Here is a 56,131-nt window from a genome sequence, read left to right on the forward strand (position 1 = left end):
GGTCATGGGCGGGTCCTGCGGCAATTGCGTTGCCGCAGCCGATACAGGCTGGCCCAAGTTCAAGCAAGAAGCCTCGATCGGTCCACAGAGCCTTTGAGGGCGAGCCTTTGACGGGACAGGCAAAAATGCTAGGAGGCGCGCGAAACCGGCGAAATCGGGGCTCTCCATGGATGCAAGGCAGTTGAAGGTCGAGGCCGCGCGGGCAGCGCTCGCCCATGTCGGCAGCGGCATGCGGCTCGGCATCGGCACCGGCACCACGGCGGAAGAATTCGTGCGGCTGCTGGCCGAGAAGGTTGCGACCGGCCTCAAGGTCATCGGCGTGCCGACTTCCGAGCGCACCGCAGCACTCTGCCGCGAGCTCGGTGTGCCGCTGTCCACACTGGAAGAAACGCCCGAGCTCGACCTCACCGTCGACGGCGCCGACGAGGTCGACCCGGAGCTGACCCTGATCAAGGGCGGCGGCGGCGCGCTCTTGCGCGAGAAGATCGTCGCGGCGGCGTCCGAGCGCATGATCGTCATCGCCGACAAATCCAAGATGGTCGAGACCCTCGGCCGGTTTCCGCTGCCGATCGAGGTCAACAAATTCGGCCTGCGCGCCACCGAGATCGCGGTACGCGCCGCCGCGGCAGGGCTCGGCCTTTCCGGGCCGGTTACATTGAGGATGACGGGAAGCCAGCCATTTGTTACAGACGGCGGCCACTTTATCCTCGATGCATCTTTTGGCCGCATTCCGGATACAAGAGCGCTGTCGAATGCTCTCTTCGCCATTCCAGGCGTAGTCGAGCACGGTCTATTCATCGGGCTGGCGTCAACGGCCATCATCGCCGGCGGCGACGGTATCGAAACCGTCCATGCAGCCTGAAACCAGGGAGTTCTACCGACTATGATTTTGCCTAAACGAGTTCGCCGCTTTTCGACGCTTCTGGCGGCCTCGGCCGTCCTTGCGCTGTCGTCACCGGTGTTTGCGCAGGACATCAGCGAATCGCATCTGAAGGCCGCGCGCGCGGCTGTCGCGGCGATCCATGCCACGGACTCGTTCGACAACATCCTGCCGCAGGCGGCCGGAGCGCTGGAGTCGCAGCTCATCCAGAAAAACCCCGACATGCAGGAACTGATCGGCAAGACGGTGACCGAGAAGGCGCTTGGCATGGCCTCGCGGCGCGCCGACCTGGAAAAGGAGGCGGCCATGGCCTATGCCAAGGTGTTCTCCGAGAAGGACCTCAACGATATCGCCGCCTTCTACAGCTCGGAGGCCGGCAAGAAACTGCTGGATAGCGGCCCCGCGGTGACGCGCGACCTCGTCAAGGCTGCCGACATCTGGCAAAATGGCGTTGCCCGCGATCTCGCCCAGCAGGTCGGCGAGACGCTTGCGGCCGCCGCCAAGGCAGCGGCGCCGGCAGCGCCGGCTCCGGCGGCCACCGCACCCGCCGACGGTTCCGCTCCGGCGGACAATTCGGCTCCGGCTGACGACACGCAGAACTGATCGTGTCGATCCGCCGACTGCGGCTGGACCACAAAGCCCGGGTTTGCCCGGGCTTTTCTTTTGCCGCTTGGCAGCCTACCTCTGACCCCCGTCTTTCTCACCCGCAGGAGCCCAAGCGATGGCCGCTTATGACTATGATCTGTTCGTCATCGGCGGCGGCTCCGGCGGGGTAAGGGCGGCCCGGATGGCGGCGGCTTTCGGCAAGCGCGTCGCCATCGCTGAGGAATACCGCTTCGGCGGCACCTGCGTCATTCGCGGTTGCGTGCCGAAGAAGCTCTACGTCTATGCTTCGCAATTTCCCGAGCATTTCGCCGATGCCGCCGGCTATGGCTGGACGGTGCCCGAGGCGAGCTTCGACTGGCCGACGCTGGTCGCCAACAAGGACAAGGAGATCGCGCGGCTCGAAGCGATCTACAAGAAGAATGTCGAAGGCTCCGGCGGCGAGACCTTCCATTCACGCGCAGTGCTCGTCGACACGCACAGCATCTATCTGGTTGCCGAGGACCGCACGGTCAGCGCCGACCAGATCCTGATCGCCACCGGCGGGCGTCCGGCGCCGCATCCGGCGCTGCCGGGCCATGAATATTGCATCTTTTCCAACGAGACCTTCGATCTCAAGGAGCTGCCGAAGGCGATCATGATCGAGGGCGGCGGCTACATCGCCGTCGAATTCGCCAACATTTTCCACGGTCTGGGCGTCGACACCACGCTGGTCTATCGCGGCCAGGAGATTCTGAGCCGCTTCGACATGGATCTGCGCCGCTCGCTGCACGAGACCATGGAGAGGAAAGGCATCAGGATCCTGTGCCACGCGGTTTCGGAATCGGTGCGCAAGACACCGGAGGGCAAGCTTGACGCGCAGCTCACCACTGGCGAGACACTGACGGTCGACCAGGTGATGCTGGCGATCGGGCGTCTCCCCAACACCGAGAATATGGGCCTGGAAGGCGTCGGCATCGAACTCAGCAAGACGGGCGCGATTGTCGTGGACAAATATTCGCGCACCAATGTCGACAACATCTGGGCGATCGGCGACGTCACGCATCGCGTGCAACTGACGCCGGTGGCGATCCACGAGGCGATGTGCTTCGTCGAGACGGCCTTCAAGGACAACCCGACAGCGCCGGACCACGACACCATTCCGACGGCTGTATTCTCGCAGCCGGAGATCGGCACTGTCGGCCTGTCGGAAGACGACGCGATCGAGCGCTATCCGGATGTCGAGATCTACCGCGCATCCTTCCGTCCGATGCGCCACACGCTGTCCGGCCGCGACGAGAAGATGCTGATCAAGCTGGTGGTCGACGGCGCATCCAGGAAGGTGATCGGCGCCCATATTCTGGGCCCCAATGCCGGCGAGATGGCGCAGCTTCTCGGCATTCCGCTGAAGGCTGGCCTGACCAAGGACGATTTCGACCGCACCATGGCCGTGCATCCGACCGCGGCCGAGGAACTGGTAACGATGTACAAGCCGACCTATCGCGTGAAGAACGGCGAACGGATCTGACCGGAGCGTGGGACGCGACGGCCGCCGGCGATGCCGATGGCCGTTAAGATGCGTCTACAGAAGCGTGCCGCGCAGGATCATCAGCGCCACCGAGAAGTAGATGACCAGCCCAGTGACGTCGACCAGCGTGGCGACGAACGGCGCCGAGGCGCTCGCCGGATCGAAGCCGATGCGCTTCAGCGCGAAGGGCAGCATCGATCCCGACAGCGAGCCGAAGGTGACGATGCCGACGAGCGCCGCTCCTACCGTCGCCGCGATCAGCATCCAGTGCGGGCCGTAGTCGTAGAAGCCGAAATACTGCCAAAGCGCGATGCGGCAGATGCCGACGATGCCGAGGATCGAGCCGAGCACCAGACCGGTCGGCAGCTCGCGCAGCGCCACCCGCCACCAGTCGCGCAGCCCGATCTCGCGCAGCGCCAGCGCGCGAATGACGAGCGAGGTCGCCTGCGAGCCGGAGTTGCCGCCGGAGCTCATGATCAGCGGGATGAACAGCGTCAGCACGATCGCCTTCTCCAGCTCGCCCTCGTAGCTCTGCATGGCGTTGGCCGTCAGCATCTCGCTGAGGAACAGCGCGCAAAGCCAGCCGGCGCGCTTCTGGATCATGGCGAGGAAGCTCATTTTCATATAGGGCTCGTCCAGCGCCTCCATGCCGCCGAAGCGGTGCACATCCTCGGTCGTCTCCTCGATCATCGTGTCGATGATGTCGTCGATGGTGACGATGCCGAGGAGCTTGCCGTGGTCGACGACAGGCAAGGCGAGCAGGTCGTATTTGGAGATTGTCTGCGCCAGGGTCTCGCGATCGGTGAGCGGCGTCACCGCCACCGGCATGCGATCGGGCGCCACCGACAGGATCGAATCCTCCGGATTGCCGGTGATCAGCCGGCGCAATCCGGTCGCCCGCAGCAAAAGATGCGTCTCCGGGTCGACGATGTAGATGGCGTAGATGGTCTCGCGGCTGCGCTCGACCTTTCGGATATGGTCGAGCGTGCGCCCGACGGTCCAGTCTGAGGGCACGCTGACGAATTCGGTCGTCATGATCGAGGCGGCGCTGCCTTCCGGATATCCCAGGATGGACAGCAGCGTCGCGCGCAGCGGCGGCGCCAAGGTGCCGAGCAGCTCCGAGCGGGCCGGCTCGTCCAGCTCGCGCAGGATGTCGGCGGCGCGATCGACCGACATGGCGGTCAGGAGCTTGCTCGCCTTCGGGCGCGGCAGGGCCTCGGCAAGCTCGGGTGCTGCTTCGAGTTCGGGCTGGTCGAAGATGTCGACCAGCCGCTCGAACGGCACGGCGCAGAGAAGCTCGATGGCCGTCTCGCGGGATTCATGGTTGAGGGCTTCAACGACGTCGGCGACGTGATCGTTGGCAAGAACACGGGCGACGGCGACCGCTTCGTCGTCCAGTACGGGTGCGAATTCGTTCATGGCTCACTCCTTGCCGTCCGGCAGGACGTGAGCCGTCAGGTCACGTCAGGGCGGACGGCGGTTGCGTTCGACTGTGACTGTCGCCAGGCATGGCGGGCTGACCTTTCTGCTCGCGGGGTTCGCGTTTGAATGCTGCGAGCGGGCGCAACATAGGAGCGGTTTTTACCGAGTCAATCGCGAAGGGCGCCGAAAAGGAATGCGGGCAGGCCGGATCGCGAGACTGTGATCGAAGACAGCCCAAGCCGGGCTACGGTCGCCGGTCAAGGGCTTGGCAGGACTGCTATTTCTGCTTCAGCCGGCGGAAGCGCAGCCACTTGTCCTCGACCGGCCGAGGCTGGGCCAGAATGGTGGTGAGCTCGCGCGGCAGGCTGGGCGCAAGCGGCTTCTTGGTGGCAACGCCGTCGGCGATCGAAACCACGCTGTGGTAGAACTCCTCGCCGGAAAGCGAGCGCGGCGCCACCGCCTCGTGCATGACGCTGATGACGGTGACGTTCGGGCAATTGTCCTTGATTGCCTGGTGGAAGGCGATCTTGCCTTCGGGGTCGAGCGCACCGGTCGCCTCGTCGAGGAAGAGAAGTCCCGGCTGCTGCAGGATGATGCGCGCGACCACCAGCTTCTGCTTCTGGCCGCCCGAAAGCACCTGGTCCCAGATCTTGCCCTCGCGGCTCTCGTCGGCCAGGTGGCCGATGAAGTCGCCGAGGCCGGCCTTGTGCAGCGCCGCGGCAACCTGCGTGTCGCTGTGATCGCTCTCTGAACCGGGCAGGCAGACGAGCTGCTTCAGCGAGACCTGCTGCAGCTTGACCTCCTGAGCGGCGTAGAAGCTCGTCACGCCCTCCGGGAAGACGATGGTGCCGCGGCCATATGGCCACAGGCCGTTGATCGCCTTGATCAGCGAAGTCTTGCCGCAGCCGGACTCGCCCTTGAGGAAGGTCCATTCGCCGCGGCGGAAGCGCAGATTGGCGGCGCTGAGGAAAGGCGTCGCGTCCTCGCCCTGATGCGCCAGCTCGAGCTTCTGGATGGTCAGGCCGAACACCGGGTTCTGGCTGGCGTAGCCGAAGTCGGAGCGGCCGGTCTGCTGATAGAATTCGCGCGGGTGCTGGACGTTCTCGATGGCGTTGGCGAGTTCGGTGACGCGCTGGCTGTTGGCCCTGAGCGTCGCGATCGCCGGCATCACATGGATGAACCACGAGCACTGGCTGATCAACTGGGCGACCATTTCGGAGCCCGTGATATAGCCTTTGTAATCGAGGCGGTTGTGGATGAACGACACCAGGCCCGGTGAATAGGCAACAATACGGGCGCCGACGAAATTGTAGATCAGCTCGAACGACGTGTAGCTGGTGTTGACGATATTGAGCCGTCCCCACGTCTTGTCGATATCGACATAGAGCCTGTCATGCATCGACTTTTGCACACCCTCGCCATGCGAGGCGGCGACGTGGAAGCTGCGGCGCAGGAATGTCGTCAGCTCGCTGCGGTAGCTGCCCTCGGCCTGCTGCATGCGCACATTAAGCCGCTCGAGCAGCCGCCCGAGCTTGACGGCGATCCAGGTGTTCAGCGGCACGTAAATGGCTACGGCGAGGAAAGCCAGCACCGCGGTGCCGTAGCCGCCGAGGAATTCCAGGCCCTTGACCTCGACCGAGGACCCGATCAGGTTTTCGCCGATGAAATAGAGCGAAGTCGCGACACCCAGCACGCCCATGGCAAGCCCGATGGCGCCGCCGGTCATGTCCTTGATCGATTCCTGGACGCGCTGGTCGATGTTGTCCGGAGCGACGATGCCGCCGGCCGCCGAGCCGTGCTGCGCATGAAAATGGGTATGGTTGCCGTCGAGCAGCGCCTGGTTGAACTGGCTGTTCAGCCAGCCCCGCCATTTGCGGTGCAAGGTCGTTGAAACGAGATTGCGCACGCCGGTGAAGCCGGCATCCTTCAGCACGACCAGCAGCACCAATACGCCGGCATTGGTCAGAATGGTCTGCAACGGGTGGGTGTTGGCGGCGTCATGGAGGAAGGCGATCGAATTGCCCAGCTCGCCCAATGCCAAGGCGAACCAGACGCCAGCCTTGCTGGACAACGCCGTCAGCAGCGCGATGACGAATGTGAGGGTCCAGGCTTCCTTCCACCGGTCGGAGAACCAGTAGGCTCGCATCAGCCCCCAGAATGTGCGCATCGACGATACCGGCGTCAGTGACGAGGTCTTCGCCTCGTTGGATGTTTGCTCCGGTACTGTTCGTTGCGGTCTACCGACCCCAGTCACGATCCCGCCCAAACCTTTCTTAGTTTTGTTACACAGGGTAACACCAATTGATCATTTTCCATTAATTTTCTGCCGGCGAATGTGAACAGGGTTACCCGCCGTGGCATGAGGGCAACAGAAAGGCTGCGCCGGGAGGTCGCCATTCGCGGCGATTTCATCTTTTATTTCAGTTCATTAGAGCTGTTTGCGCCAGCCGGCGGCAACCTTCCCTAAGGGAAGTGGAAAACACGGGTTTGTGAATGAAAAAGAGGTGTCCGCTGGCCGCGATGGCTACTGGCGGTGACCGGAATGACCGAAAATTTGCCGTCCGTGAGCTACTCAGGGTTTACCCGATTCGTCTTTTCCGGAGGCGCTGAAATGGCCGGAAATGGTCTTGCTGGCAGCGTCGTATCTGTCGATGGCGATCTCGCCGCTGCCGAAACGGACATGGCCGACCAAGAATACCGGCGATCAGGGCTGTTGCGGCGATCTGACCAAGCTTGGCTACGGCAACAGCTTCTTCCTGAGCAAAGCCAAGGCGACCGCGAAACAGGAGCACAATTTTCAGGAAAGCGCGGCGGTCAGTTCGGCGGCTACGGATCGCACTGACGGAACATTCAGTTCGCGGTTTCGAGCTCGCCGCGCGCCTTGGCCTGGGCCACCTGGCGGATGGCGTCGGCAAGCGTGTCGGCATCCTGCGCGCCCATCACGGCATATTTGCCTTCAAGCAGGAAGCAGGGCACGCCGGTGATGCCCATGCGCGAAGCGGTGGCGATCTCGTTGCGGACGGCCTCAACGTCGGCGTCGGTCGGCAGCAGCGTCTCGACCACCGACGCATCCATGCCGGCCTCGCCGGCGGCCGTAACCAACACGGCATGGTCGCCGATGTTCACGCCTTCCTCGAAATTCAGCTGAAAGAGGCGGCGCACCAGCCGGTTCTGCACGTCCTCGCCGGCTGCGCCCGCCCAGCGGATGACGCGGTGCGCGTCGAGCGTGTTCGGCGCGACCTTGATGGCGCCAAAGGCAAAGCTGATGCCCTCGGCTTCGCCGAGCGGCTCGATGCGCGCGTGGATCTGATGGATGCGCTCCTCGCTGCCGAACTTGCCGAGCATATATTGGCGGCGATCCATGCCGGCGGGCGGGATGGTCGGATCGAGCTGGAATGGCCGCCAGCGCACACGCACGTCGATGTCGCTTGCAGAAGCGATGGCCTTGTCCAGCCGCTTCTGGCCGATAAAGCACCAGGGGCAGACGACATCGGACACAACATCGACGGTGATGGTGTTCTCGGCGCTCATGCTCGTCTCCTGTTTGGTCTCTACCGGTCGGCCAGCCTCAGTTGGGCTTTCGCCACCAGGTCGGCAGCTGATAGCCGAATATGGGGGTCTTTTGCGGATGTTCCAGATAGCTCCAGTAAGCGACCCATTGCTGGGTGTTGTACTGCATCGGCACCATGTAGCCGCCTGAGATCAGCAGCCGGTCGAGCACGCGCACCGCGGCGACATAGTCTTCTTTGGTGCGGGCGTTCAGCATCGCGTCGATCGCGGCGTCGATCGCCGGATCGGCGACACCGGCGAGGTTGAACGATCCTTCCGTTTTCGCGGCGACCGATCCCCAGCGGCCGAGCTGCTCGCTGCCGGGCGACAGCGAATTGCTGAAGCCGCTCGTCCCGATCAGAACCTCGAAGTCGAAACGCTGCTTGCGCGACTGGATCTGGTCGCCGTCGAGGATGCGGATGCCGACGTCGATACCGATCTTTTCCAGCGTGCGCTGGTAGACGGCCGCCAGCCGCTCTTCGTCCTGCGACGAGGTTAGGATCTCGAAGCCGAACGGGTTTCCTTGCGCGTCGAGCATCTTGCCGTCCTGCACATGGAAGCCGGCGCTCTTCAGCGATTCGAAGGCGGTTTTGAGCACCTTGCGGTCCTGGCCTGAACCATCCGTCACGGGTGGGCGCCAAGTGCCGTCCATCACGTCGGGCGGCACGCGGCCGGGGTAGGGGGCAAGCAGCGCCTTTTCGCGATCGTCCGCAGGGTGACCGAGCGCCGACAACTCGGAATTCTGCCAATAGCTCATGGTGCGGTTGAACTTGCCGCCGAACAGATTCTTGTTCGTCCATTCGAAATCGTAGAGCATGCCGAGCGCGCGGCGGACGACGGGATCGGCGAATTTGGGCAGCCGGGTGTTGAACAGAAAGCCGGTCACAACCGGGGGAATGCCGGTGTTGAAATATTCTTCCCTCACATCCCCCTTTCGGAAGGCTGGAAAGTCGATGTCGCGCTCACGCTTGACCGGATCGGTCTCGTCATCGAGAGCGCAAATTCCTTTCTTGAACGCTTCCGTCTTGGCGTTGGCGTTGAGAAAATACTCGATCGTGACCTGGTCGAAATTGTCGAAGCCGCGCTTGGACGGAATGTCTTTGCCCCAGTAATCCGGATTCCGCTTGAAGACGATACGCTGCCCCGGCAGCACCTTGTCCACGGTGTAGGGGCCGCTGCCGATCAGCGGCTTCAGCGTGGTCTTGTCGAACGTGTCCTTGTCGAAGGCGTGCTTGGGGACGATCGGCGTCAGCGCGACGATCAGCGGAAATTCGCGGTTAGCCTTGTCGTTGAAGGTGAACTTCACACTGTGATCGCCGGTCTTCTCCAGCTTGGCGATCATGCTCATGCGGTCGCTGTAGGGTGGCCGGCCCTTCGCGGCGAAGACGTCGTAGGTGAACAGCACGTCCTCCGGCGTCACCGGCTGGCCGTCCGACCATTTTGCGTTCGGGTTCAGATGAAACTCGATGCTCTTTCGCTCCGGGTCCATGTCGGCACTGTCGGCAAGCAGCCCGTAGAGGCTGAAGGGCTCGTCATAGTTTCGCTGCATCAATGGCTCGAAGACGAGATTGCCGTAAACCGTATCGATCATCCCGCGCGCCGTGGTGCGCAGGCTTTTCAGGATAAAGGGATTGAGGTTGTCGAAGGAGCCGACGACGCAATAGGTGACGCTGCCGCCTTTCGGCGCGGCCGGATTGACGTAGTCGAAATGCTGATAATCGGGCGGCAGCGCCGGCTCGCCTTGCATGGCCAAGCCGTGCTTCGGCTCCGACTGTACCGGAAGGAGCGAAAGAGCCAGAAACGAGGTCGCGGCGATCAGCCGGACGAGAACGCGGTCCATGACCGTCTCCTTGCCGGACGGCTTTGTGATTCGCCATGCACCCTAGAGCATTTCGCTATCCGATTGAATCGGCGCGCCAATGGGAATCGGTTCCGCCGCTCCAGCGCCGATCGATGCTCGCCCTGGACATCGAACCGCGAAGAAATCGCGGAAACCGGGCTGGATTCGATGTCGCTGGCAGTGTAACACGCGCTCCGAAGTCATCCTGTTGCCTCATTTGGGCAACAGGTAGCTGGACCACACGGCACGAAGAAGCCGCTCCCCGGGATCATTTGAGAGGAAAGTGCACCATATGACGATCAACGCGTACCGCCTTTCGGTGCTGGCCGCAGGCGTGGTCGGCGTTCTGGGCGCCGGGCTTTTCACCGCCTCGGCCCAACAGCAGCCGCAGATCCCGCAGGGCTGGTTCAAGGCCTGCACCAAGCAGGAAGACGTTGACATTTGCAATGTGCAGAACATCGTCACGGCCGGCAACGGCCAGCTCGTCACCGGCGTCAGCCTGATCGAGCTCAAGGGCAAGGTGAACCGCAAGGTCTTCCAGGTCACGGTGCCGACCGGCCGCCTCGTGCCTCCCGGAATTGCGCTGCAGATCGATGCCGGCAAGGCGCAGAAGCTGGACTATGTGATCTGCTTCCCGGATCGTTGCGTGGCGGAAGTGCCGCTGAGCGACCAGCTCGTCGCTTCCTTCAAGAAGGGGCAGGGCATCACGCTCACCTCGATCAACTTCCAGAACCAGCCGAACCCGATCAAGATCGCGCTCACCGGCTTCAGCGGCGCCTATGACGGCCCGCCGCTGCAGCAATCGGACATCGAGGACCGGCAGAAGAAGCTGCAGGACTTCGTCGCCAAGAACAATCAGGACTTCGCCAAGAAGCTCAAGGACGAGCAGGACAAGGCCAAGACCGCGAACTGATCGCGCAGGCGCATTTCTCGGAAAACAAAAAGCGGGGCAAATGCTCCGCTTTTTATAGCCCCGCGCCGCCCGCCCTGGGCGACGTTCGTTAGCGTTTCAGTGCTTCGACTGGCGCTTCGGCTCGTAGCGGCCGTCCGGCAGCTTGTCGAAAATCTCGCCGATCTGCGGATGCCGTACCGGCTCGCCCGACCGGTCCTCGAGCAGGTTCTGCTCGGACACATAGGCGATGTACTCAGTCTCCGAATTTTCCGCCAGAAGATGGTAGAAAGGCTGGTCCTTGCGCGGACGCACGTCGGCGGGAATAGCCTCGTACCATTCCTCGGTGTTGGCGAATTCGGGATCGACGTCGAAGATCACGCCGCGGAATGGAAACAGCCTGTGGCGAACCACTTGCCCGATCGAGAACTTGGCCGTTTTCATTACGTTCACCACTTAGGTTCCGAGGCGCCTGTCGTGGCTGCGCACAAGGCGCCTAAAGCCTTGAATTTACACGTCACGCGGCCAAAAATCGACCCCGACTTTCGGCTGGTGCCTATTTGGCGCAGACGCGGCCGCAGTTCAATAGCCAAGTCCTTGATCTTGGCTGAAGCAACGGGTTAGCCGCGCGGGAGTTTTCCCGCCTGAGCGAAGAAAGTCCGACGTCATCGGCCTTGGAATACTACCGGCCGACCTCTTTCCTTAGGCCGCCGGCGATGGCGCGAAAGCCGCTGCCGGGCCGCAGGCCCTCGCGCATGAAGAAGGCGCGCAGCGGCGCGAAGCCGCCAAGCGCACTAAGGCCGGCGCTGCGCGCCAGCTGCGCCGGCAGCATGTCGGACAAGAGCGACATGTTGAGCAGGTTCACTGCGCCACTGCGCGCCCAAATGTCGGGCCGGCGCCTCGTGTCATAGGCGGCGAGGCTTCGGCGCGATCCAGGGTCATTGCTGTTTTCACTCGCGATTCCAATCAGATCGTCGATATCCCTGATACCCAGATTGAGGCCTTGGGCGCCGATCGGCGGAAACACATGCGCTGCCTCGCCGACCAGCGCCACGCGGTTTTGCGCGAAACGGCCGGGCGAGGCCGCAGACAAGGGATAGACCTGGCGGCCCGGCTCGACGGAGACCCGGCCAAGCATCGATTGCATCTGCTCCTCGACACGCCCCGACAAAGTTGCATCGTCGAGCGCGGCAAGCTCCCGCGCGGTCTCCGGCCTCACCACCCACACAAGGCTCGAGCGCCTGCCGGGCAGCGGCACCTGCGTGAACGGCCCTGTCTCGGTATGGAACTCGGTTGAAACGAAGCCGTGTTCGCTGCGGTGGCCTAAATTGAGCACAAGCGCCGACTGCGGATAGGGACGCGCAAAGGCGCGAATGCCGGCGGCTTCCCGCGCCAGCGACAGGCGCCCGTCGGCGGCGACAGCAAGCGATGCAGAGATTTCGCTGCCGTCGGCCAGCCGGGCATGGGCCCGATCGGCGTCCAGGCGCCATGACTCGACGGTGGATTTCAGCCAATGAATGCCATCATGAGCTGAAACCGCCTTGGCAAGAATGGTGATGAGGGCCTTGTTCGGCAGATTGAGCCCGAACTGTTCCTCGCCGATCTCGCTGGCGCGGAAGATCACGGTTGGACTGCGGATCAGCCGCCTTGTGGCATCGACGATGCGCATCACCTTGAGCGCCGCGGCCTGCGGCTTCAGTTCGGCAAGGATGCCCAGTCGTTCAAGGACTTTCAGGGCGGGGTTCATGAGGGCGGTGGTGCGGCCGTCGGCGGTGTTGGCCTCAGGGCCGACCAGCGTCACTTCGAAGCCGGCCTCGGCGAAGCCGAGCGCGGCGATCAAGCCGGCCGGACCGCTGCCGGCAACCAGGATGCGGGCTTTGTCGTTGTGCTCCACGCCAGGCTTCCACAATGCGAGGCGACCCGTCGGGCCTTTGTCCCGATATAGGGCAGATTGGCCGGCTTGATCAACGCGGCGATTCAGCCCATTCGATTGCCATGAGCGGCGAGCAGCATGATTTCAGCCATCTCGACCGCGCCGGCCGCGCGACGGCGGGCGTGGCGCGCAGCCCGCGCCGCGCGGTCATGCTCGCGATTGGCATCGGCATCGCCCTTGCCTGGTTGCTTCTCGGCGCGATGGCGATACGCGGCGCTGAAGGCAGCCCCGTGGGCGGCCCCGGCGATATGCTGCTGAAAAATCTGCCGGGCCTGCCGTTGCCGGATTTTCTCGACCGGTTCTTCGCTCTTTGCCTCGCGCCGGCGCCGCTTGCCGGCCTGGCCGGCCTGCAAGCGCCGGCGCTTGTGCTGATGTGGTTCCTGATGGCCGTGGCGACGATGCTGCCTTCGGCGGCGCCGCTGATCCGCACCTATTGCGAAATCGCCGACACGGCGAGGATCAAAGGCGAACCAGTCGTTCATCCGCTGGTGCTTGTCGCCGGATACCTCGCCACATGGCTTGCCGCATCCGTGGGCTTCAGCGTGCTGACGTTCGCCGTGTACGCCTTTGTCGGTTCCGGCCGGATGCTCGACCCCGCCGTCGGGCTTGCCGGCGCCATCGCGCTGCTTGTCGCCGGCCTCTATCAATTCAGCGGCCTGAAACAGGCATGCCTGGAAAAGTGCCGCAATCCGTTCTCGGTCCTGTTCGCCAGGTGGAGCGCGAAATCAGGCCGCATCTTCCGGCTCGGCCTGGAACAGGGCGTCTGGTGTCTCGGTTGCTGCTGGGCGCTGATGCTGGTGATGTTTGCCGTCGGCGCCATGAACGTCTTCTGGATGGCGCTGATCGGCCTGTTCACGCTGATCGAAAAACAGACCGCCGGCAGGGTGGCCAGCCGGATTGCCGGTGCGATACTGCTTGTGTGGGCGGCTGCCCTGCTATTAGTTTCGGCATGAGGGAGAATTCGATGACCGACCAAAGCTGGGCAATGAAAGGGGAGCTGGTACTCTCCTGCAATTGCACGGTTTTCTGTCCCTGCGTGCTGTCGCTTGGCAGCCATCCGCCGACCGAGGGCTATTGCCAGACATGGGCGGGCTTCCGCATCGATGCGGGCCATTTCGGCGAGGTCGAACTGTCGGGCCTCAATCTCGGCCTGATCATGGAAATTCCCGGCTATATGAGCCGCGGCAACTGGACGGCCGGCCTGTTCATCGACAAGCGCGCGTCGATCTACGCGGTGAAGGCGCTGACCAAGATCTTCACCGGCAAGGCCGGCGGCACCACCTCGCTGCTTTCGATCCTCGTCGGGAAATTCCTCGGCGTCGAGCAGGTGCCGATCACCTACGGGACGCGTGACAAGACGCGCGTCTTCCAGATTCCCAAGATTATCGACGGCGCGGTGACGCCCATTCCCGGCAAGGACCGTGAGAAAGATACGGTGATCGCCAATTCGGAATATTGGATCGCGCCGGAAATCATCGTGGCGAAGTCCGACAAGAGCAAGATGCGCGCCTTCGGCCGCAACTGGAATTTCGCCGGCCGCTCGGCCGAAATCTGCAAGCTGGACTGGCGGGGACCGTGAGCAAGAACACAAGGGCCGGCAAGGCAGCCAAGAAGATCGCGCAACGGATCCCATTGCCGAAGAAGAAGGTGACGTGGCCGCAGGCGCGCGCGTTCTCCGTGCATCTGCTCACGGCGTCGGGATCGTTCCTTGCCTTCCTATCGCTGGTCGCGGCGAGCGAGCAACGCTGGACGGCGATGTTCTGGTGGCTGGGGCTGGCGCTTTTCGTCGATGGCATCGACGGCCCGATCGCCAGGAAGCTCGAGGTCAAGGAAATCCTGCCGACATGGTCGGGCGAGCTCCTCGACAACATCATCGACTACGTGACCTACGTGCTCATTCCGGCCTTCGCGCTCTACCAGCGCGGCTTCATGGGCGAGAATCTGTCCTTCCTGTCGGCGGCCATCATCGTCGTCTCCAGCGCGATCTATTATGCCGACACCGGCATGAAGACGAAGGAGAACTTCTTCAAAGGGTTTCCCGTCGTCTGGAACATGGTGGTGTTCACGCTCTTCGTCATCGAGCCTGGGCAATGGGTGTCTTTCGCCGTGGTGGTGGTTGCCGGCATTTTGACCTTCATGCCGATCAACTTCATCCATCCGGTGCGTGTCGTGCGGCTGAGGCCGGTCAATCTCTTTATGACGCTTTTGTGGTGCGCCTTCGGCGCGCTGGCGCTGGCGCAGGCAGCACTTGCCGCCTTCTATGACAAGATTGGCGTGCTGGGAGAGCAGGTCAGCAACTTCACCAAGATCGGCATCACCATCAGCGGCCTCTATCTCGCCAGCATCGGAGGCATCATGCAGATATTTCCCAATCTGGGCGCCAAGAAGTCCTGATCCTGGATCAGGATATTTTTTGCTGAATGGTCATCCTGGCCCTAGCTGTATATCGGCGCATGAACTTCCGAAAATCGGTTCTCCTTTTCGGAATCATGTTTCCAGATTTTCGCACTTACCCTTCTGAGAGCTGAGCGATGTCCAAGGCAATCCGCATCCACGCCCATGGCGGCCCCGAAGTCCTGGCCTATGAAGACGCCGACCCCGGCCAGCCGGGAGAAGGCCAGATCCTGATCCGGCACACGGCAATCGGCCTCAACTTCATCGACGTTTACTATCGCTCCGGGCTTTATCCGCCACTTGGCGGTTTTCCGCTGATCCCAGGCGGCGAGGCAGCGGGCGTCGTTCTGGCGCTCGGCCCGGGTGTCGACTGGCTGAAGCCCGGCGACCGCATCGCCTATGCCGTCAATGTCGGGGCTTACGCTGAGCAACGGGTGATCGCGGCCGACCGCGTGGTCAAAGTGCCGGACGGCATCGGCGACGAGCAAGCGGCGGCGATGATGCTGAAGGGCATGACGGCCGAATACCTCTTGCGCCGCACCTTTCCCGTCAAGGTCGGCGACACGATCCTCTACCACGCAGCCGCAGGCGGTGTCGGCCTGACCCTCGGGCAATGGGCAAAGCATCTCGGCGCGACCGTGATCGGCACCGCGAGTTCCGCCGACAAGATCGAACTTGCGCGGGCGCACGGCTTCGATCACGTCATCAACTACAAAGAGCAGGATTTCGTCGCCGGCGTAGAGGCGCTGACGGGCGGGAAGAAATGCGACGTCGTCTACGATTCCGTCGGCGCCGACACTTTTCCGGCATCGCTCGACTGCCTGCGGCCGCTCGGCATGTTCGTCAGCTTCGGCCAGTCGTCCGGGCCGATCCCGCCTTTCTCGATGTCGCTGCTGGCGCAGAAGGGCTCGCTCTATGCGACCCGGCCGACGCTTTTCGTCTATAATGCCAGGCGCGAAGATCTGGTGAAGTCGGCCGAAGCGCTTTTCGACGTGGTCAAGAGCGGCGCCGTCGCGATCAAGATCAACCAGCGCTATGCGCTGAAGGATGCTGCAAAAGCGCAAGCGGATCTCGAGGCCCGCAAGACGACGGGAACGACCGTCCTCATTCCCTAAAGCGTTTCACGGAAGCGGCGTATCGCTCTATCGCAATTCCGGGGCGGGAAGTCGCTTTACACTTTTCAGCACCATACCTAGCCGGCTGCCCTGTTTTTCAGTGGCTTGCCGTGCCCGAAGGCACGGATTGCCTGAAAAGCGCTGTTGATTTGCTGTCGTTCCCCACGGATCTATCTTAGCCCTTGAGTTTCCGCTGAAATTCTTGAAGCTCTTTCAAGTCGGGTGCTGCTTTCCGACTGGAGCCGGCCGCGCATACCATGCTTTCGGGAACACAGAACATGTCTGGGAAACCGGATGGGAGGCACTGTGAGTGCAAATCATGACAGGGCGAACCTGCTCGAGGTTCGCGGCCTAACCAAGATATTCGGCACGCTGACGGCGTGCGATCACATCGATCTCAATATCGCAAAAGGCGAGATCCACGCGCTGCTCGGCGAGAACGGCGCCGGCAAGTCGACGCTGGTCAAGATGCTGTTCGGATCGCTCGAGCCGAACTCGGGCGAGATCTTCTGGGACGGCAAGCCGGTCAAGATCACCAGCCCGGGCGCGGCCAAGAAGCTCGGCATCGGCATGGTGTTCCAGCATTTCTCGCTGTTCGAAGCGCTGACCGCGGCCGAGAACATCGCGCTTTCGCTCAATGACGGCTCGCCGATCAGCAGCATCGCCGCGAAGGCGAGGGCATTGTCCTACAGCTATGGCCTGCCGCTCGATCCGGATTCGCTGGTCGGAGACCTTTCGGTCGGCGAACGCCAGCGCATCGAGATCATCCGTTGCCTCTTGCAGACACCGCAGCTCATCATTCTCGACGAGCCGACTTCGGTGCTGACGCCGCAGGAGGCCGACAAGCTGTTCGAGACGCTGGAGCGCCTGCGCGCCGAAGGCAAGTCGATCCTCTACATCTCGCACCGGCTGGAAGAGGTCAAACGCATCTGCGACCGCGCCACGGTGCTTCGCCACGGCAAGGTTGTCGGCCATTGCAACCCGCGCCAGGAGACCGCCGCATCGCTCGCCCGCATGATGGTCGGCAGCGAGGTGAAGGCTGTGGTCCGCGCGCCGGCCGAAGGCATCGAAACGGCGCCGGCGCTGCTGGAAATCCGCAGCCTCAGCCGCAAGCCGGCGACGCCCTTCGCCATCCCGCTCAAAAACATCAACCTCACCGTGCGCGCCGGCGAAGTGATCGGCATCGCGGGTGTGGCCGGCAACGGCCAGGGCGAGTTCTTCGAATCCGTGTCCGGCGAAGTGCTGCAGCAGGATACCGGTTCCGTGCGCATCCGCGGCAAGGACGCCGGCGGCCTTTCGATCACCGGCCGGCGACTAATGGGGGCCGCCTTCGTGCCGGAAGAGCGCCTCGGCCATGGCGCAGCACCCCGCATGAAGCTTTCGGAGAACCTGCTGCTCTCGCGCCATGCCACCGACGGCAAGGCTTTCGTCGGCTCGGGCGGCATGGTCAAGAACAGCGCCGTTTACAGCGCCGCCCAGCGCATTATTACAGCCATGGACGTGCGCAAGAGCGCGCCCGATCCGGAGGCCGCCGCGCTGTCGGGCGGCAATCTGCAGAAATTCATCGTCGGGCGCGAGCTCGACCGCAAGCCGAGCGTCATGATCGTCAACCAGCCGACCTGGGGCGTCGACGCCGGTGCTGCCGCTCACATCCGCCAGGCCCTGATCGAGCTTGCCCGCAGCGGCTCCGCGGTCCTGGTCATCAGCCAGGATCTCGACGAATTGTTCGAGCTGTCGGACGCGATCGCCGTCATGCACAACGGAGAACTGTCGACGCCGCTGCCGATCGCCGAGGCGACTTTCGAGAGGATCGGCCTGTTGATGGGCGGTGCCGAGCCCGGCCATGCCGAACACAGGATGGAGGTGGCATGATGCGCATCGAACTCGTCAAACGCCCGCAGCGCTCGGCGCTGTTCTCGATGCTGTCGCCCTTCATCGCCTTCGCACTGACGATCATTGCCGGCGCCATCATGTTCGCCTTGCTCGGCGTCAACCCGCTCAATGCCTTCGAGGTCTATTTCGTCGAGCCGGTCAGCCAGGTCTGGCAGTTGCATGAGCTGGCGATCAAGGCAGCGCCGCTGATCCTGATTGCGGTCGGCCTGTCGGTCTGCTACAGGGCCAATATCTGGAACATCGGCGCCGAAGGCCAGTTCATCTTCGGCGCGATCTTCGGCTCGATCATCCCGGTGCTGTTCCCGCAGTTCGAAGGCCCGCTGGTGATCCCGCTGATGCTTCTGCTCGGTATGGTCGGCGGCGCCTTTTACGCATCGATCCCGGCGCTTTTGAAGACCCGATTCAGCACCAACGAGATCCTGACCAGCCTGATGCTGGTCTATGTCGCGCAGCTTTTCCTAGACTGGCTGGTGCGCGGCCCGTGGCGCGATCCGCAAGGCCATGGCTTCCCGCAGACGATCCAGTTCGGCGACTCGGCGGTGCTGCCCGAGCTGATGCCCGACGCCGGCCGAGCCAATTGGGGCTTTGTCTTCGCATTGGTTGCCGCCGTGCTGGTCTGGCTGATGATGAGCCGCATGTTGAAAGGATTCGAGGTGCGCGTGCTGGGTTCCAGCCCAAGGGCAGGGCGCTTTGCCGGCTTCGGTTTCAGCCGGATGGTGTTCTTCGCTTTCCTTCTGTCCGGCGCGCTGGCCGGCTTGGCAGGCATTTCGGAGGTCTCCGGCGCCATCGGCCAGTTGCAACCGGTGATCTCGCCCGGCTACGGCTTCACCGCCATCATCGTCGCCTTCCTTGGGCGCCTCAATCCGCTGGGAATCGTCGCGGCGGGCCTGGTGCTGGCGCTGACCTATCTCGGCGGCGAGGCGGTGCAGAGCGCGCTCGGTATTTCCGACAAGGTGGCGCGCGTGTTCCAGGGCATGCTTTTGTTCTTCGTGCTCGGCTGCGACACGCTCATCCATTACCGCATTCGCCTGATCGGCGTGGCGCTGACGAAGCCGAACGGCGCGGCGCAGCTCGAAGCGGCGCCCAAGCTCGAGGAGGCTCGCTGATGGACATCACCGTCAACATCCTTTTGACCATCGCGACCGCGGCGACGCCGCTTCTGATCGCGGCGATCGGCGAGCTGGTTGTCGAGCGCTCCGGCGTGCTCAATCTCGGCGTCGAGGGCATGATGATCATGGGCGCCGTCGGCGGCTTCGGCGCCGGTTACCTCACCGGATCGCCATGGATCGGCCTGCTTGCCGCGATCATCGTCGGCGCGCTGTTCTCGCTGCTGTTCGCCGTCATGACGCTGTCGCTCGCGACCAACCAGGTGGCGACCGGCCTGTCGCTGACGCTGCTCGGCCTCGGTCTCTCCGGCATGATCGGCACCAGCTTCGTCGGCCAGCCGGGCGTGAGATTGCCCAATTTGGACATCCCGGGGATCAGCTCGATCCCGGTGGTCGGCAAGCTGGTCTTCGGCCAGGACCCAGTGTTCTACATCTCGATCGCGCTGACCGCGGCGGTTATGTGGTTCCTGTTCAAGACGCGCACGGGCCTGACGCTTCGCTCGATCGGCGACAGCCATACGTCGGCGCATGCGCTCGGCATCAAGGTCATCCGCTACCGCTATCTCGCCGTGATCTTCGGCGGCGCCTGCGCCGGCCTTGCCGGCGGCCACCTGTCGCTGGTCTACACACCGCAATGGGTGGAAAACATGAGTGCGGGTCGCGGCTGGATCGCGCTGGCGCTGGTGGTGTTCGCGTCTTGGCGCCCTTGGCGGGTGCTGGCCGGCGCTTACATCTTCGGCGCGGTGTGGATCGGCCAGCTTCATGCACAGGCTTTTGGCATTCCGGTGCCTTCGCAGTTTCTTTCTTCGCTGCCCTACCTGGCAACCGTCGTGGTTCTCGTTCTAATCTCGCGCAACAAGCGGTTGACGATGATGAACACGCCGGCTTCGTTGGGGCAGCCATTTGTTCCGGATCGTTGACAACAACAAAAAGACGGGAAGCTCCAAGGCTTAACTCAGAGAGGTAACACAATGAAAAAACTGCTTATTGCGTTGATGACCACGGCCGCGAGCCTGTCCCTGGCGGCAACCGCCCAGGCCGCCGACAAGCTCAAGGCCTGCTGGGTCTATACGGGTCCGATCGGCGACTTCGGCTACTCCTATCAGCACGACCAGGGCCGGCTCGAAGTCGAGAAGGCGCTCGGCGACAAGGTCGAGACCGCCTATCTCGAAAACGTCTCGGAAGGCCCGGACGCCGACCGCGCTTTCGAGCGCCTGGCGCGCGAGAAGTGCAAGATCATCTTCGGCACCTCCTTCGGCTTCATGGATGCCGAAGTGAAGGTCGCCAAGAAGTTCCCCAAGGTGATGTTCGAGCATGCCACCGGCTTCAAGACCGGCGACAATCTCGGCATCTACAACGCCCGCTTCTATGAAGGCCGCTATGTGCTCGGCCAGATCGCGGCCAAGGAATCGAAGAAGGGCCTCGCCGGCTACATCGTTTCCTTCCCGATCCCGGAAGTGGTGATGGGCATCAACTCCTTCATGCTCGGCGCGCAGTCGGTCAATCCCGACTTCAAGGTGAAGATCGTGTGGGTGAACTCCTGGTTCGACCCCGGCAAGGAAGCCGACGCCGCCAAGGCGCTGTTCGACCAGGGCGCCGATATCATCGTCCAGCACACCGACTCGACCGCCGCTCTGCAGGTCGCCGAGGAGCGCAAGCTGCACGGCTTCGGCCAGTCGTCCGACATGATCAAGTTCGCACCGCACGCGCAGCTGACCTCGCTGACCGACGAATGGGGTCCGTATTATATCAGCCGCGTCCAGGCGGCGCTCGACGGCACCTGGAAGCCGGACAATGTCTGGCTCGGCATCAAGGACGGCGCTGTCAAGCTCGCGCCCTACACCAACATGCCTGACGACGTGAAGGCGATGGCCGAGGCGACCGAGAAGAAGATCGCCGGCGGCTGGAACCCCTTCACCGGACCTGTCTCCAAGCAGGATGGTTCGCCTTGGCTGAAGGACGGCGAGGTCGCCGACGACGGCACGCTGCTCGGCATGAATTTCTACGTCAAGGGCATCGACGACAAGCTGCCGCAGTAGCGGCAAAATCGCTGAACCGAAACGAAAAGGGCGCCACAGGCGCCCTTTTTTTAAGCTGCGTGGGTCCGCGTGGGCTGTCAGACGGCCGAGCCGTAAAGGTCGTAAGCGTCGGCGCGGTCGATCTTGACGGTGACGATCTCGCCGGCGCGCAGCGGCCGCCGCGACTGGATGTGCACGGAGCCGTCGATCTCAGGCGCGTCGTATTTGGTGCGGCCTTTGCCGGATGTGCCATGCGCCTCGTCGATCAGCACCGGCAGGCGCTTGCCGACTTTCTTGGCGAGCTGCGTTGCCGAGATCTTCTGTTGGCGCTGCATGAAACGGTGCCAGCGCGCTTCCTTGACCTCCTGCGGCACCTGCTCCAGCCCGAGGTCGTTGGAGCGCGCGCCCTTGACCGGCTCGTATTTGAAACAACCGGCGCGGTCGATCCTGGCTTCGTCCAGCCAGTCGAGCAGCATCTCGAAATCGTCCTCGGTTTCGCCGGGGAAGCCAACGATGAAAGTCGAGCGGATGGCGAGATCCGGGCAGACCTCGCGCCAGCCGCGGATGCGGTCCAGCGTCTTTTCGCCGTGCGCGGGGCGGCGCATGTTCTTCAGCACCTGTGGCGAGGCGTGCTGGAAGGGAATGTCGAGGTAGGGGAGGATCCTTCCCTCCGCCATCAGCGGAATGACGTCGGCGACGTGCGGGTAGGGATACACATAATGCATGCGTATCCAGATGCCGAGTTTCGCGAGTTCCTCGGCGAGGTCGAGGAATTTCGCCCGCACCTCGCGATCGCCGAACATCGACGTCTGGTACTTGATATCGATGCCGTAGGCGCTGGTGTCCTGCGAGATGACCAGGATCTCCTTGACGCCGGCCTTGGCGAGCTTTTCGGCTTCGCGCAGCACATCCCCGGCCGGGCGCGAGACGAGATCGCCACGCAGCGCAGGGATGATGCAGAAAGTGCAGCGATTGTTGCAGCCTTCGGAAATCTTCAGATAGGCGTAGTGGCGCGGCGTCAGCTTCACGCCCTGCGGCGGCAGCAGGTCGACATAGGGATCGTGGCTGGGCGGGGCCGCCTCGTGCACCGCGGCCATCACGCTCTCATAGGCCTGCGGGCCGGTGATCGCCAACACATTGGGATGCTTTTCGCGGATGACCTCCGGCTCGGCGCCGAGGCAGCCGGTGACGATGACGCGGCCGTTCTCGGAAAGGGCGGAGCCGATGGCGTTGAGGGACTCGTCGCGGGCGGAATCGAGAAAGCCGCAAGTGTTGACGACGACGAGGTCGGCGCCATCATGCTTGCGTGCGATCTCGTAGCCTTCGGCGCGGAGCCGCGTGATGATGCGCTCGGAATCGACGAGCGCCTTCGGACATCCAAGACTGACGAAACTGACGCGTGGGGCGGACATAAATTTGTTTTCCAAGAGATGAGGGCGAGATCGAGGAGCCTCAGGCTCCGAAGATCGATCCACGGCGCGCGGCTTTGAGCCATTTCGCGCGGCGCAATAGCACGCTTCGGCACAGAAGCAAACCTGCCAGCCGGCCATGACAAGGGGCGATGCGGCAGCCGCTCGCCTTGAAAGAGCGTCAGTGGCCGTCCGATCCGAACCAGGGCGCCAGGAAAGCAAAATGGTCGGGAAACTGCTGCACGGCGCCTCCCAGAAGCATGTTCACCGCGACATAGAGGATGATCAGCAGGCCGACATAGGCGATCCAGCGGTACTTGTGCAGCAGGCGCGCGACGAAGGATGCGGCAAAGCCCATCAGCGCGATCGAAAGGACCAGCCCGATGATCAGCACCGTCGGATGCTTCATGGCTGCGCCGGCGACGGCGAGCACGTTGTCGAGCGACATCGAGACGTCGGCGATGACGATCTGCCAGGCGGCCTGCGAGAAGGTCTTGCGCGGTTTGCCGGCGATTTTGCCGTCCTTGTTATAATCGCCGTTCGACAGCGCTTCTGTCGCGTCGCGCTCATCCTCGTGGCTGACGCGCAGCTCGCGCCACATCTTCCAGCATACCCACAGAAGCAGGAGCCCGCCGGCGATGAGCAGCATCGGGCCGATGCTCAGCAGCCATTGCGTGATCAGGGCAAAGACGATGCGCAGGACGGTGGCTGCCGCGATGCCGACCAGGATGGCACGCTTGCGTTGATCGATGGGAAGGCCGGCTGCCGCGAGGCCGATCACAATTGCGTTGTCGCCGGCAAGCGCGAGATCGATTGCGACGACCTGGAGGAGAGCCGAAAGGCCTGCGGCAGTGAATATTTCCATCGACTAGAAATCCTTGCCTGAAATGAGCGTAGCCCTTTACCCGGACGGGCCTAAAGGCGCGGTCCATCGGCGTCAAGACGCAGGGTTGGACATCGCCGGAAAACAAGGCCGGCAGCGCAAGTCCCCAAGGATCTAGGGGGTCGCTGGCAAGCTGGCGAGGCCGAAAACTAGAGCGTTTCACCGTTTTACGGAAACGGCGAACCGCTCTATCTCTTTGTTTTGACGCAATTCCGGACGGGAAACCGCTACGCACGTTCCCTGGAATTGCTCTAGTCGTAGAGATTGTATTTGGCCCAGTCGGATTCCGGGATTTCGTCGCCGATCTTGTAGCGGAACTGCAGCACCTGCATGTGGTCCGGCGCGGTCTGGCATTTGAACTTCAGCCGGTACCATTGGCCATTGCTGCGGAAGGCGGCGCCCGAGCTCTTGATGGCATCGGCGCTCATCTGCGGCGTGGCGAACGCGTAGGCCACGACACGGTCGGCCTTGTAGTTGTGATCGTCATGGCTGATCCGGTCGAGCACCTCGGCGTCACAGCGCTGCTCGAGGCGGGTCTCAGGATCGAGTTTCATCAGCCCGGCGCGCAACGCATTGTCCATCGCCTTGGCCGGCAAGACCGGCGTCAGCGACGCCAGAACCATCAGGCAGAGCTTTTTCATGGGGGCGACAAGCAGCATATTTTGTCCGATAAATCAAATAAACGGTGGTTTACCAACTGTCGGTCGCCAGCGCCGCTTCGCTTCCAACGAATGCACCGTCTGCAACCCTTGATCGCCTTAAGCTGCAGACTCGCTAATATGCGTGGAATGTCTATGTCGTCGATGCCGGAATCCACGGATTTCAGGCAACTGAACCAGTCGGACTTGCGCCTCCTGGCGGTCGCGAAAAGGCTGGTCACAACGCGTTGTCCATGCTGGGTTACATGTAACTATTGCGGAGAATGGCTCATGGCATCGGCAAGAAGGGCAAAGTCCACGCATGTGAAGGTGCAGGAACATCGGGAGCGGCTACGCGCCCAGGGCCTGCGGCCCATCCAGATTTGGGTGCCGGACGTGCGCGCCGCGTCGTTTAAGTCCGAGGCGCACCGACAGTCGGCGGCGGTGGCCGCGAGCGCCCGTGCGGCCGAGGATCAGGCGTTCATGGACGCGGTATCCGATTGGGACGATGAATGAGGCGGGGCGAGGTCTGGACCGTCTCCGGCGGCAGGGATTATGCGGGCAAGCCGCGCCTTGTCGCCTTGCGCCTGTCTTTGCCCGCCACGGCGCTCCGTGCGCGGTGCCCACTCAGGCACCGAAATGGCGGAGGGAGTGGGATTCGAACCCACGGTGAACTTGCGCCCACGCCGGTTTTCAAGACCGGTGCCTTAAACCGCTCGGCCATCCCTCCACTATGGTTTTTCAACCATTTTGGTCATCGCGACCGGTTGTTTCGGTTGGCACCGAAGGCATTCCCCGGCCGGTTTACGCTTCATTCCTGTAGTGCGGCTTTCAGGGCCGCGTCAACCACTGCGGCGGCACCTTCCAACTGTCACGCCAAAAGGTGGGCATAAATTCGGCGTGACCCGACGGCTACGTTGCCGGGGCCGGCGGAAACGACATGCACCTGAACGGCTGGGGGAAATCCGCTGGAAGAGATGGCGATCTAGTCAGTCGCATTAGTATTCTCTAAACTAAGTCCAGGCGCCGAAGGAGGGTAACTATGTCGATCCGAGATGATCTACAGCCGCTTTGGGACTTGTATGTCGTAGCTTACCGATCGGGGAATGCATCTGGCTGTGCTGCTATCTTCACCGACGATGCCGAAATGCATTCACCCTATGGGCCTCCGGCGCGGGGGCGCGCGGCAATAGAGGCGCTGCACGAGATTTGGGTTCAACATGCCGGGCCTAATAAGACCCTTCAGGTGATCGAAGCGGGCAGCTCCGGAAATCTAGCCTGGACATTGGCTGGCTATTCGGAAGGAGAGGCGGTCGGCAACGGCACCTCGCTGAGTGTCTTTGAGCGTCAGGCTGGCGGAGGTTGGCTGATCCGGATGTGCAGTCTCAACAGTACTGACGCTACCGGATAGATGTATAGCTGGCCGCAACGGCACGGGGCAATCATCCCAATCGCGCTGACATGCGCCACGGCTTACGAATGGCAACCCCGACCCTACCCGAGGCGAGGTTAGCTCCCGGCTTCGTCCTGCTGGCGGTTCGGCGCATTGACAATGACGTCATGACCCTGCCAATCTCAATCTGCTAATATTTCAAACAGGGGGACAATCGTGAAGAAAGCCTACGAGAAACCCCTACTGACAAAGCGTGAGATGCTGTCTCGTGCGACGGCCCAGCAGGTGCTATCCAACCTGGAATAGCGCACAAACCGTTACTCTTATTCGGATTGGACGCGCCGGCGATCTTATGGCCGGCGCTGTTGGCAGCCAAGAATACTCGAACGAGCACGGACTTTCCGAGCGACGGTGTCACCGCCTCTCGCCATAATCTCGCCCTGTTGCGGCCATAATCGATTAACATCGTGATAAGCAATTCCTGTGCAAAAGGGATTGGGGATCAAGGTGTTGGCCTGGCGGGCGACTTCTGGCCCCGTCTGGTGACAGCACGGTAGGGGACAATCGAGACATGCAGACCCTGACGCGCCCGCGTCTTCGTCGCGCTTCTGCTTTCGCCCTGTGCGCCCTTTCGGGCCTGCTGCTGGCTGCCTGCGCCTCGCAACCCGAGCCGAAGGGGATGGTCTACAAGAAGGGCCGCTCCAAGGAATATTTTGCCGAATCCGAATATGGCGTGAAGGCGAGCCCTCGTGTCCAGTTCATGCGGCGCGGCGGCGGCCGCGACCAGCTCGGCAAGCCCTATCAGGTGCGCGGCAAGTGGTACTATCCCAAGGAAGACAAGGGCTACGCCAAGGTCGGCCTGGCTTCCTGGTACGGCGATGCGTTTCATGGCCGCCTGACCGCCAATGGCGAAGTCTATGACATGACGCATCTGACGGCGGCGCATCCGACGATGCCGCTGCCGAGCTATGCCCGCGTCACCAATCTGGAGACCGGCAGCTCGGTCATCGTGCGCGTCAACGACCGCGGCCCCTATCACGAAGGCCGCATCATCGACGTTTCCGAACGCGCGGCGCAGATGCTCGATTATGCCAAGGTCGGTACGGCCAGGGTCAAAGTGGAATATGTCGGCCGCGCGCCGCTCGACGGCGATGACGACCAGTACCTGGTGGCCTCCTACCATCCCGGCAACAACCGGCCGGATCCTTCGGACGGCCTGCCGAGCGGCGTCATGGTGGCCATGAACGGCCCGTCGCCGAGCGTGCCGGTGGGGGCGTCGCCGGCGGCCGCGCCGTTTCCGGGCGAGTTGACCAATTCGGGGCAGGCCTTTGCAGCGCAGCCGGGGCTTTCGGATCAGCCGGCCGCATTCGCTGTCCAGGGCGCTGGTGATGTCATGCTGCCGGATTTCGGCCCGATCGTGCCGGAACGGCCGGATTTCACGCTTCCGCCGAACTCGCCCTTCGCCATGGCCTCCCTGTCTTACGCGGATGAGCGGGTAGAGCGCGCCGACGTCTTTGCCGCGCTCGATTCCGGCGGCATGTCGCCGGCTGATATCCTGCGTTCATGGAAGAAATCGAACCGAGAGCTACAGACGCCTGCGTCCGACTACGTCGCTGCCGGTTCCTTCGACGAGGCCGCGAAGGCAAAGCGCGTGGCCGCAGCGCTCGAGCCGTTCGGCCGGACCGAGATCCAGCGCACCGAGCTCGACGGAAATGACTGGTATGCGGTCAATGTCTATCCGGACGGCCATGGCAGCGTCGACGACCTGCTCCAGGCAGCCTGGTCGCATGGCGCGCCGGACGCGCTAGTTGTGCGTAACTGATCAAATTCGCGCTGCCCGTTGATCCGGCCGAAAAAACCCTGATAGCTTGGCCGCGGGGTAGTCTTTGCGCATTCTGGAGCGGCTCTACGCTTTTCCGGGTTGCTCAGATCGGGTCGACATTTCATGCAGTTCCGCATTTTTCCGCCTTTCGCCAGCCTTCTGGGATTGGCGCTGGTGTTGCTTTGCGCCGCCCCGGCCAGCGCGCAACTCTTCGAGACCAAGGCGGCGCAGGCGTTCATGATCGATGCCGACACCGGCACCGTGCTCTTCGCCAAGGACCCCGACAAGCCGATCCCGCCCGCCTCGATGGCCAAGCTGATGACGATGGAAATGGTCTTCAACGCCATCAAGTCGAAGCGGATCACGCTCGACGACACTTTCGTCGTCAGCGAAAACGCCTGGCGCACCGGCGGCGCGCCGTCCGGTACCTCGACCATGTTCGCCAAGCTCAAATCCGAGGTCCGCGTCGAGGATCTGATCCAGGGCGTCACCGTGCAGGCCGCCAATGACGGCTGTATCGTGCTCGCCGAGGGCATGGCGGGCTCGGAAGCGAATTTCGCCGCGCAGATGACCGATCGCGCCCGCCAGCTCGGCCTCTCGAAATCGACCTTCGTCAATTCGACCGGCCTGCCGGCCGACGGGCAGCAGACGACGGTGCGGGAGCTGACGATGCTGGCGCTGCATCTGTGGCGCGACTATCCCGAGTTCTTCCACTATTACGGCCAGCCGGACTTCACCTGGAACAAGATCTCGCAGAGGAACCGCAATCCGCTGATCGCCATGGGCATCGAAGCCGACGGCTTCGTGGCCGGCGCCAGCGAGCAGGCGGGCTTCGGCCTAGTCGGCACCGTCGGCCACAACGGCACGCGCGTGATCGCCGCCCTCAGCGGACTGGCCAATGACCGCGAGCGCTCCGAAGAGGCGCGCAAGCTGCTCGAATGGGGCTCGCGGTCATTCCAGAAGACCGAGATCTTCGCCAAGGACGAGGTGGTTGGCGAAGCGCAGGTTTTCGGCGGCGCCAAATCCGGCCTGGCCTTGAAAGCGAAAGGTCCGGTAGACATCTTTCTGCCGATCGCCAACCGCGACAAGCTGACCGCCAGGATCGTCTACCAGGGTCCGGTGTCGGCACCGGTCGAGGAGGGGCAACCGGTCGGGGAATTGCGCGTTTGGATAGGCGAGACGCTGAGCCAGCAGACGCCGCTCTATGCCGCCGAGTCGGTTAAGGTGGGCACGCTGCCGCAGCGCGCGTTCGACGCAGCCAAGGAACTCGCTGTCGGCTGGCTACGTCAGAAACATTTGTGATCGGGCAAGTTCGTGGACCTTTTGTCGGACGGGAGCTATGACAGCGGCCAGCACGGGCAAAGGCAATCTCGATTGGCGAGCGGATTTTTCATCACCTTCGAGGGCGGCGAAGGAGCAGGCAAGTCGACGCAGATCGAGCGGCTGGCGCGGCGCATGCGCGCCAAGAAATACGAGGTCCTGGTCAGCCGCGAACCGGGTGGATCGCCCGGCGCCGAGGCGGTAAGGCATGTGCTTCTGTCCGGGGCGGCCGAACCGTTCGGCCCGAAGATGGAGGCGATCCTGTTCGCCGCCGCGCGCTCCGACCATGTCGAGCAGGTCATCCGGCCTGCGGTCGAGCGCGGCTCGATCGTGCTGTGCGACCGTTTCATCGATTCCTCTCGCGTGTACCAAGGCGTCACCGGCGGGCTCGATGCCGATTTCATGAAGGCGCTGGAGGCGGTGGCCATCAACGGCATGATGCCCGACATGACGCTGATCTTCGACATCGACCCCGCTGAAGGCCTGAAGCGGGCCGCCGCGCGGCGCGGCGCCGGTGACGCCGCCGACCGCTTCGAGAAGGAGACCCTGGCCATCCACCGGCGGCGGCGCGAGGCTTTCCTGGCCATCGCCGCGGCGGAGCCGGAGCGCTGCATCGTCATCGACGCTTCCGCCGATCCCGACACGGTGGAGAACGTCGTCACCGCCGCCGTCTTCGCGGCGCTGGAAGAGCGGATGCCGGCGCAAAGGATTGAGACGGCGCCGGCATGATCTTCGAACGTATCGCCCCCGAACAGCACGACACGCTGGACGGCGTACCCGAGCCTGCCGAAACGCCGCGGCTGATCGGCCACGCATCGGCGGCAGGGATGCTTGCCAGCGCCTACCGCGCCGGCAAGCTGCCGCATGCGCTGATTTTCGCCGGGCCGCAGGGTATCGGCAAGGCGACGCTGGCGTTCCACATGGCGCACCATCTTCTGAGATATCCGGATTTCAAGACGGCGCCCGACACGCTTGCCGTTCCCGATCAGGCCTCCTCGCTGTTTCGCCAGATCGCCACCGGCGCGCATCCTTCGGTGCTGCATCTCACCCGTCCGGCCAACGAGAAGACCAAGAGCTTCAAGACGGTGCTGACCGTCGACGAGATCCGCAAGGTCAGCCGCTTCCTGTCGATGACCTCGCATGACGGCAGCTACCGGGTCGTCATCGTCGATCCGGCCGACGACATGAACACCAACGCCGCCAATGCCTTGCTCAAGAATCTCGAAGAGCCGCCGGCGCGCACCCTGTTCATTCTGGTGGTGCATGCGCCCGGCAGCCTGTTGCCGACGATCCGCTCGCGCTGCCAGATGGTGCGGCTGGCGCCTTTGGCCGCCGACGAGCTGATGGCGGTGCTGGAAAATGTCGAACCGCCGCCGCCGGAGGATCCGGGCGCGCGCGCAGCGCTGGCCGAGCGGGCAGGGGGCAGCGCCCGCAACGCGATCCTGCTCACCCAATATGGCGGGCTGGAGATCGCCGGCGCGCTCGACACGCTGGTGGCGGCTAGGAAGCCCGACATTGCCGGCGCCCATCGCCTTGCCGAAGCCGTGGCGGGACGCGATCAGGCGATCCAGTTCGACATCTTCAACCGCCGCGCGCTTGATCTTCTTTCGACGGCCGCCAGTGACGCCGCGCTGGCCGGCGATCTCGCCCGGGCCAAAACCCTGTCCGAGGCTTGGCACGAGGCGCTGAACACGATATCTGAGGCTGAGACCTACAATCTCGACAAGAAGCAGCACGCCCTGACCATGATCGACCGCCTGAATTCTGCGATGCGAATGTGACGGCTCGTTCGATGCATGCCGTTGGCCCAGTTTTGGGCGGCATGCATTAGCCTCGGGATGGCAATCGACGTTCCGATGCGATATCCACCGCCACAACTCACATTCAGATATTCATGACGGTTCATTCATGTCACGCGATACATTCTACATCACGACCGCGATCTCCTACCCGAACGGCAAGCCGCATATCGGCCATGCCTATGAGCTGATCGCCACCGACGCGCTTGCCCGCTTCCAGCGGCTGGACGGCAAGGATGTATTCTTCCTGACCGGCACCGACGAGCACGGCATCAAGATGCTGCAGACGGCGCGCAAGGAAGGCATCCCGGCGCGCGAGCTTGCCGACCACAACTCGGCCGAGTTCAGGCGCATGGCCACCGCGCTCAACGCTTCCAACGACGATTTCATCCGCACCACCGAGGAGCGGCATTACGCATCCTCCCAGGCGATCTGGAAAGCGATGGCCGCCAACGGCGATATCTACAAGGGCGGCTATGCCGGCTGGTATTCGGTGCGCGACGAGGCCTATTACGGCGAGGAGGAGACCGAGGTCCGCGCCGACAATGTCCGCTACGGGCCGCAGGGCACGCCGGTGGAATGGGTCGAGGAAGAGAGCTATTTTTTCCGGCTGTCGGCCTACCAGGACAGACTGATCGCGCTTTACGAGAGCCAGCCCGATTTCATCGGTCCGGCCGAGCGCCGCAACGAGGTGATGAGCTTCGTCAAATCGGGGCTGAAGGATCTGTCGGTCTCACGCACCACTTTCGACTGGGGCGTGCCGGTGCCGGGCGACGAAAAGCACGTGATGTATGTGTGGGTCGACGCCTTGACCAATTACATCACCGGCGTCGGCTATCCCAATGAAAACGATGAGAAATGGCGGTTTTGGCCAGCGGACGCGCACATCATCGGCAAGGACATCGTGCGCTTCCACGCCGTCTATTGGCCGGCCTTCCTGATGTCGGCGGGAATCCCGTTGCCGAAGCGCGTCTTCGGCCATGGCTTCCTTTTCAACCGCGGCGAGAAGATGTCGAAGTCGGTCGGCAACGTCATCGACCCGTTCACGATGGTCGAGCACTACGGCGTTGATCAGGTGCGCTATTTCTTCCTGCGCGAGGTGCCGTTCGGCCAGGACGGCAATTACAGCCATGAGGCGATCGTCAACCGCACCAATGCCGACCTTGCCAACGGTCTCGGCAATCTTGCGCAGCGCTCGCTGTCTATGATTGCCAAGAACTGCGGCGGCAAGGTGCCGGCGCGCGGCGACCTTACCGAGGCCGACACTGCGATCCTCGACCAGGCGATCGAAGCGCTGGCCGTTTCTCGTCGGGCGATGAGGGAGCAGGGCATCCATCTGGCGCTGGCGGCGATCTTCGGCGTGGTGGCCGAGGCCGACCGCTATTTCGCTTCGCAGGAGCCCTGGGCGCTGAAGAAGACCAATCCGGAGCGCATGGAAACCGTGCTGTGGACGACGGCCGAGCTGGTGCGCCGGGTGACGCTGCTTTGCCAGCCCTTCATTCCCGGATCGTCCGCCAAGCTGCTCGACCTGTTGGCCGTGCCCCCTGAGAGCCGCGCTTTCGAGCACGTCCATGCCGACCACGCGCTGGAGCCAGGCACTGCCTTGCCTGCGCCGGAGGGCGTGTTTCCGCGCTATGTCGAGCAGGATGGCAATAGCTGATGCTGGTCGACAGCCATTGCCATCTCGACTTTCCGGACTTCGCCGAGGAGCGGACGGCCATCGTCGCCCGCGCTCTCGCCGCCGGGATCGGGCGCATGGTGACGATCTCAACGCGCGTGAGACGATTTCAGCAGGTCCTTGAAATCGCTGAATCTTTCAATGAGGTCTATTGCTCTGTCGGCACCCATCCGCACAATGCGGCGGAAGAGCTCGACGTCACCACTGACGAGCTGGTGCGGCTTTCCGGCCATTCCAAGGTGGTGGCGATCGGCGAAGCCGGGCTCGACTATTACTATGACAAGGCGCCGCGCGATGCGCAGGCACAAGGTTTTCGCACCCATATCGCGGCCGCGCGCCGGACCGGCCTGCCGCTGGTCATCCATTCGCGCGATGCCGACGACGACATGGCGGCGATCCTCGAGGACGAAACAGGGAAGGGCGCCTTCCCCTTCATCCTGCACTGTTTTTCGTCCGGACGCAGGCTGGCTGAAGTCGGCGTGGCGCTGGGCGGCTATGTCTCCTTCTCCGGCATCCTGACCTTCAAGAACTCTGCCGAGCTGCGCGCCATCGCCGCCGATGTCCCGCGCGACCGGCTGCTGGTCGAAACCGACGCGCCCTACCTTGCGCCGGTCCCGCATCGCGGCAAACGCAACGAACCGGCCTATGTGGCGAACACGGCCAGGGTGCTCGCCGAGACCATCGGCGTCAGCGAGGCCGAGATCGCGGATATCACCACCGGGAACTTCTTCAGGCTGTTCACCAAGATGCCGCGTCCCGAAACGGCTTCGGGCTGAGGCATGAGCGACCGGCTGCGCTTTACCGTTCTTGGCTGCGGCTCATCGCCCGGCACGCCGCGCATCACCGGCGATTGGGGCAATTGCGACCCCAAGAACCCGAAGAACCGGCGCATGCGCACGGCCGCGCTGGTCGAGCGGATTGCCGCCAACGGCGCGCGTACCACGGTCGTCATCGACACCGGGCCGGATTTCCGCGAGCAGATGCTGCTGGCCTCCGTCAAGCGCATCGATGCGGTCGTCTACACGCATCCGCATGCCGACCACATCCACGGCATCGACGATCTGCGCGGCTATGTGCTCGAGCAACGCCATCGCATCGACATCCATGCCGACGAACCGACCATGCTGCGGCTGCGCCAGGCGTTCGGCTATTGCTTCGAGACGCCGCCAGGCAGTTCCTATCCGCCGATCGTCGAGTCGCATCTTATCGACCACGCCAGGCCGGTCGTGATCGAAGGCGAGGGGGGCACCCTCACCCTCGAGCCGCTGCCGCAGTTCCATGGCGACATCATCTCGCTCGGCTTCCGCATCGGCGGGCTTGGCTATTGCCCTGATATCAGCGGCTTCCCGGACGCCACCGTTGAGCGTTTGCGCGGCCTCGACACGCTGGTCATCGATGCGCTGCAGTACAACACCCATCCCAGTCATCTGTCGCTTGGCCAAGCGCTGGAGTGGATCGAAAAGCTGACGCCGAGGAACGCCGTGCTGACCCATATGCATGTGCCGCTCGACTACGCCGTCGTGATGGCCGAGACGCCGGAGCACGTGGTGCCGGCCTATGACGGTATGGTGATCGAAATTCCTTACGAGTCAGAGCGGTAGCTACAGCTGTTCACTTCGGTGTTCACTCGTTCGGGCTGAACGGAGGGCTAGTTTGTGGTTCAGAATGTTTTTGTTTTGCTCCTCGGCTTCCCTGGTGTCGGTAAGCTGACGATAGCCCGAGAACTTGGCGCGGCGCTTCCAGCCCGTGTGATCGATAATCACTGGATCAACAATCCAATATTGGCACTGTTGGCCGATGACGGGCTCGGCAAATTGCCTGATGCCGTCTGGGAGCAGACGGCAAAGGTTCGCCAGGCGATCCTGGACACGATCGCAACCCTTTGCGCGCCCGCTGCCAACTTCATCTTCACGAACTCCGGCATCCAAGAGGACGCGAGAAGCTTGGCGTCCTATGAGCAGTTGAAAGATGCCTCAGACCGGCGACGCGCGCTCTTCGTGCCTGTGCGCCTGCTCTGCGACGAGGATGAGTTGGTTCGTCGCGTGACATCACCAACTCGACGTGACCGTCTCAAATCGATCGACCCGAAGCCGCGCGCCGGCGCAGCCGCATGGCGAGTGTCCTTGATCCCAAGCACCCGAACAGTCTAACGGTCGATGTGACGGCGATCAGCGTAGAGGAGGCCACCAAGAAGATCCACGAACATGTCAAAGGCCTCGTTGCCCTTTCCGTGTCGGATACGATAGTTCCATAATCTATCTTATGCGACTTTCTGATGTGGCAGCAGAGGGGTGATTCAAGCCGTCTTCCGACTGATGAACAGTCCGCTTTCCTTGCCAACCTCAAGGACGTCATTTCCGGCTTGGAACGCTTCGGTAATTGCATCCCGAAACGCGGCAAGCTGTGCCTCGTCGGCCGTGTCACCGGGCGGATAGGACGTCAGGGCGAGAAATACGTCCTCCGGCTCGGTCACTCGCAGCCGGGCAGGATGCTGCGTCATGGTCACATTGCTGAACTGGGCCTGCATAACCTGTTCGGCTGCGTCGTATCCGAAGGCAGCGCCGGCCGGGTCCACGGGTGCGCTGCCGAACGCGGTGGTCAGCGTATACAACTCGCGCATGTTGCCAGCTCCGTTTGTCGTCACCGCTCGGCGCCGTCTCGCTTGCCTGGCGCAGGCCAGTTTGGATAATTCACTTCATGGCTGCCGGAATCTCTGATCGGATATCCGCCTTCGTCGAAGCGCTTCCATTGAAGCCGGGACTTCGCGCCCTGGAGATCGGATGCGGTCCCGGCGTTGCCGCTCGCAATGTCGCTTGCCGCATCGGCGATGGCTTCATTCTGGCCATCGACCGTTCGGAGAAGGCAATCCGATTGGCGCGGGCGGGATCGGCCGATGAGATAGCTTGGGGCCGCCTCGATTTCAGGCATGCGGCAATCGAAGACTTCGCATTGAATGCTGACGAGGCTCTTTTTGACATCGCCTTCGCCATGCGGGTCGGCGCGCTCGACGGGCGCCACCCCGAGGCCAACCGTGCGGCCCTGACGCGGATCAAGGCGGCGCTGAAGCCGCATGGCAGGCTTTTCATCGACGGCGGCGATCCGTTGAAAGAGATCGATTTGGTTCGTGGCTTGCCGTCCTAAAAACCACTGAGAAACGTCGCCAGGATGTTTCAGGCATTCGGCAAGCGCCGCCTTGTCCGAACGCGTAGTTTTTCGCCGGCCACCGCAGGCGACATGACGTGGCAGCAAGGAGCAAAGCACAAACCGCCAGCATCAGAACGCTTTTCATCGCTGTAGCCCATTATGTTGCGCGAGACGCGAATAGTCGCAAAACTTCAGGCCGAAGCAACTACGCTGCCCGAAACTGCCATCGCGCCGCGCGCAATAATGAAAGCAGCCGGAAAATGACCGCCTCGCCTTCCTTTCTCGGCTTTCCCGATCGCCTCGCTGATGGCCGTGTGCCCCGCGCCGTGATCTTTGGAGCCGGTCATGGGACCACCTATCCGGGCCAGGACAGCAGCGGCCAGGCCTTGGCCGCCGATGCCATCCGCGCCGCGAGCCAGGACGATGCACCACTCCTTGATCGTTGGGATTTCGATCTGGGCGGGCCGCTGTTCGACAACAAACCGGTCTGCTGCGTCGATGCCGGCGATGTGTTGACCACCATGCATGACAACGCCGGCAACCGAGCCCGGATCGAGGCGAAGACACGCGAGGTGCTGGCACTGCCGGCCGTACCGATCCTGCTTGGCGGCGACGATTCCGTCGTCATTCCGTTCCTGGCCGGCTTTGCCGGCCACGGACCAATCTGGATCCTGCAGATCGATGCCCATATCGACTGGCGCGACGAGGTGCATGGCGAAGGCTACGGCTATTCGAGCCCGATGCGGCGGGCGAGCGAGATGGCGCATGTCGCCGGCATGGTGCAGGTCGGCCTGCGCAGCGTCGGCAGCGCACGCATCGTCGAAATCGAAGCGGCGCGGCGCTACGGCAGCCGCTTCGTCACGGCCCGCGAGGTTCACGCCCAGGGCGTCGAAGCCGCTTTGCGCCACATTCCGGAAGGCGCGCGTGTCGTCGTCACTTTCGACTGCGACAGCCTCGATCCAGCGATCATGCCGGGAGTGGCCGCGCGCACGCCCGGCGGCCTCACCTACACGCAAGCGATCGATCTGATCGCAGGCCTCGGCAAGCGGGCGAGGATTGCTGGATTCGACCTTGTCGAGCTTTATCCTCCCGCCGACATCGACGGTCTGTCGGCCATCACCGCGTCGCGGCTTCTTGTCAACGCGATCGGCGCCATTGTCCGGCAGATCGGCTGAGATGCGATCGGGTGGCCTAGAAAAAGCTGTTCAGAAACGCCGACGCCCCGTCCGAAATGCCGACGATCTTGTTGGTCGCCTGGCGGTAGAATTTGAAGTTGAGCTCGGTCTCGGGCCGGCCGTCCTTCCAATCCTTGAAGCGCTTGAGCTCATCGCGGCCCAAACGCCTCGTCGCCAAGGCGGTGCGACGGACGGCAACGCTGACGCGCGGCGTCTGCCGTTCGAGATCGAGGCGTCTGGCGGTGGGCTCCGATGAAGTCACGACGCCGCGCGCGACAAGCCCCTGCCCGCCTTCGTTCTCGCTGGCGAAGAGGAAGATGACGTCGCCTTGGGCGATGGCCTTGCCGCCATACATGGTTTTCTGGGCGGCGAACACGAAGGTTTCCGCCTGAGGATCGGTTATCTCGACCTTGATGGCATATGCCATGCCTTACGAATCCCGGCTGAGGTCGATCCGGTAGCTTAGCGTGTGCCTGGCGCCGGGTTCGATCAGCATGACGCCCGGTTTGTCGGCGAGCTCGCCGTCGAAATCGATGGGACTGGCGATGCCGTGCCAGGGCTCGATGCACAGGAAGGGCGCGCCGCCAGGCTTGGACCAGATGCCCAGCGCGTTCATTCCCTGCCATGACATCTCGATCGCCGGCCCGTGCCCGGCGGCGTAGCGCACGCTCTGGCTCACCGGCTTGTCGAGGATGACGGCATCGTCGTCGAACAGTCTTTCGGAAAGCGGCAGCGTCCTGCCCTCGGTGGGCGTCGGTTGCGGGTCCGGCAGCAGCAGGCCGTCCTTCAGGCGGCGCACCGGCGCCGGTTCGTTGTCGGCGAAGGTCAGCCGATAGGCTTCCTTCGGCAGTTCCGGCAACAGCGGCCAGTTGAACGCCGGATGCGCGCCGATCGAGGCCGGCAGCGGCTGGTCGCCGGTGTTGGCGATCTCGAAGGTCACGCTGAGTTGCCGCGGCTTCAGCTCGTAGGCGACAGCGAGACGAAAGGCGAAGGGATAGTGCGTCCGGGTCTCGGGGTCATCCGTCAGGACCAATGTGCAGGAGGTGGGCCCCTGCTCCGCCCAGGCAAAGCGCCGGTCGCGGGCAAAGCCGTGCTGCGTCATCGGGTAGGTTTGCCCGCGATGCCGCAGCTGATCGCCTTTGAGCCGGCCGACGATTGGGAACAGGACGGGCGAATGACGACGCCAGGCGGGGCCTGCCTGCCACAGAAGCTCGGTGCCGTCGCCATCGCGCAGCGACACCAGTTCGGCCCCCTGCCCGACGATGGTCGCCGAAATACCGTCAGCGTGAAGCGTCAGCTGGTCCATTGTGTCCTCGCGGCTGGCTGGTTTGGCCGGCAGGCTAGCAAAAGGCCGCGCGTGAACTCAAGCGCGGCAGGCAGATCGCCCCTTGGTCGCGGACGCTTGGTGCGCAGTCGACAAAAAAGTGGCCGGAGGTTTCCCTCCGGCCATGGCGAGGTCGGTCGTGTTGCCTGCTGCGGTCCGGCTTATTCGCGCTCGCCGGTGAAATTCAGCAGCAGCTGGAAGATGTTGATGAAGTTCAGATAGAGCGAGAAGGCGCCGAAGACGGCAAGCTTCTGCTGCGATTCCGCATCGAAGTTCTCGGCATACTGCTCCTTGATCGTCTGCGTGTCCCAGGCGGTGAGACCGATGAAGACGGCGATGCCGATCACCGAGATGGCGAACTGCAGCGCGGTCGAGCCGAGGAACAGGTTGACGAGGCTGGCGATGACCACGCCGATCAGGCCCATGATCAGGAAGGACGAGAACTGCGTCAGGTCGCGCCTGGTCGTGTAGCCGTAGAGGCTGGTGGCGCCGAACATCGTGGCGGCGATGAAGAAGGTGCGCGCGATGCTGGTCGAGGTGAAGACCAGGAACACCGAGGCGAGCGACAGGCCCATGACCGCGCAGAAGGCCCAGAACATCGCCTGCGCGCTCGCGGCCGACATGGTCTGCATCCTGAACGAGAACAGCATGACGAAGGCGAGCGGCGCCAGCATCACCACCCATTTCAGCGGGCTGGAAAAGATCGGCACATAGAGCGCCGGCGTCGAGGCCACGAAGAATGCGACGAGGCCGGTGACGACGAGACCGAGGCCCATATAGTTGTAGACGCGCAGCATGTGCTTGCGCAGGCCCTCGTCATAGACGGCTCCGGCCTGGACGCCGGTGCCCATTCGGTATCCCAGATTGGGGCTGTTCATTCGGTTTCTCCTTGGTTCTTGGTAGAGGGTCTGTGTTCAGTAGAGAGTTCTGGCGAGTTTCTCGGCGGCACGGTCGAGGCTGCCGGCGTCGCCGCGTCCGACCACCGCATAGGCAACCTCGCCGATCTGGAAATACGCGGTTGAAATGTCGTCGGAGGGCGCGATCGTCGGCTTCACCACATCGAAGCTGCCCGGCCTGATGGCGAACAACGAGACAAGACCGAGGTCCTTGGTCTCGACCGCTACCTCGACGCTCGGCCCGAATTGCGAGGGATAGACCTGGACGTCGCGAATCTTCCAGTCGTCAGGCAGCGACGGCATGACGATCGCGGTGGCGGCGCGAATCTCGTCGGCATCGTAGCCCGGCGCCTCTTGCTGCGAAGGCATCGTCTCGCGCACCAAGGTCGTCCTGTGCGCCCGGACCGCATCCTCGACATAGGCCGGCGGCTGCGTCGAGGCGACCACCTTGGTCACGGCGATCGGCCCGAAGGCGCCGTTGGCAAGCCAGCCCGCCGCGACCAGCACGGCCGCTGCCGCCGCCCGCTGCAGCACGGCAAGCATGCGTCCCCTGGCAAGGCCTCCTTCCAGCCGGCGCGCCGCTTCTGTCGTGGCCGGACGCGCCCTGCCGACAGGGCCGGCAAGCGCGACGCGCAGTTCGTCGCGCGTCCTCAGATCGGACATCACGCGCGCCGCCACTTCCGGGCGCGCGGCGAGGTGCGCCTCGACCTCGATGCGGCGGGCGACATCCAGTTGATCGTCGACATAGGCGTCGAGATCGGCATCGGTCACGGGGTCGACAATGGCGGTCATTGATCGTCTCCCACGATCCTGAGATGAGGCCTGGCCTTCGGCGCCGCGCCCTCTTCCATCTCGCGCAGCGTGGCGCGCGCGCGGCCGATGCGCGACATCAGTGTTCCGAGCGGCACGCCGACGACGTCGGCGGCCTGCTGGTAGGGAAGCCCCTCGATAGCAACGAGGTGCAGCGCGGAGCGCTGTTCCTCCGGCAGCGAAAGAAACGCTTCCCGGACCTGCGACAGGCGCACCGAATGGTCCTGCGACGCCGGCACGCTCTGGTCGGCGACAAGGCCGGCCTGTTCGATGCGCGCCGCCTCGGAGCGGCGCGAGCGCACGCGGTCGATGAAGACGTTGTGCACGATCGCCAGCAGCCAGGCGCGCAGATTGCCGCTTGACCGGAAGGTCGCGCGCCGCTCATAGGCGCGCACCAGCGCGTCATGGACGAGATCCTCGGCGTCGGCGCTGTCGCGCGTCAGCGAGCGCGCATAGCGCCGCAGCGAGCCCAACTGCCCGACAATATCGAAGCGTGCCATCGACCGTTTCATGCCCTGTTTACGGAGCATGTAGGGGTTTTAATCCCCTGCCCGGCATTTCTTTTCGTGTCGCCGGCACAGCGGAAACCGCTGGCGCGGCGGGAGCGATTTGCGTATCACTCCGCCGCCATTGGAGTCCTTTTCGATGTTCGAGACCCTGCAGCCCGCGCCCGCCGACAAGATCCTCGCCTTGATCGGCCTCTATCGCAACGACCCACGGCCCGGCAAAGTCGACCTCGGCGTCGGCGTCTACAAGGACATCGACGGCAGGACGCCGGTGATGCGCGCCGTGCGCGAGGCCGAGAAGCGGCTGCTGGCGAGCCAGGACACCAAGACCTATCTCGGCCTTGCCGGCGACACCGGCTTCAACGCCGCCATGATCAAGCTCGCCTTTGGCGAGAAGGCCGACAATGCGCGCATTCGCGCGGCACAGGCGCCGGGTGGATCGGGCGCGCTCAGGCTGGTGGCCGAACTCGTGCAGCGCACGCGCCCCGGCGCGACGGTTTGGCTGTCCGATCCGACCTGGCCGAACCATCTGCCGGTGATGCGCGCCGCTGGTCTGCAGGTTCGCGACTATCCCTATTTCGATGCCGCATCGGGCGCAGTCCGCTTCGACGAGATGCTGGCGGCGCTGAAAATTGCCAACAGTGGCGATGTCGTGCTGCTGCATGGCTGCTGCCACAACCCGACCGGCGCCAACCTCGATGTCGCGCAGTGGGCCAAGGTCGCCGATGTCCTGCTGGATCGCGGCTTGCTGCCTTTCGTCGACATCGCCTATCAGGGTTTTGGCGAGGGCCTCGATGCCGACGCCGCCGGTCTGCGGCTGCTTGCCGGCAAGGTGCCGGAAATGGTCGTCGCCTCGAGCTGCTCGAAGAATTTCGCCGTCTACCGCGACCGCGTGGGCGCGGCGATGATCATGGCCAAGGACGGCGCTCAGGCGGATGTGGCGATGAGCCAGATGCTGGCGGCAGCGCGCGCGCTTTATTCGATGCCGCCGGATCACGGCGCGGCGGCGGTGCGCATGGTGCTTGAAGATGCCGGGTTGAGGAAGGACTGGGAGACGGAGCTCGAAGAGATGCGGCTGCGTATGCTTCGGCTGCGCGTCGCCTTTGCCGAGGCGTTGCGCCGGCAGTCCAACTCCGACCGCTTCGATTTCGTCGCCAGCCATCGCGGCATGTTTTCGAGGCTTGGGTTGACCGAGGCGCAGGTCGAACGCCTGCGTGCCGAGCACGCCGTCTATATGGTCGGCGACAGCCGCATCAACGTGGCCGGCCTACCGGAGGACGGGATGGACGATCTCGCCAAGGCGATCGTCTCGGTGCTCGACTGAGGCTGTGGACAACTCGTTTCGGTGTTCAGCCAGGATTGGTCGGACGCTGGCCGCGGGATAGGCTCAATTCATGAAGCCCTCCAAGGACATTTCCCGGCTGATCGAGATCATGGCGGCGCTGCGGGCGCCGAAGACCGGCTGCCCTTGGGATATCGAGCAGAATTTCGCGACCATCGCGCCCTACACGATCGAGGAGGCCTATGAAGTGGCCGATGCGATCGCGCGCGGCGATCTCGACGATCTGCGCGAGGAGCTGGGCGACCTGCTGCTGCAGGTCGTCTATCACGCGCAGATGGCTGAGGAGATCGGCGAGTTCGCTTTCGGCGATGTCGTCGAGGCCATAACCACCAAGATGATCCGCCGCCATCCGCACGTCTTCGGCGACGAGAAGGCGCGCAGCGCCGGCATGGCCAAAGGCATGTGGGAGAAGATCAAGGCGGTTGAAAAAACCGAGAAGCGCGATGCCCGCATCGCGCGTGGTCTCGACCCGGAGGATCACGGCAAGGGCTATCTCGACAGCGTTCCGGTCGCGCTCCCTGCCCTGACTCGCGCCCTCAAGCTGCAGGAGAAGGCGGCGCGCGTCGGCTTCGACTGGAGCGAGGCAGCCCCTATCCTCGACAAAATAGAGGAAGAGATCGGGGAATTGCGCGAGGCGCTCGCCACCGGTGACGCGGCTCCCATCAAGGACGAGTTCGGCGACATGCTGTTTGCTATCGTCAATCTCGGCCGCCACCTCAAGCTCGATTCCGAAGCCGCGCTCAGCGGCACCAACGAAAAGTTCCGTTCGCGATTCCACTATGTCGAACAGGCTCTGGAGGCCTCGGGCAAGTCGTTGGAGAAGGCAACGCTCGACGAGATGGAAGCGCTCTGGCAGCAGGCCAAAGGCACCAAGTAATCAGCCGGTTAGCTATGGCTCCTGCGATGCAGGCGGTTCTCTATCTCTTGCCTGGCGCTGTGTGTGGCTGTCAGCGAGAGCGTGACGCTGCCGTCTTCATTGTCGGTGCGCGAAACGACATCGCCGTTGCGGTAGAGCCAGTCGACCTGGCCAAGCTGGCCAGGGCTCAACGTCACAGTCATCGTTTCCAGCTCGCCCGACACGCGCGTCTCGATGAGCGCTTTAAGCGCGTCGATCCCTTCGCCGGTGACCGCCGATATAGAGATCGGCGGCGCCTTGCCGCTGGCGCTCTCGGCAAGCAGGCGCTCGCGATTGCCTTCGTCAAGCAGGTCGATCTTGTTCCAGACCTCGATCACGCGGCTCGCATCGGCGGCATCGACGCCGAGATCGCCAAGAATGCGTTCCACGTCCTCGGCCTGGGCCGCCGTATCGGGATCGGAGATGTCGCGCAGATGCAGCACCAGATCCGCCTCGACGACTTCTTCCAGCGTCGCCCGGAAGGCGGCCACCAGATGCGTCGGCAGGTCGGAAATGAAGCCCACCGTGTCCGACAGGATAACCGGCGTGCCGTGCGGCAGCCGCACGCGCCGCAGCGTCGGATCGAGCGTCGCGAACAGCATATCCTCGGCCAGCACCCCGGCCCCGGTCAGCCGGTTGAACAGCGTCGACTTGCCGGCATTGGTGTAGCCGACGATCGCCACGACCGGGAACGGCACCTTCTTGCGCTTGGCGCGGTGCAGGTCGCGCGTGCGCCGAACCGTCTCCAGCTCGTGTTTCAGCTTGGTGATCTTGTCCTGCAGGATGCGCCTGTCGGATTCGATCTGGGTTTCGCCCGGACCGCCGAGGAAGCCGGCGCCGCCGCGCTGCCGCTCGAGGTGGGTCCAGCTCCGCACCAGACGACCCTTCTGGTAGTTGAGATGCGCAAGCTCGACCTGCAGCGTGCCTTCCTTGGTGCGCGCCCGTTCGCCGAATATCTCGAGGATGAGCCCGGTGCGGTCGAGCACCTTGGCATTCAGTTCCTTTTCGAGATTGCGCTGCTGCACCGGCGTCAGCGGATGGTCGACGATGACCAGCTCCGCCTTGCGCTCCTTCACGATTTCAGCAAATTCAGCAACCTTGCCGCTGCCGAGCAGTGTGGCCGGCCGCGGATCGGCAACCGTCACCACCGCAGTGTGAACCGGGTTGAGATCGATGGCGCTGGCAAGTCCGACCGCTTCGTCGTGGCGTGCATCTGCCGAACGGCTCAGGCGCGGGCGGCTCGACTCGTCGTCGCCGCGCGGCTGGCGGGTAAGCACCGGCACAATGACAACGGCGCGGGTCGGATCCTTGGATTCCGGCCCGAGTTGATGTCCTTGTTTTCCGCGAACGCTGCGGTCCGCGTCATTATCACGTGCCAATCAGGCGCCCTGGCTTTCCTCGCCATCGAACATCTGAACCGGCTGGCTCGGCATGATCGTGGAAATAGCGTGCTTGTAGACGAGCTGGGAGTGCCCGTCGCGCCGCAACAACACACAAAAATTGTCGAACGAAGTGACGACGCCGGTCAGCTTCACACCGTTGATGAGGAAGATGGTAAGTGGATTTTTGCTCTTGCGAACTGAATTCAGGAACAGGTCCTGAAGGTTTTGCGATCGTTCCGCCATTTTTCTTGTCTTTCGCCGATCCCCTTCGGTTTACGGGCCAATGCGCCAAATTACGAGGCACCTGTCAAGCGCGCAAACCCCCTCTTGCCAACACAATGGCAAGCAGAATGAGATAGTTGAGGTTACTTCCAGTTGTGCGGTTATCAGGCTGGACTTTTTTCCGCAACGTGAAAAAAGGCCTGCCGCAACGAAAGTGTCATCGAACCGGGATGGCCATTTGCGATCGGCGCCCCGTCGATTTCGACCACCGGCATGGCGATTGTGGTCGCCGAACTGATGAATGCTTCCCTTGCCGCCTTGGCTTCGGCGACCGAAAACCCGCGTTCCTCGATCTTGAGGCCAAGCTTGGCGGCGACATCGAAAAGCGTCGTGCGGGTGATGCCGCGCAGGATGCCATGCTCGGCCGGCCGGGTCACGAGGACGCCGTCCCTGGTGACGATCCAGGCATTGGACGAACCGCCTTCCTTGACGTTGCCATCGGTGTCGACGAACCACGCTTCCTGGGCGCCGGCTTCCTTGGCCTTCTGCTTGGCGAGCACATTGGGCAAGAGGCCGGTGCTCTTGATGTCGACGCGGTCCCAGCGATTCTCGGGAACTGTGATGACCTTGATGCCGGTCTCCACCCGCTTCGCCGCCGCGGCCGGATCGGCTTTTCTGGCGGTTATGACCAGGGAAGGTCTTGTGCCCGCGGGCGGAAATACGAACTCGCGGCTGGCGACGCCGCGCGTCACCTGCACATAGACAAGGCCGTCGACCACGCCGTTGCGATTGACCACCTCGCGCAGCAGCATCGGCAGGACGCTTTCCGAGACCGGCCAGGCGATCGAAAGTTCCTTCAGCGAGCGCTTGAGCCTGGCAAGATGGCGCGGCATGTCGACGATATGGCCGCGCGCCACCTCGCAAACTTCATAGACGCCGTCCGCGAATTGGTAGCCGCGATCCTCGATGTGGACGGTGGCTTGAGCATGGACGACATAGCGCCCGTTGACATAGGCAATGCGCGGCATGGGCATCCTCAGGGAAATGTCCGGCTTTCTTAGGCGATTCCGCCCCTGCCGTAATGAACAATCGCGTGGGCCAAGCGCTCGCTACACACCCAGCGACTTCAGCTTGCGGTGGAGTGCCGATCGTTCCATGCCGATGAACTCGGCAGTCTTCGAGATGTTGCCGCCGAAGCGGTTGATCTGGGCGATCAGGTAGTCCTTCTCGAATTGCTCGCGGGCCTCGCGCAGCGGCAGGGCCATGATGTGCTGGTCCGACTGGTTGGGCGTGCGCGGCATGACGTCGCCGATTTCGGACGGCAGAAGGTCGGCGGTGATCGGCGCATCGGCCTCTTCGCCGCGCGCCAGGATCATCAGCCGCTCGACATTGTTGCGCAATTGGCGAACATTGCCCGGCCAGTTGTGCGCCTGCAGCACGGCCAGCGCATCGTCGCCGATGCGGCGCGGCCTTATGCCGGCCTGGCGCGCAATCTGCTTCATGAAGTTGTCGACGAGGTAGGGAATGTCCTCGCGCCGCTCAGCGAGCCCCGGCACCATGACCGGTACAACGGCCAGGCGATGGTAAAGGTCCTCGCGGAAGCGGCCGTCGGCGATCATCGCTTCGAGGTTCTGCGAAGTCGAGGAAATGATGCGGACATCGACCTTGACGCGCTTGGTGCCGCCTACCCGCTCGAATTGCTGCTCGACCAGCACGCGCAGGATCTTGTTTTGCGTTTCGCGCGGCATATCGGCGACTTCGTCGATGTAGAGGATGCCGCGATGCGCCTCCTCCAGCGCGCCGACCTTGCGCTCGGTGCCGTTCGATTCGGTGCCGAACAGCTCGATCTCCATGCGCTCGGGCGTGATGGTGGCCGCGCTCAGCGTGACGAACGGACCGGACTTGCGCGACGACAGCGTGTGGATGGCCCGCGCCGTCAGTTCCTTGCCTGAGCCGGAGGGGCCGATGATCATGACGCGGCTGTTGGTCGGCGCGACGCGCTCGATGGTCTGCCGCAGCTGGCTCATCGCCGACGACATGCCGATCAGGTCGAAGGTCTCGCCGCTGCGCTGCTTGAGGTCGGAGACCTCGCGCCGCAGCTTGGATGTCTCCAGCGCGCGCTCGGCGATCAGGATGAGGCGATCGGCCTTGAACGGCTTCTCGATGAAATCATACGCGCCGCGCCGGATGGCTGACACCGCCGTTTCGATGTTGCCGTGGCCGGAGATCATGACCACCGGCATGTTCGGATGCATGGTCTTGATCTCGTCGAGCAGCGCCAGGCCATCGAGGCGCGAGCCCTGCAGCCAGATATCGAGGAAAATCAGCCGCGGCGCGCGATCGGCAATCGACGCAAGCGCGCTGTCGGCATCATAGGCCGTGCGGGTTTCGTGACCCTCGTCGCTCAATATACCGGCGACAAGTTCGCGGATGTCTTCCTCGTCATCGACGATGAGAATGTCAGACGCCATTACCGACCTTTTCAGTTTCTCGTTCGTGTTCGCTTCGACCTTCACCGCGTGGCGGCGCGGCTACGATCGTGGCCGGGGGCAGGATGATCGAGATCATCGCGCCCCGGCCGCCATGGAAATCCGCTGGCGCGTCGTGCAATTCGAGACGGCCGCCATGGTCCTCCACGATCTTTTTGACGATAGCGAGGCCAAGCCCGGTGCCCTTCTCGCGCGTCGTCATATAGGGCTCGAGAAGCCTTTGGCGATTCTCGCGCGGCAGCCCCTTGCCGTTATCGATAACGTCGATTCGTATGGCGCCATCTTGCCGTCCGGCCTGAATCCGGATTGTGCCGCCCGAACGGTCCTGCGCATCAAGTCCGTCGATCGCCTCGGCCGCGTTCTTGATGACATTGCCGAAGGCCTGAGCCATCAGGCGGCTGTCGAAAGTGCCTTTCAACGGCTCACTGCCGAAATCGCGCTGGAAGGCAATGTCCGAGCGGCTGACCTCGACCAGGAAAGACGCCTCGCGCAACGACTCGCGAAGGTCGATCGCCTTCATCTCCGGCTTCGGCATGCGGGCGAAGGCGGAGAATTCGTCGACCATGCGGCCGATGTCCTCGACCTGGCGGATGATGGTATCGGTGCACTGGTCGAAGACCTCGCGGTCCTCGGTGATGACCTTGCCGTAGCGGCGCCTGATGCGCTCGGCCGAAAGCTGGATCGGCGTCAGCGGGTTCTTGATCTCATGCGCGATGCGCCGCGCCACATCGGCCCAGGCCGACGAACGCTGCGCCTGGACGAGATCGGTGATGTCGTCGACCGTCACCACATAGGATTTCTCTTCCTCGCCGTCGTCGCCGGACTCGACCGTCACCTGGACATTGAAGGTGCGCTCCAGACCGGTGCGGAAGAAGGTCACCTGCTCGCGATAGACCGGCTTGCCGGACTGGCGCCCGATCTCGAACACGCGACCGACAAGCGGCAGGACCGTCGAAAGGTTCTGGCCGAGCGTCGCATTCGCCGAAATCGTCAGCATGGTCTCGGCCGAGCGATTGACGATGGTGATGATGCCGTAGGGGTCGACGCCGATGACGCCGGCGGTGACGCCGGCAAGCACCGCCTCGGAGAAACGCCGGCGCTCGTCGATCAGATCCTTGGCCGAGAGCAGCTCGTTGCGTTGCGACTTGAGCTCCAGGATCATATTGTTGAAGGTCTCGCCGAGCGAGGCGACGTCGCCATCGGACTGGCGTACTGGAACGGCAACGTCGAGATTGCCGGTCGCCACCTCGTCGGCGGCGCCGATCAGCTGGCGGATCGGCCGCACGATCCGGTCGGCGACCGCGATGCCGGTCCAGATCGCCGAGAGCGTGATGATCAGCGTGAGCGACAGATAAGGCAACGCGAAGGCGACCTGCGAGGTCCGGCGATTGTCCTGCAGATTGCGGTATTCGTCGGTGTTGCCCCTGACGATCTGGCGCGCCTTGATCACGTCGGGATCGACCAGCCGGATCGTGTACAGATAGAGCCCTTCGATCTCGCGCAGCTTGATGATGGCGCCCATGATGTTGCGGGTGCGCGGTTCTATCAGCACCGGCTTGCCGTCGGCCGCGGTGTCGACGGCTCCCGAGGGCGGCTCGGGCATGGGGAAATCGGCGTCGGTCTTGGCGTTCATGACGAACGAGCCGTCCGGCTTGATCAGGGCCGCATGCGCCAGTCCGCGCCCGACGGCTTCCTTGTTCAACAGATCGAGGAAACCGCCCTTGTCGAGACCGTAAAGCGTGCGCGAGGCATCGAGATCGTATGCCATCGACAATGTCGTGCCCTGCAGGTTGCGCGCGTTCTCCTGCACATAGGCGTCAGCGATCGACAGCGACGAGTTGACGATCGTCTTGGTGCGGATTTCGAACCAGCGGTCGAGGCCGATGTCGAGCGTGATCGAGGCGATGATCGCAACCATGATGGCCGGGATGGCGGCGACCAGAGCGAACATGGCGACGATGCGCACATGCAGCCGCGAGGCAGCCCTGCCGTGGCGCCGCGCCAGCACGATGCGTCGCACCTCGCGCGCGATTAACGCGATGAGGAACAGCACAAAGACGGCATTGGCCGCGATCAGGGCCCAGGTCGCGTCGGCGGTCGGCGCGATCGGCGTCGCACCGACCAGGATCGCAAACGAGATGGCCGCCGTGATCACCGCGCCGGCAATGGCGACCACGCCGGGCAAAGCCAGCAACCGTCGCCCGTCACGCGTGCCGGTCTGGTTGAAAAACGGTTGGGTCAGGGTCGGAGCCTCAGCTGCCATGTCGCGGTACAGAGTCGGTCATCGCGTCGGATGTATGCAACGCATTGTGGCGATTATGCAACAAGTGTGGCCGGGAAGATAATCTTTCCCAGACAAAATTCACCGACGGGACAAGGTGACGTTACGGCTGCCTTGCCGATTTGTAGACGTTGACGCCGAGCTCGCGGATTTTTTTGCGCAGCGTGTTTCGGTTGAGCCCCAAAAGCTCCGCAGCCTTGATCTGGTTGCCGCGCGTCGCCGTCATCGAAGCCAGCACTAGCGGATACTCGACCTCGGCAAGAATGCGCTGGTAGAGCCCGGCCGGCGGCAATTCGCCGGCGAAGGAGGCGAAGTAGCGCTGCAGGAAATGCTCGACCGCCTGGCCGATCGACAGATCGTCGGGGATGAGCGCGCCGCCATCGGGCACGACCGGCCTTTCGCCGGTTTTCAGCTCCGATTCAATGATTTCCGACGAAATCTCGTCCTGTGAGTAGAGGGCGGCCAGCCGGCGCACCAGGTTTTCAAGCTCGCGCACATTGCCCGGCCAGGGATAGCGTTTCATGAGCTCGATGCCGCCGGAGGATATGCGCTTGGTCTGCAGGCCCTCGCTGGCGCCCTGCTTGAAGAAATGCCGCACCAGGTCGGGAATGTCCTCGGAACGCTCGCGCAGCGCCGGCAGCCTGAGCGGCACGACATTGAGGCGATAGAACAGGTCCTCGCGGAACAGGCCCTGGTTGATCAGCGTGCGCAGGTCCTTGTTGGTGGCCGCGACAATACGGACGTCAGTCTTGATCGGCGTGCGGCCGCCGACCGTGGTGTATTCGCCCTGCTGCAGGACGCGCAGCAGCCGGGTCTGCGCTTCCATCGGCATGTCGCCGATCTCGTCGAGGAACAGCGTGCCGCCCTCGGCCTGTTCGAACCGGCCGCTGGAGCGGTTCTGTGCCCCGGTGAAGGCGCCCTTCTCGTGGCCGAACAGTTCCGATTCGATCAGGTCGCGCGGGATCGCCGCCATGTTGATGGCCACGAACGGGCCGCCGCGACGGCGGCCATATTCGTGCAGCGCGCGCGCCACCAGCTCCTTGCCGGTGCCGGACTCGCCGCTGATCATGACCGTGAGGTCGGTCTGCATCATGCGCGCCAGCATGCGGTAGATGTCCTGCATGGCGGCGGATCGGCCTACCAGCGGCATTGTCTCCGGCTGGTCTTCCGCGCGGGCATCGAGCTTCGGCCGCTTCGGCTCGGCCAGCGCCCGGCTGACGATGTTGAGCAGCTCCGTCAGGTCGAACGGCTTCGGCAGATATTCGTAGGCGCCGGTCTCGGAGGCGCGGATAGCGGTCATGAACGTGTTCTGGGCGCTCATGACGATGACCGGCAACTCGGGCCGCGCCTTCTTGATGCGCGGCAGCATGTCGAAGGCGTTTTCGTCGGGCATCACCACGTCGGTGATGACGAGATCGCCCTCGCCCGCAGCCACCCAACGCCACAGCGTCGAGGCATTGGAGGTCACACGCACCTCGTGGCCGACCCGCGACAGCGCCTGGTTGAGCACGGTGCGGATGGCCGCATCGTCATCGGCGACGAGAATATTGCCGCGAGCGGTCATGTGCGGTCTCCTTCAGCTTCATCGCCGGCGCTTGGTGCGGCCTCTTTCCAAGCTGGAAGCAGGATGCGAAACGTTGTGCCGCGCGGCGTCGAATCGCATTCGATGATGCCGCCATGCTCGCCGACGATCTTGGCGACCAGCGCAAGGCCAAGTCCGGAGCCGTTCGGCTTGGTGGTGATGAACGGATCGAACAGGATCGGCAGGATGTCCTCGGAAACGCCGGGACCGTTGTCATGCACGCAGAACTCCAGCGGCAGCGAGACCCGGTCCTGCGTTCCGGGCACCGAGACGCGGATGCCTGGACGGAAGGCCGTCGAGAGCGCGATCTCGCCTTGCGGGTCGGCGCCGATCGCCTCGGCGGCGTTCTTGACCAAATTGAGGAAGACCTGGATCAGCTGGTCGCGGTTGGCGAAGACCGGGGGCAACGATGGATCATATTCCTCCAAGATCTTGATCCGTCTTGCAAAACCATTCTTGGCAATCGCCTTCACATGGTCGAGCACGACATGGATGTTGACCGGGTAGCGCTCGATCGGCCGCTCATCGGAGAACACTTCCATGCGGTCGACCAGCGAGACGATGCGGTCGGTCTCGTCGGTGATCAGGCGGGTCAGCGCGCGGTCTTCATCGGAGGCGGAAAGCTCGAGCAACTGGGCGGCGCCGCGGATGCCGGAGAGCGGGTTCTTGATCTCATGCGCCAGCATCGCGGCAAGACCGGTGACGGAGCGCGCCGCACCACGATGCGTCATCTGGCGGTCGATCTTGTCGGCCATCGACCGTTCCTGGAACATGACGACGACCGAGCCCGGGAACTCCGGTACCGGCGCGACATAGAGATCGACCATCTTTTCGATGCCGAGCCGCGGCGACGAGACGTCGACGCGGTATTCGTTGACCGGCGCGCGGCGTTCGCGCACTTGGTCGACCAGCGTCAGCAACGGGCTGCCGAAAGGCACCAGCTTGGACAGCGTGTTGCGCGCGAGCATATTCGCGCTGGAGCGGAAGAAGTCCTCGGCATCGGCGTTGGCGAATGTGATGAAGCCGTCCGGATCGACCATGATCACCGGGCGGCGGATGGTGTTGAGCACGATGTTGGCGGCATCCGCCATATCGGGCTGCTGTGGCACGTCCGCCTTCATGCCGCGCTCCGCAGGCTGGTCGGTTGCGCGCCATCGGCGAAGACACGGCACAATTCGGCCACGACTTCACCCGGCTCGAAGGACGTGAGAATGCGTTTGCGCCGCTCGGCTGAAACATCGGGAGCATGGCGGTCGAGATACCAGCCGAGATGCTTGCGCGCCTGGCGCAGGCCGCTTTCTATGCCGTAGAGCGAGAGCATGTCCTCGTAATGCGAGACGACATAGTCGGCGAGCGCCTGCGGCGTGTGCGGAATGCCTTGAGCGGATGCGTCAGTTGCGGCAGCCGCAACGCTGCCCGCGACCCAGGGGGCGCCGTAATGCGCGCGGCCGATCATCACCGCGTCGGCGCCGGACTGTTCGAGGATTGTCGCCGCCTCTTCCGGCGAACCGACATCGCCATTGGCCACCACCGGGATCGAGACGGCTTGCTTGACGCGGGCGATGGCGCGCCAGTCTGCCTTGCCCTGATAGAATTGGCAGCGTGTGCGGCCATGCACGGTCACCATGCTGACGCCGGCCTGTTCGGCGCGTCGCGCCAGCATCGGCGCGTTGAGCGCGCTTTCGTCCCAGCCGAGCCGCATCTTGACGGTCACCGGCACCGAAACGGCGCCGACCACCGCCTCGATCAGCGACAGCGCATGGTCGAGGTCACGCATCAGGGCCGAGCCGGCATAGCCGCCGGTCACCTTCTTTGCCGGGCAGCCCATATTGATGTCGATGATATCGGCGCCCTCGCCCGCCGCGATTCGCGCGCCCTCGGCCATGTGCACGGCTTCGCGGCCGGCAAGCTGCACCATATGCACCGGCAGGCCGGAATGGCGGATGCGAAGGTCGCAGCCTGCCCTACCCTTGGCCAGTTCGCCACTCGCCACCATTTCCGAAACGACCAATCCCGCGCCATGCGCGTGGGCGCGCTGCCGGAACGGCTCGTCGGTGATGCCCGACATCGGTGCCAGGAAAACCCGATTACGGATTTTCACGCCGCCGACATCAAGAGGCGATGCCAATGTGGTCAGTTCAGCCATGCACAAAAACCAAGCATGTTCGATCGTTGCACATTCTCTAGCCAGAAGTGTGGCATTGTGCAACGCGCAATGACGTCACATTAAGGCATTTTGGAAAATGCTGGCCTTCGGCCATCACCCCGACTAGAGCATGATGCCGAAAAGTGTGAGCGGTTTTCGGCCGACATCATGCTCTACTTCTTTGATTTAGAGACGGATTCATATTTCAGGTCGAATCGACCTGAAATCATCCGGCTCTAGGACCGATCGGAATGAGCGAGGCAAGCGAAAAGCAAGCGGCAGGCCTGAACGGCGGGATCGGGGTGGTGATCGTTGCCGCCGGCCGCGGCGCGCGCGCCGGACAGGCCGACGGTCCGAAGCAATATCAGCGCATCGGCGGCCGTGCCGTCATCGCGCATACGTTGGATATCTTTCTCTCCCATCCGATGATCGGTCCCGTGGTCGTGGCCATCCATGCCGACGACGCCGACCTCTTCCAACGCGCGACCGAAGCGCATGGCAATCGTCTTGTCGCCGTTATCGGCGGCCCTTCGCGCCAGGCGTCCGTCCGGCTCGGGCTTCTGGCGCTGAGGGACCAGGCACCGGCAAAAGTGCTGGTGCATGACGCCGTGCGACCCTTCGTGGACGCCGGGCTGATCGACCGCACCATCGAAGCCATCGGCGAGCGCCAGGGCGCGTTGCCGGCGCTCCCTGTCGCCGACACGCTGAAGCGAGAATCGGCCGCCGGCATGATCGACGAGACGGTGTCGAGAGCCGGCCTTCATGCCGCGCAGACGCCGCAGGGCTTTCCGTTCTGGCCGCTGCTCGCCGCGCATGAGAAGGCGCATCATCTGGGCAAGACGGAGTTCACCGACGACGCGGCGATCGCCGAATGGGCACAGATACCGGTCAAGATCGTTCCCGGATCGCCGGACAACGTCAAACTCACCTGGGCAAGGGACATTGCATTGGCCGACCAGCGGCTTTCGAGCGCGCAGCAGCGCTTCCCGGATATTCGTACCGGCAACGGCTATGACGTGCACGCGTTCGAGCCCGGCGACCATGTAACGCTCTGCGGCGTCGCCATTCCATATGATCGCAAACTCTCCGGCCATTCGGACGCCGATGTCGGGCTTCACGCGCTGACGGACGCGCTGCTCGCCACCTGCGGCGCCGGCGATATCGGCACGCATTTCCCGCCATCGGACCCGCAATGGAAGGGTGCCGCCTCGAAGATCTTCGTCGAGCACGCGGCAAGGCTGGTGCGCGAGCGCGGCGGCCGTATCGCCAATGCCGACATCACGCTGATCTGCGAGGCGCCGCGCGTCGGGCCGCATCGCGCGGCAATGACGCAAGCGCTCGCAGCCATGCTCGGCATCGCGCCCGAGCGCATTTCGATCAAGGCGACAACCAACGAGAAGCTCGGCTTTGTCGGGCGCGGCGAAGGTATCGCCGCGATAGCCACCGCCAGCGTCGTCTATCCGGGCGAGGTGCCGGCATGAGCAACGCCGAACTCGCAAATGCCCTGCTCCAGGCCTGCCAACAGCGCGGCATCATGCTGGCCACGGCCGAAAGCTGCACCGGCGGCCTGATCATCGCGGCGCTCACCGATATCGCCGGGTCTTCCGCCGTGGTCGATCGCGGCTTCGTCACCTATTCCAACGAAGCCAAGATGGAGATGCTCGGCGTCTCCGCTGCCACGCTCGACGCGCATGGCGCAGTCTCGCGCGAGACGGTGCTGGAAATGGCGGCGGGGGCGCTGACGCATTCGCAGGCAAGTCTGTCGCTCGCCGTCACCGGCATTGCCGGCCCGAGCGGCGGCTCGGCCGACAAGCCAGTCGGTCTTGTCTGGTTCGGGATAGCGCTTGCCGGACAGCCGGTAATCGCCGAGCGGCAGCTGTTCGGTCACAAGGGCCGCGAATTCATCCGGCACGAGACGGTGAGGCACGCGCTGCAACTCGGCTTGCGGGCGCTGGGCGAACGTTAGGCGGGCTTTACACCGTAAATCACGTTTGCCCGTTTCTCGAAGGCTTCCGAGAACATGCGGAAGGCACGGTCGAACATCGTGCCCATCACCGCGCCGAGGATGCGGCTCTTGAACTCGTAGTCGATGAAGAAATGCACCTCGCAGCCGCTGGTTGCGGGATCGAAGCGCCAGATGTTGCTGAGATATTTGAACGGGCCGTCTATGTATTTGACGTCGATCGCTTTCTCGTCGGGCTTCAGCAGCACTTGGGTCGTGAAGGTCTCGCGGATCGCCTTGTAGCCGATGCTCATATCGGCAACCAGGATGGTGCGGCCGTCACGCTCCTTGCGCGAGCGCACGGTGAGCGATTCACAGAGCGGCAGGAATTGCGGGTAAGCCTCGATATCCGCCACCAGCGCGAACATCTCGTCGGGCGTATGCGCGACGCGGCGTGTCGCCTCGAATTTCGGCATTGAAGGTCAGCTGGCCTTGGTGAGCTGCGCCTCGCGCGCCGCGCGCAGCCTGGCGAAATCCTCGCCGGCATGGTGCGAGGAGCGCGTCAGCGGGCTCGACGCCATCAGCAGGAAACCCTTGGTCTTGCCGATAGTCTCGTAGGATTTGAACTCGTCCGGCGGGATAAAGCGGATCACCGGATGATGCTTTTTGGAAGGCTGCAGATACTGGCCGATGGTCATGAAATCGACATTGGCCGAACGCAGATCGTCCATCAACTGCAGCACTTCGTTGCGCTCCTCGCCGAGGCCGACCATGATGCCGGATTTGGTGAAGATCGACGGGTCGAGTTCCTTGACCCGCTGCAAAAGCCGGATCGAATGGAAATAACGCGCGCCGGGGCGAACCGTCAGGTAGTTCGACGGCACGGTTTCGAGATTGTGGTTGAAGACATCGGGCTTGGCGGCGACGACGATCTCCAGCGCGCCGTCCTTGCGCAGGAAGTCGGGCGTCAGGATCTCGATCGTCGTCGATGGCGTTGCCGACCGAATGGCGCGGATGACTTCGGCGAAATGCTGCGCGCCGCCATCGTCAAGATCGTCGCGGTCGACGGATGTGATGACGACATGGCTCAACCCCATCTGCTTGACGGCGTGCGCCACGCGCGCCGGCTCATCCTGGTCGAGCGCGGTCGGGATGCCGGTCGCGACATTGCAGAAGGCGCAGGCGCGCGTGCAGATCTCGCCCATGATCATGAAGGTGGCGTGCTTCTTGTCCCAGCATTCGCCGATGTTGGGGCAACCGGCCTCCTCGCATACCGTCACTAGCTTGTGCGATTTCACGATCTCGCGCGTTTCAGCATAGCCCTTGGAAACCGGCGCTTTGACGCGGATCCAGTCGGGCTTGCGCAGCACCTCCTGGTCGGGCCGGTGCGCCTTCTCGGGATGCCGCGGGCGCGGCCGGTTGGCGATCGTGTCTACTACTGTGACCATCTCAAACCCTTCGCGGCCGCGATTTCGCCAGCCGCCTGTCTCGCCTCATCTAGGACTTTTCGGGACAAAGAAAAAGGCCGCGGCAGCGCATGCCGCCACGGCCATTTTCGCATAACGGCGGCTTCGGGTCAGCGACGCACGAGCCGTCCGACGAAGATCAGCAGGCAGGCGCCGATGAAGCCGGTGATCAGATAGGCGACCCAGCCGACGCCGAACGACTGGATGTTGAGAGCCTGCAGGATCGCGTTCAGCACTATCGCACCGACGATCCCCATGATGATGTTCATGAAGATACCGGTGTTGCTCTTCATGACCATCTCGGCCAGCCAGCCCGCCAAGCCGCCGATGATGATGGCTGCGATCCAGCCGACACCATTCATATGCATGTGCCAATTCCTCCTCGATCAGGTGAAAATGCATCCGGATACGAACCGCCTTGCCGTCAGCTTTCTCCGG

Annotated in this window: 54 protein-coding genes, 1 tRNA gene and 1 pseudogene; 29 read left to right on the top strand and 27 right to left on the bottom strand. The window is 63.4% G+C overall.

Annotated elements, in window-relative coordinates:
* Nucleotides 1-166 precede the first annotated feature (166 nt).
* The 3 genes from rpiA to gor all read left to right on the top strand — a co-directional run bounded on the left by rpiA (nt 167) and on the right by gor (nt 2,990).
* On the top strand, nt 167-862 hold the full coding sequence (gene rpiA, locus FJW05_RS25450) for a ribose-5-phosphate isomerase RpiA (protein WP_140636648.1): 696 nt from the start codon (nt 167-169) through the stop codon (nt 860-862).
* Nucleotides 863-883: 21 nt separating this feature from the next.
* Nucleotides 884-1,483 (top strand): DUF2059 domain-containing protein, encoded by a 600-nt coding sequence (locus FJW05_RS25455; RefSeq protein WP_140636650.1) that lies wholly within the window; start codon nt 884-886, stop codon nt 1,481-1,483.
* 118 nt (nt 1,484-1,601) lie between these two features.
* Entirely contained in the window at nt 1,602-2,990 is a 1,389-nt protein-coding gene (gene gor / locus FJW05_RS25460) for a glutathione-disulfide reductase (protein ID WP_140636652.1), read from the top strand.
* 54 nt (nt 2,991-3,044) lie between these two features.
* On the opposite strand, the gene mgtE is transcribed toward gor, so the two are convergent.
* Together mgtE and FJW05_RS25470 are read right to left on the bottom strand one after the other, a co-directional pair.
* Nucleotides 3,045-4,409: a magnesium transporter gene (mgtE, locus tag FJW05_RS25465; protein WP_140636654.1), complete on the bottom strand. Its 1,365-nt coding sequence runs from the start codon at nt 4,407-4,409 to the stop codon at nt 3,045-3,047.
* A gap of 280 nt (nt 4,410-4,689) precedes the next feature.
* Entirely contained in the window at nt 4,690-6,579 is a 1,890-nt protein-coding gene (locus tag FJW05_RS25470; protein ID WP_181165072.1) for an ABC transporter ATP-binding protein/permease, read from the bottom strand.
* Nucleotides 6,580-6,954: 375 nt separating this feature from the next.
* Here FJW05_RS25470 and FJW05_RS25475 point away from each other — a divergent pair, with 375 nt between their 5' ends.
* A complete protein-coding gene (locus tag FJW05_RS25475; RefSeq protein ID WP_140636658.1) occupies nt 6,955-7,254 on the top strand; it encodes a hypothetical protein in 300 nt (99 codons plus the stop codon).
* A gap of 8 nt (nt 7,255-7,262) precedes the next feature.
* Here the strand turns inward: FJW05_RS25475 and FJW05_RS25480 are convergent, their stop codons facing one another.
* Nucleotides 7,263-7,943, bottom strand: a complete 681-nt coding sequence (locus tag FJW05_RS25480) for a DsbA family protein (RefSeq protein ID WP_140636660.1) — start codon at nt 7,941-7,943, stop codon at nt 7,263-7,265.
* A gap of 37 nt (nt 7,944-7,980) precedes the next feature.
* Entirely contained in the window at nt 7,981-9,801 is a 1,821-nt protein-coding gene (locus FJW05_RS25485; RefSeq protein WP_140636662.1) for an extracellular solute-binding protein, read from the bottom strand.
* Nucleotides 9,802-10,093: 292 nt separating this feature from the next.
* On the opposite strand from FJW05_RS25485, the gene FJW05_RS25490 reads away from it, so the two are divergent.
* Complete coding sequence (locus tag FJW05_RS25490; RefSeq protein WP_095765425.1) at nt 10,094-10,714, top strand: invasion associated locus B family protein; 621 nt, start codon at nt 10,094-10,096, stop codon at nt 10,712-10,714.
* Between the two features lie 96 nt (nt 10,715-10,810).
* Here FJW05_RS25490 and hspQ read toward each other — a convergent pair whose 3' ends face one another.
* Nucleotides 10,811-11,134, bottom strand: a complete 324-nt coding sequence (hspQ, locus tag FJW05_RS25495; RefSeq protein WP_181165073.1) for a heat shock protein HspQ — start codon at nt 11,132-11,134, stop codon at nt 10,811-10,813.
* Between the two features lie 238 nt (nt 11,135-11,372).
* Complete coding sequence (locus FJW05_RS25500; protein ID WP_140636666.1) at nt 11,373-12,584, bottom strand: UbiH/UbiF family hydroxylase; 1,212 nt, start codon at nt 12,582-12,584, stop codon at nt 11,373-11,375.
* Nucleotides 12,585-12,685: 101 nt separating this feature from the next.
* On the opposite strand from FJW05_RS25500, the gene FJW05_RS25505 reads away from it, so the two are divergent.
* From FJW05_RS25505 to FJW05_RS25540, 8 genes are all read left to right on the top strand, one after another.
* On the top strand, nt 12,686-13,576 hold the full coding sequence (locus FJW05_RS25505) for a DUF2182 domain-containing protein (protein WP_140636668.1): 891 nt from the start codon (nt 12,686-12,688) through the stop codon (nt 13,574-13,576).
* 11 nt (nt 13,577-13,587) lie between these two features.
* Nucleotides 13,588-14,202 carry a DUF1326 domain-containing protein gene (locus FJW05_RS25510; protein WP_140636670.1) on the top strand — a complete coding sequence of 205 codons (615 nt, stop codon included), beginning with the start codon at nt 13,588-13,590 and terminating at the stop codon, nt 14,200-14,202.
* Nucleotides 14,199-15,017: a phosphatidylcholine synthase gene (pcsA, locus tag FJW05_RS25515; RefSeq protein WP_181165074.1), complete on the top strand. Its 819-nt coding sequence runs from the start codon at nt 14,199-14,201 to the stop codon at nt 15,015-15,017. Before FJW05_RS25510 ends, pcsA begins: the two co-directional genes overlap by 4 nt.
* 137 nt (nt 15,018-15,154) lie before the next feature.
* Entirely contained in the window at nt 15,155-16,132 is a 978-nt protein-coding gene (locus FJW05_RS25520) for a quinone oxidoreductase (protein WP_140636672.1), read from the top strand.
* 294 nt (nt 16,133-16,426) lie between these two features.
* Complete coding sequence (locus FJW05_RS25525) at nt 16,427-18,004, top strand: ABC transporter ATP-binding protein (protein WP_181165075.1); 1,578 nt, start codon at nt 16,427-16,429, stop codon at nt 18,002-18,004.
* Nucleotides 18,001-19,131 carry an ABC transporter permease gene (locus FJW05_RS25530; RefSeq protein ID WP_140636675.1) on the top strand — a complete coding sequence of 377 codons (1,131 nt, stop codon included), beginning with the start codon at nt 18,001-18,003 and terminating at the stop codon, nt 19,129-19,131. The genes FJW05_RS25525 and FJW05_RS25530 overlap by 4 nt, the downstream gene beginning before the upstream one ends.
* Nucleotides 19,131-20,051: an ABC transporter permease gene (locus tag FJW05_RS25535; protein ID WP_140545691.1), complete on the top strand. Its 921-nt coding sequence runs from the start codon at nt 19,131-19,133 to the stop codon at nt 20,049-20,051. The genes FJW05_RS25530 and FJW05_RS25535 overlap by 1 nt, the downstream gene beginning before the upstream one ends.
* Nucleotides 20,052-20,102: 51 nt before the next feature.
* Entirely contained in the window at nt 20,103-21,170 is a 1,068-nt protein-coding gene (locus tag FJW05_RS25540; RefSeq protein ID WP_140636677.1) for a BMP family ABC transporter substrate-binding protein, read from the top strand.
* 77 nt (nt 21,171-21,247) lie between these two features.
* Here the strand turns inward: FJW05_RS25540 and rimO are convergent, their stop codons facing one another.
* From rimO to FJW05_RS25555, 3 genes are all read right to left on the bottom strand, one after another.
* On the bottom strand, nt 21,248-22,561 hold the full coding sequence (gene rimO / locus FJW05_RS25545; RefSeq protein WP_140636679.1) for a 30S ribosomal protein S12 methylthiotransferase RimO: 1,314 nt from the start codon (nt 22,559-22,561) through the stop codon (nt 21,248-21,250).
* Nucleotides 22,562-22,739: 178 nt separating this feature from the next.
* Nucleotides 22,740-23,423: a TerC family protein gene (locus FJW05_RS25550; protein ID WP_140545688.1), complete on the bottom strand. Its 684-nt coding sequence runs from the start codon at nt 23,421-23,423 to the stop codon at nt 22,740-22,742.
* Nucleotides 23,424-23,692: 269 nt separating this feature from the next.
* Nucleotides 23,693-24,100, bottom strand: a complete 408-nt coding sequence (locus FJW05_RS25555; RefSeq protein WP_181165076.1) for a DUF930 domain-containing protein — start codon at nt 24,098-24,100, stop codon at nt 23,693-23,695.
* Nucleotides 24,101-24,370: 270 nt separating this feature from the next.
* On the opposite strand from FJW05_RS25555, the gene FJW05_RS25560 reads away from it, so the two are divergent.
* Nucleotides 24,371-24,595: an antitoxin MazE family protein gene (locus FJW05_RS25560; RefSeq protein ID WP_140545687.1), complete on the top strand. Its 225-nt coding sequence runs from the start codon at nt 24,371-24,373 to the stop codon at nt 24,593-24,595.
* Nucleotides 24,596-24,719: 124 nt separating this feature from the next.
* Here FJW05_RS25560 and FJW05_RS25570 read toward each other — a convergent pair.
* Nucleotides 24,720-24,809, bottom strand: a tRNA-Ser gene (locus tag FJW05_RS25570).
* A gap of 312 nt (nt 24,810-25,121) precedes the next feature.
* Between FJW05_RS25570 and FJW05_RS25575 the strand changes: the two genes are divergently transcribed.
* From FJW05_RS25575 to FJW05_RS25615, 9 genes are all read left to right on the top strand, one after another.
* Complete coding sequence (locus FJW05_RS25575; RefSeq protein WP_140545686.1) at nt 25,122-25,490, top strand: nuclear transport factor 2 family protein; 369 nt, start codon at nt 25,122-25,124, stop codon at nt 25,488-25,490.
* A gap of 553 nt (nt 25,491-26,043) precedes the next feature.
* Nucleotides 26,044-27,294, top strand: a complete 1,251-nt coding sequence (locus tag FJW05_RS25580; RefSeq protein WP_140636681.1) for a septal ring lytic transglycosylase RlpA family protein — start codon at nt 26,044-26,046, stop codon at nt 27,292-27,294.
* 123 nt (nt 27,295-27,417) lie between these two features.
* Nucleotides 27,418-28,596 carry a D-alanyl-D-alanine carboxypeptidase family protein gene (locus tag FJW05_RS25585; protein ID WP_140545684.1) on the top strand — a complete coding sequence of 393 codons (1,179 nt, stop codon included), beginning with the start codon at nt 27,418-27,420 and terminating at the stop codon, nt 28,594-28,596.
* Between the two features lie 72 nt (nt 28,597-28,668).
* The gene (tmk, locus tag FJW05_RS25590; RefSeq protein ID WP_140636683.1) at nt 28,669-29,343 is read left to right on the top strand and encodes a dTMP kinase; all 675 of its coding nucleotides are present in this window, start codon (nt 28,669-28,671) and stop codon (nt 29,341-29,343) included.
* A complete protein-coding gene (locus tag FJW05_RS25595; protein ID WP_140636685.1) occupies nt 29,340-30,395 on the top strand; it encodes a DNA polymerase III subunit delta' in 1,056 nt (351 codons plus the stop codon). Before tmk ends, FJW05_RS25595 begins: the two co-directional genes overlap by 4 nt.
* Nucleotides 30,396-30,522: 127 nt before the next feature.
* On the top strand, nt 30,523-32,073 hold the full coding sequence (gene metG / locus FJW05_RS25600) for a methionine--tRNA ligase (protein WP_140636687.1): 1,551 nt from the start codon (nt 30,523-30,525) through the stop codon (nt 32,071-32,073).
* The gene (locus FJW05_RS25605; protein ID WP_140636689.1) at nt 32,073-32,867 is read left to right on the top strand and encodes a TatD family hydrolase; all 795 of its coding nucleotides are present in this window, start codon (nt 32,073-32,075) and stop codon (nt 32,865-32,867) included. Before metG ends, FJW05_RS25605 begins: the two co-directional genes overlap by 1 nt.
* Before the next feature lie 3 nt (nt 32,868-32,870).
* The gene (locus FJW05_RS25610) at nt 32,871-33,692 is read left to right on the top strand and encodes an MBL fold metallo-hydrolase (RefSeq protein WP_140636691.1); all 822 of its coding nucleotides are present in this window, start codon (nt 32,871-32,873) and stop codon (nt 33,690-33,692) included.
* A 54-nt stretch (nt 33,693-33,746) separates the two neighbouring features.
* Nucleotides 33,747-34,241 carry a chloramphenicol phosphotransferase gene (locus FJW05_RS25615; protein ID WP_348639835.1) on the top strand — a complete coding sequence of 165 codons (495 nt, stop codon included), beginning with the start codon at nt 33,747-33,749 and terminating at the stop codon, nt 34,239-34,241.
* Between the two features lie 146 nt (nt 34,242-34,387).
* Here the strand turns inward: FJW05_RS25615 and FJW05_RS25620 are convergent.
* Nucleotides 34,388-34,738: pseudogene (locus FJW05_RS25620) on the bottom strand (SAM-dependent methyltransferase); the annotation flags it as partial.
* A 50-nt stretch (nt 34,739-34,788) separates the two neighbouring features.
* Here FJW05_RS25620 and FJW05_RS25625 point away from each other — a divergent pair.
* Nucleotides 34,789-35,232, top strand: coding sequence for a class I SAM-dependent methyltransferase (locus FJW05_RS25625; RefSeq protein ID WP_140636732.1), 444 nt, complete (start codon nt 34,789-34,791; stop codon nt 35,230-35,232).
* Between the two features lie 263 nt (nt 35,233-35,495).
* A complete protein-coding gene (locus tag FJW05_RS25630; RefSeq protein WP_140636693.1) occupies nt 35,496-36,410 on the top strand; it encodes an agmatinase in 915 nt (304 codons plus the stop codon).
* Nucleotides 36,411-36,426: 16 nt separating this feature from the next.
* On the opposite strand, the gene FJW05_RS25635 is transcribed toward FJW05_RS25630, so the two are convergent.
* From FJW05_RS25635 to FJW05_RS25655, 5 genes are all read right to left on the bottom strand, one after another.
* A complete protein-coding gene (locus tag FJW05_RS25635; protein ID WP_140636695.1) occupies nt 36,427-36,837 on the bottom strand; it encodes a hypothetical protein in 411 nt (136 codons plus the stop codon).
* A 3-nt stretch (nt 36,838-36,840) separates the two neighbouring features.
* Nucleotides 36,841-37,716 carry an aldose 1-epimerase family protein gene (locus FJW05_RS25640; RefSeq protein ID WP_140636697.1) on the bottom strand — a complete coding sequence of 292 codons (876 nt, stop codon included), beginning with the start codon at nt 37,714-37,716 and terminating at the stop codon, nt 36,841-36,843.
* A 179-nt stretch (nt 37,717-37,895) separates the two neighbouring features.
* Nucleotides 37,896-38,612: a Bax inhibitor-1/YccA family protein gene (locus FJW05_RS25645; RefSeq protein WP_095765448.1), complete on the bottom strand. Its 717-nt coding sequence runs from the start codon at nt 38,610-38,612 to the stop codon at nt 37,896-37,898.
* A 36-nt stretch (nt 38,613-38,648) separates the two neighbouring features.
* On the bottom strand, nt 38,649-39,422 hold the full coding sequence (locus FJW05_RS25650; RefSeq protein ID WP_140636699.1) for an anti-sigma factor: 774 nt from the start codon (nt 39,420-39,422) through the stop codon (nt 38,649-38,651).
* Entirely contained in the window at nt 39,419-39,940 is a 522-nt protein-coding gene (locus FJW05_RS25655) for a sigma-70 family RNA polymerase sigma factor (protein WP_246673632.1), read from the bottom strand. The genes FJW05_RS25650 and FJW05_RS25655 overlap by 4 nt, the downstream gene beginning before the upstream one ends.
* 145 nt (nt 39,941-40,085) lie before the next feature.
* Between FJW05_RS25655 and FJW05_RS25660 the strand changes: the two genes are divergently transcribed.
* Both FJW05_RS25660 and mazG read left to right on the top strand, forming a co-directional pair.
* A complete protein-coding gene (locus tag FJW05_RS25660) occupies nt 40,086-41,270 on the top strand; it encodes an amino acid aminotransferase (RefSeq protein WP_140636703.1) in 1,185 nt (394 codons plus the stop codon).
* 70 nt (nt 41,271-41,340) lie between these two features.
* Nucleotides 41,341-42,165, top strand: a complete 825-nt coding sequence (gene mazG, locus FJW05_RS25665) for a nucleoside triphosphate pyrophosphohydrolase (protein WP_140636705.1) — start codon at nt 41,341-41,343, stop codon at nt 42,163-42,165.
* A gap of 8 nt (nt 42,166-42,173) precedes the next feature.
* On the opposite strand, the gene hflX is transcribed toward mazG, so the two are convergent.
* The 8 genes from hflX to dusB all read right to left on the bottom strand — a co-directional run bounded on the left by hflX (nt 42,174) and on the right by dusB (nt 52,285).
* Nucleotides 42,174-43,562, bottom strand: a complete 1,389-nt coding sequence (gene hflX, locus FJW05_RS25670; RefSeq protein WP_140636707.1) for a GTPase HflX — start codon at nt 43,560-43,562, stop codon at nt 42,174-42,176.
* Entirely contained in the window at nt 43,563-43,808 is a 246-nt protein-coding gene (gene hfq, locus FJW05_RS25675; RefSeq protein ID WP_006202172.1) for an RNA chaperone Hfq, read from the bottom strand.
* Between the two features lie 143 nt (nt 43,809-43,951).
* Nucleotides 43,952-44,815, bottom strand: a complete 864-nt coding sequence (locus tag FJW05_RS25680; RefSeq protein ID WP_140636709.1) for a D-amino-acid transaminase — start codon at nt 44,813-44,815, stop codon at nt 43,952-43,954.
* An 81-nt stretch (nt 44,816-44,896) separates the two neighbouring features.
* On the bottom strand, nt 44,897-46,258 hold the full coding sequence (locus FJW05_RS25685; protein WP_140542913.1) for a sigma-54 dependent transcriptional regulator: 1,362 nt from the start codon (nt 46,256-46,258) through the stop codon (nt 44,897-44,899).
* A complete protein-coding gene (locus tag FJW05_RS25690; protein WP_140636711.1) occupies nt 46,248-48,539 on the bottom strand; it encodes a PAS domain-containing sensor histidine kinase in 2,292 nt (763 codons plus the stop codon). Before FJW05_RS25690 ends, FJW05_RS25685 begins: the two co-directional genes overlap by 11 nt.
* A 121-nt stretch (nt 48,540-48,660) precedes the next feature.
* Nucleotides 48,661-50,121 carry a nitrogen regulation protein NR(I) gene (ntrC, locus tag FJW05_RS25695; protein WP_140542911.1) on the bottom strand — a complete coding sequence of 487 codons (1,461 nt, stop codon included), beginning with the start codon at nt 50,119-50,121 and terminating at the stop codon, nt 48,661-48,663.
* Nucleotides 50,118-51,260 (bottom strand): nitrogen regulation protein NR(II), encoded by a 1,143-nt coding sequence (locus tag FJW05_RS25700; RefSeq protein WP_140636713.1) that lies wholly within the window; start codon nt 51,258-51,260, stop codon nt 50,118-50,120. The genes ntrC and FJW05_RS25700 overlap by 4 nt, the downstream gene beginning before the upstream one ends.
* Entirely contained in the window at nt 51,257-52,285 is a 1,029-nt protein-coding gene (dusB, locus tag FJW05_RS25705) for a tRNA dihydrouridine synthase DusB (RefSeq protein ID WP_140636715.1), read from the bottom strand. The genes FJW05_RS25700 and dusB overlap by 4 nt, the downstream gene beginning before the upstream one ends.
* Nucleotides 52,286-52,536: 251 nt before the next feature.
* Here dusB and FJW05_RS25710 point away from each other — a divergent pair, with 251 nt between their 5' ends.
* Both FJW05_RS25710 and FJW05_RS25715 read left to right on the top strand, forming a co-directional pair.
* Complete coding sequence (locus tag FJW05_RS25710; RefSeq protein WP_140636717.1) at nt 52,537-53,766, top strand: bifunctional 2-C-methyl-D-erythritol 4-phosphate cytidylyltransferase/2-C-methyl-D-erythritol 2,4-cyclodiphosphate synthase; 1,230 nt, start codon at nt 52,537-52,539, stop codon at nt 53,764-53,766.
* Nucleotides 53,763-54,251 carry a CinA family protein gene (locus FJW05_RS25715; protein ID WP_140636719.1) on the top strand — a complete coding sequence of 163 codons (489 nt, stop codon included), beginning with the start codon at nt 53,763-53,765 and terminating at the stop codon, nt 54,249-54,251. Before FJW05_RS25710 ends, FJW05_RS25715 begins: the two co-directional genes overlap by 4 nt.
* On the opposite strand, the gene FJW05_RS25720 is transcribed toward FJW05_RS25715, so the two are convergent.
* The 3 genes from FJW05_RS25720 to FJW05_RS25730 form a co-directional block, all read right to left on the bottom strand.
* Nucleotides 54,248-54,703 carry a type II toxin-antitoxin system RatA family toxin gene (locus FJW05_RS25720; protein WP_140542906.1) on the bottom strand — a complete coding sequence of 152 codons (456 nt, stop codon included), beginning with the start codon at nt 54,701-54,703 and terminating at the stop codon, nt 54,248-54,250. The two genes, FJW05_RS25715 and FJW05_RS25720, sit on opposite strands and share 4 nt — an antisense overlap.
* 6 nt (nt 54,704-54,709) lie before the next feature.
* A complete protein-coding gene (lipA, locus tag FJW05_RS25725) occupies nt 54,710-55,675 on the bottom strand; it encodes a lipoyl synthase (protein ID WP_140636720.1) in 966 nt (321 codons plus the stop codon).
* A gap of 128 nt (nt 55,676-55,803) precedes the next feature.
* Nucleotides 55,804-56,061, bottom strand: a complete 258-nt coding sequence (locus FJW05_RS25730) for a GlsB/YeaQ/YmgE family stress response membrane protein (protein WP_140636722.1) — start codon at nt 56,059-56,061, stop codon at nt 55,804-55,806.
* Between the last annotated feature and the right edge of the window lie 70 nt (nt 56,062-56,131).

It is taken from the genome of Mesorhizobium sp. B2-9-1 (assembly GCF_006439455.1).
In the GTDB taxonomy this organism is placed as follows: Bacteria; Pseudomonadota; Alphaproteobacteria; order Rhizobiales; family Rhizobiaceae; genus Mesorhizobium.

Bases quoted from the DNA above. Each gene is read 5' to 3' on its own strand.
- rpiA (WP_140636648.1), top strand. From the start codon at position 167: ATGGATGCAAGGCAGTTGAAGGTCGAGGCCGCGCGGGCAGCGCTCGCC.
- FJW05_RS25455 (WP_140636650.1), top strand. From the start codon at position 884: ATGATTTTGCCTAAACGAGTTCGCCGCTTTTCGACGCTTCTGGCGGCC.
- gor (WP_140636652.1), top strand. From the start codon at position 1,602: ATGGCCGCTTATGACTATGATCTGTTCGTCATCGGCGGCGGCTCCGGC.
- mgtE (WP_140636654.1), bottom strand. From the start codon at position 4,409: ATGAACGAATTCGCACCCGTACTGGACGACGAAGCGGTCGCCGTCGCC.
- FJW05_RS25470 (WP_181165072.1), bottom strand. From the start codon at position 6,579: ATGCGCACATTCTGGGGGCTGATGCGAGCCTACTGGTTCTCCGACCGG.
- FJW05_RS25475 (WP_140636658.1), top strand. From the start codon at position 6,955: ATGACCGAAAATTTGCCGTCCGTGAGCTACTCAGGGTTTACCCGATTC.
- FJW05_RS25480 (WP_140636660.1), bottom strand. From the start codon at position 7,943: ATGAGCGCCGAGAACACCATCACCGTCGATGTTGTGTCCGATGTCGTC.
- FJW05_RS25485 (WP_140636662.1), bottom strand. From the start codon at position 9,801: ATGGACCGCGTTCTCGTCCGGCTGATCGCCGCGACCTCGTTTCTGGCT.
- FJW05_RS25490 (WP_095765425.1), top strand. From the start codon at position 10,094: ATGACGATCAACGCGTACCGCCTTTCGGTGCTGGCCGCAGGCGTGGTC.
- hspQ (WP_181165073.1), bottom strand. From the start codon at position 11,134: ATGAAAACGGCCAAGTTCTCGATCGGGCAAGTGGTTCGCCACAGGCTG.
- FJW05_RS25505 (WP_140636668.1), top strand. From the start codon at position 12,686: ATGAGCGGCGAGCAGCATGATTTCAGCCATCTCGACCGCGCCGGCCGC.
- FJW05_RS25510 (WP_140636670.1), top strand. From the start codon at position 13,588: ATGACCGACCAAAGCTGGGCAATGAAAGGGGAGCTGGTACTCTCCTGC.
- FJW05_RS25520 (WP_140636672.1), top strand. From the start codon at position 15,155: ATGTCCAAGGCAATCCGCATCCACGCCCATGGCGGCCCCGAAGTCCTG.
- FJW05_RS25525 (WP_181165075.1), top strand. From the start codon at position 16,427: ATGGGAGGCACTGTGAGTGCAAATCATGACAGGGCGAACCTGCTCGAG.
- FJW05_RS25530 (WP_140636675.1), top strand. From the start codon at position 18,001: ATGATGCGCATCGAACTCGTCAAACGCCCGCAGCGCTCGGCGCTGTTC.
- FJW05_RS25535 (WP_140545691.1), top strand. From the start codon at position 19,131: ATGGACATCACCGTCAACATCCTTTTGACCATCGCGACCGCGGCGACG.
- FJW05_RS25540 (WP_140636677.1), top strand. From the start codon at position 20,103: ATGAAAAAACTGCTTATTGCGTTGATGACCACGGCCGCGAGCCTGTCC.
- rimO (WP_140636679.1), bottom strand. From the start codon at position 22,561: ATGTCCGCCCCACGCGTCAGTTTCGTCAGTCTTGGATGTCCGAAGGCG.
- FJW05_RS25550 (WP_140545688.1), bottom strand. From the start codon at position 23,423: ATGGAAATATTCACTGCCGCAGGCCTTTCGGCTCTCCTCCAGGTCGTC.
- FJW05_RS25555 (WP_181165076.1), bottom strand. From the start codon at position 24,100: ATGCTGCTTGTCGCCCCCATGAAAAAGCTCTGCCTGATGGTTCTGGCG.
- FJW05_RS25560 (WP_140545687.1), top strand. From the start codon at position 24,371: ATGGCATCGGCAAGAAGGGCAAAGTCCACGCATGTGAAGGTGCAGGAA.
- FJW05_RS25575 (WP_140545686.1), top strand. From the start codon at position 25,122: ATGTCGATCCGAGATGATCTACAGCCGCTTTGGGACTTGTATGTCGTA.
- FJW05_RS25580 (WP_140636681.1), top strand. From the start codon at position 26,044: ATGCAGACCCTGACGCGCCCGCGTCTTCGTCGCGCTTCTGCTTTCGCC.
- FJW05_RS25585 (WP_140545684.1), top strand. From the start codon at position 27,418: ATGCAGTTCCGCATTTTTCCGCCTTTCGCCAGCCTTCTGGGATTGGCG.
- FJW05_RS25595 (WP_140636685.1), top strand. From the start codon at position 29,340: ATGATCTTCGAACGTATCGCCCCCGAACAGCACGACACGCTGGACGGC.
- metG (WP_140636687.1), top strand. From the start codon at position 30,523: ATGTCACGCGATACATTCTACATCACGACCGCGATCTCCTACCCGAAC.
- FJW05_RS25605 (WP_140636689.1), top strand. From the start codon at position 32,073: ATGCTGGTCGACAGCCATTGCCATCTCGACTTTCCGGACTTCGCCGAG.
- FJW05_RS25610 (WP_140636691.1), top strand. From the start codon at position 32,871: ATGAGCGACCGGCTGCGCTTTACCGTTCTTGGCTGCGGCTCATCGCCC.
- FJW05_RS25625 (WP_140636732.1), top strand. From the start codon at position 34,789: ATGGCTGCCGGAATCTCTGATCGGATATCCGCCTTCGTCGAAGCGCTT.
- FJW05_RS25630 (WP_140636693.1), top strand. From the start codon at position 35,496: ATGACCGCCTCGCCTTCCTTTCTCGGCTTTCCCGATCGCCTCGCTGAT.
- FJW05_RS25635 (WP_140636695.1), bottom strand. From the start codon at position 36,837: ATGGCATATGCCATCAAGGTCGAGATAACCGATCCTCAGGCGGAAACC.
- FJW05_RS25640 (WP_140636697.1), bottom strand. From the start codon at position 37,716: ATGGACCAGCTGACGCTTCACGCTGACGGTATTTCGGCGACCATCGTC.
- FJW05_RS25645 (WP_095765448.1), bottom strand. From the start codon at position 38,612: ATGAACAGCCCCAATCTGGGATACCGAATGGGCACCGGCGTCCAGGCC.
- FJW05_RS25650 (WP_140636699.1), bottom strand. From the start codon at position 39,422: ATGACCGCCATTGTCGACCCCGTGACCGATGCCGATCTCGACGCCTAT.
- FJW05_RS25655 (WP_246673632.1), bottom strand. From the start codon at position 39,940: ATGGCACGCTTCGATATTGTCGGGCAGTTGGGCTCGCTGCGGCGCTAT.
- FJW05_RS25660 (WP_140636703.1), top strand. From the start codon at position 40,086: ATGTTCGAGACCCTGCAGCCCGCGCCCGCCGACAAGATCCTCGCCTTG.
- mazG (WP_140636705.1), top strand. From the start codon at position 41,341: ATGAAGCCCTCCAAGGACATTTCCCGGCTGATCGAGATCATGGCGGCG.
- hfq (WP_006202172.1), bottom strand. From the start codon at position 43,808: ATGGCGGAACGATCGCAAAACCTTCAGGACCTGTTCCTGAATTCAGTT.
- FJW05_RS25680 (WP_140636709.1), bottom strand. From the start codon at position 44,815: ATGCCGCGCATTGCCTATGTCAACGGGCGCTATGTCGTCCATGCTCAA.
- FJW05_RS25685 (WP_140542913.1), bottom strand. From the start codon at position 46,258: ATGGCGTCTGACATTCTCATCGTCGATGACGAGGAAGACATCCGCGAA.
- FJW05_RS25690 (WP_140636711.1), bottom strand. From the start codon at position 48,539: ATGGCAGCTGAGGCTCCGACCCTGACCCAACCGTTTTTCAACCAGACC.
- ntrC (WP_140542911.1), bottom strand. From the start codon at position 50,121: ATGACCGCTCGCGGCAATATTCTCGTCGCCGATGACGATGCGGCCATC.
- FJW05_RS25700 (WP_140636713.1), bottom strand. From the start codon at position 51,260: ATGAAGGCGGACGTGCCACAGCAGCCCGATATGGCGGATGCCGCCAAC.
- dusB (WP_140636715.1), bottom strand. From the start codon at position 52,285: ATGGCTGAACTGACCACATTGGCATCGCCTCTTGATGTCGGCGGCGTG.
- FJW05_RS25710 (WP_140636717.1), top strand. From the start codon at position 52,537: ATGAGCGAGGCAAGCGAAAAGCAAGCGGCAGGCCTGAACGGCGGGATC.
- FJW05_RS25715 (WP_140636719.1), top strand. From the start codon at position 53,763: ATGAGCAACGCCGAACTCGCAAATGCCCTGCTCCAGGCCTGCCAACAG.
- FJW05_RS25720 (WP_140542906.1), bottom strand. From the start codon at position 54,703: ATGCCGAAATTCGAGGCGACACGCCGCGTCGCGCATACGCCCGACGAG.
- lipA (WP_140636720.1), bottom strand. From the start codon at position 55,675: ATGGTCACAGTAGTAGACACGATCGCCAACCGGCCGCGCCCGCGGCAT.
- FJW05_RS25730 (WP_140636722.1), bottom strand. From the start codon at position 56,061: ATGCATATGAATGGTGTCGGCTGGATCGCAGCCATCATCATCGGCGGC.